Annotated in this window: 53 protein-coding genes, 1 pseudogene and 1 riboswitch (2 of these 55 running past the window's edge); of the genes and pseudogenes, 7 read left to right on the forward strand and 47 right to left on the reverse strand. The window is 67.3% G+C overall.

What is annotated here, in order from left to right:
• The 25 genes and pseudogenes from U5809_RS21435 to U5809_RS21555 all read right to left on the reverse strand — a co-directional run.
• Nucleotides 1-330: pseudogene (locus tag U5809_RS21435) on the reverse strand (DUF4870 family protein); it reaches 64 nt to the left of the window's first position.
• A 71-nt stretch (nt 331-401) separates the two neighbouring features.
• Nucleotides 402-767, reverse strand: a complete 366-nt coding sequence (locus U5809_RS21440) for a phosphoribosyl-ATP diphosphatase (protein ID WP_034189812.1) — start codon at nt 765-767, stop codon at nt 402-404.
• The gene (hisI, locus tag U5809_RS21445) at nt 764-1,180 is read right to left on the reverse strand and encodes a phosphoribosyl-AMP cyclohydrolase (RefSeq protein WP_011350733.1); all 417 of its coding nucleotides are present in this window, start codon (nt 1,178-1,180) and stop codon (nt 764-766) included. Before hisI ends, U5809_RS21440 begins: the two co-directional genes overlap by 4 nt.
• Nucleotides 1,180-1,953 (reverse strand): imidazole glycerol phosphate synthase subunit HisF, encoded by a 774-nt coding sequence (gene hisF / locus U5809_RS21450; RefSeq protein ID WP_011350732.1) that lies wholly within the window; start codon nt 1,951-1,953, stop codon nt 1,180-1,182. The genes hisI and hisF overlap by 1 nt, the downstream gene beginning before the upstream one ends.
• Before the next feature lie 105 nt (nt 1,954-2,058).
• Nucleotides 2,059-2,814 (reverse strand): 1-(5-phosphoribosyl)-5-[(5-phosphoribosylamino)methylideneamino]imidazole-4-carboxamide isomerase, encoded by a 756-nt coding sequence (hisA, locus tag U5809_RS21455; protein WP_322088048.1) that lies wholly within the window; start codon nt 2,812-2,814, stop codon nt 2,059-2,061.
• 163 nt (nt 2,815-2,977) lie between these two features.
• Nucleotides 2,978-3,619: an imidazole glycerol phosphate synthase subunit HisH gene (gene hisH, locus U5809_RS21460; RefSeq protein ID WP_124453409.1), complete on the reverse strand. Its 642-nt coding sequence runs from the start codon at nt 3,617-3,619 to the stop codon at nt 2,978-2,980.
• The gene (locus U5809_RS21465; protein ID WP_322088049.1) at nt 3,616-4,236 is read right to left on the reverse strand and encodes a YchE family NAAT transporter; all 621 of its coding nucleotides are present in this window, start codon (nt 4,234-4,236) and stop codon (nt 3,616-3,618) included. The genes hisH and U5809_RS21465 overlap by 4 nt, the downstream gene beginning before the upstream one ends.
• A gap of 62 nt (nt 4,237-4,298) precedes the next feature.
• Nucleotides 4,299-4,886 (reverse strand): imidazoleglycerol-phosphate dehydratase HisB, encoded by a 588-nt coding sequence (gene hisB / locus U5809_RS21470; RefSeq protein ID WP_059232569.1) that lies wholly within the window; start codon nt 4,884-4,886, stop codon nt 4,299-4,301.
• 65 nt (nt 4,887-4,951) lie between these two features.
• Nucleotides 4,952-6,025 carry a histidinol-phosphate transaminase gene (gene hisC / locus U5809_RS21475; RefSeq protein ID WP_322088050.1) on the reverse strand — a complete coding sequence of 358 codons (1,074 nt, stop codon included), beginning with the start codon at nt 6,023-6,025 and terminating at the stop codon, nt 4,952-4,954.
• A 135-nt stretch (nt 6,026-6,160) separates the two neighbouring features.
• Nucleotides 6,161-7,477, reverse strand: a complete 1,317-nt coding sequence (gene hisD, locus U5809_RS21480) for a histidinol dehydrogenase (protein WP_282506481.1) — start codon at nt 7,475-7,477, stop codon at nt 6,161-6,163.
• A gap of 24 nt (nt 7,478-7,501) precedes the next feature.
• Nucleotides 7,502-8,155 carry an ATP phosphoribosyltransferase gene (gene hisG, locus U5809_RS21485; RefSeq protein ID WP_012327780.1) on the reverse strand — a complete coding sequence of 218 codons (654 nt, stop codon included), beginning with the start codon at nt 8,153-8,155 and terminating at the stop codon, nt 7,502-7,504.
• Nucleotides 8,152-9,501 (reverse strand): UDP-N-acetylglucosamine 1-carboxyvinyltransferase, encoded by a 1,350-nt coding sequence (murA, locus tag U5809_RS21490; protein WP_176051086.1) that lies wholly within the window; start codon nt 9,499-9,501, stop codon nt 8,152-8,154. The genes hisG and murA overlap by 4 nt, the downstream gene beginning before the upstream one ends.
• Before the next feature lie 14 nt (nt 9,502-9,515).
• Nucleotides 9,516-9,755 (reverse strand): BolA family protein, encoded by a 240-nt coding sequence (locus U5809_RS21495; protein WP_006477131.1) that lies wholly within the window; start codon nt 9,753-9,755, stop codon nt 9,516-9,518.
• 57 nt (nt 9,756-9,812) lie between these two features.
• Complete coding sequence (locus tag U5809_RS21500; protein WP_011350723.1) at nt 9,813-10,568, reverse strand: ABC transporter permease; 756 nt, start codon at nt 10,566-10,568, stop codon at nt 9,813-9,815.
• Nucleotides 10,565-11,491: an ABC transporter ATP-binding protein gene (locus tag U5809_RS21505; RefSeq protein ID WP_282506479.1), complete on the reverse strand. Its 927-nt coding sequence runs from the start codon at nt 11,489-11,491 to the stop codon at nt 10,565-10,567. The genes U5809_RS21500 and U5809_RS21505 overlap by 4 nt, the downstream gene beginning before the upstream one ends.
• A 192-nt stretch (nt 11,492-11,683) precedes the next feature.
• Nucleotides 11,684-11,959: a lipid asymmetry maintenance protein MlaB gene (locus U5809_RS21510; protein ID WP_322088051.1), complete on the reverse strand. Its 276-nt coding sequence runs from the start codon at nt 11,957-11,959 to the stop codon at nt 11,684-11,686.
• On the reverse strand, nt 11,956-12,585 hold the full coding sequence (locus tag U5809_RS21515) for an ABC transporter substrate-binding protein (protein WP_322088089.1): 630 nt from the start codon (nt 12,583-12,585) through the stop codon (nt 11,956-11,958). Before U5809_RS21515 ends, U5809_RS21510 begins: the two co-directional genes overlap by 4 nt.
• Before the next feature lie 111 nt (nt 12,586-12,696).
• Nucleotides 12,697-13,656: a VacJ family lipoprotein gene (locus U5809_RS21520; RefSeq protein WP_282507470.1), complete on the reverse strand. Its 960-nt coding sequence runs from the start codon at nt 13,654-13,656 to the stop codon at nt 12,697-12,699.
• A 31-nt stretch (nt 13,657-13,687) separates the two neighbouring features.
• Entirely contained in the window at nt 13,688-14,239 is a 552-nt protein-coding gene (gene mlaD / locus U5809_RS21525; protein WP_176051089.1) for an outer membrane lipid asymmetry maintenance protein MlaD, read from the reverse strand.
• Between the two features lie 24 nt (nt 14,240-14,263).
• A complete protein-coding gene (gene mlaE / locus U5809_RS21530; protein ID WP_176051090.1) occupies nt 14,264-15,031 on the reverse strand; it encodes a lipid asymmetry maintenance ABC transporter permease subunit MlaE in 768 nt (255 codons plus the stop codon).
• Nucleotides 15,028-15,849: an ABC transporter ATP-binding protein gene (locus U5809_RS21535; protein ID WP_124453428.1), complete on the reverse strand. Its 822-nt coding sequence runs from the start codon at nt 15,847-15,849 to the stop codon at nt 15,028-15,030. Before U5809_RS21535 ends, mlaE begins: the two co-directional genes overlap by 4 nt.
• 84 nt (nt 15,850-15,933) lie before the next feature.
• Nucleotides 15,934-17,058 carry a thiamine phosphate synthase gene (gene thiE, locus U5809_RS21540; RefSeq protein WP_322088052.1) on the reverse strand — a complete coding sequence of 375 codons (1,125 nt, stop codon included), beginning with the start codon at nt 17,056-17,058 and terminating at the stop codon, nt 15,934-15,936.
• Complete coding sequence (locus U5809_RS21545) at nt 17,055-17,870, reverse strand: thiazole synthase (protein WP_034183640.1); 816 nt, start codon at nt 17,868-17,870, stop codon at nt 17,055-17,057. The genes thiE and U5809_RS21545 overlap by 4 nt, the downstream gene beginning before the upstream one ends.
• A gap of 37 nt (nt 17,871-17,907) precedes the next feature.
• Nucleotides 17,908-18,105 carry a sulfur carrier protein ThiS gene (gene thiS, locus U5809_RS21550; protein WP_014898319.1) on the reverse strand — a complete coding sequence of 66 codons (198 nt, stop codon included), beginning with the start codon at nt 18,103-18,105 and terminating at the stop codon, nt 17,908-17,910.
• A 32-nt stretch (nt 18,106-18,137) separates the two neighbouring features.
• The gene (locus U5809_RS21555; RefSeq protein ID WP_322088054.1) at nt 18,138-19,274 is read right to left on the reverse strand and encodes an FAD-dependent oxidoreductase; all 1,137 of its coding nucleotides are present in this window, start codon (nt 19,272-19,274) and stop codon (nt 18,138-18,140) included.
• Between the two features lie 225 nt (nt 19,275-19,499).
• Nucleotides 19,500-19,623, reverse strand: a riboswitch (TPP riboswitch).
• Between the two features lie 271 nt (nt 19,624-19,894).
• Between U5809_RS21555 and U5809_RS21560 the strand changes: the two genes are divergently transcribed.
• From U5809_RS21560 to U5809_RS21575, 4 genes are all read left to right on the forward strand, one after another.
• Nucleotides 19,895-21,664, forward strand: a complete 1,770-nt coding sequence (locus tag U5809_RS21560; protein WP_322088055.1) for an ABC transporter ATP-binding protein/permease — start codon at nt 19,895-19,897, stop codon at nt 21,662-21,664.
• Entirely contained in the window at nt 21,661-22,437 is a 777-nt protein-coding gene (locus U5809_RS21565; protein ID WP_322088056.1) for an SDR family NAD(P)-dependent oxidoreductase, read from the forward strand. The genes U5809_RS21560 and U5809_RS21565 overlap by 4 nt, the downstream gene beginning before the upstream one ends.
• Nucleotides 22,438-22,567: 130 nt before the next feature.
• On the forward strand, nt 22,568-23,830 hold the full coding sequence (locus tag U5809_RS21570; protein ID WP_322088057.1) for an MFS transporter: 1,263 nt from the start codon (nt 22,568-22,570) through the stop codon (nt 23,828-23,830).
• Between the two features lie 25 nt (nt 23,831-23,855).
• On the forward strand, nt 23,856-25,220 hold the full coding sequence (locus U5809_RS21575) for a D-amino acid dehydrogenase (RefSeq protein ID WP_322088058.1): 1,365 nt from the start codon (nt 23,856-23,858) through the stop codon (nt 25,218-25,220).
• A gap of 114 nt (nt 25,221-25,334) precedes the next feature.
• Here the strand turns inward: U5809_RS21575 and thpR are convergent, their stop codons facing one another.
• From thpR to U5809_RS21600, 5 genes are all read right to left on the reverse strand, one after another.
• Entirely contained in the window at nt 25,335-25,901 is a 567-nt protein-coding gene (gene thpR, locus U5809_RS21580; RefSeq protein WP_322088059.1) for an RNA 2',3'-cyclic phosphodiesterase, read from the reverse strand.
• Nucleotides 25,898-27,391 carry an alanine/glycine:cation symporter family protein gene (locus tag U5809_RS21585; RefSeq protein WP_322088060.1) on the reverse strand — a complete coding sequence of 498 codons (1,494 nt, stop codon included), beginning with the start codon at nt 27,389-27,391 and terminating at the stop codon, nt 25,898-25,900. Before U5809_RS21585 ends, thpR begins: the two co-directional genes overlap by 4 nt.
• Nucleotides 27,392-27,715: 324 nt before the next feature.
• Nucleotides 27,716-29,182, reverse strand: coding sequence for a glutamate synthase subunit beta (locus U5809_RS21590; protein ID WP_322088061.1), 1,467 nt, complete (start codon nt 29,180-29,182; stop codon nt 27,716-27,718).
• Between the two features lie 85 nt (nt 29,183-29,267).
• Nucleotides 29,268-33,971 (reverse strand): glutamate synthase-related protein, encoded by a 4,704-nt coding sequence (locus U5809_RS21595; RefSeq protein WP_322088062.1) that lies wholly within the window; start codon nt 33,969-33,971, stop codon nt 29,268-29,270.
• Nucleotides 33,972-34,259: 288 nt separating this feature from the next.
• Nucleotides 34,260-34,973 (reverse strand): transposase, encoded by a 714-nt coding sequence (locus U5809_RS21600; RefSeq protein ID WP_282506459.1) that lies wholly within the window; start codon nt 34,971-34,973, stop codon nt 34,260-34,262.
• A gap of 193 nt (nt 34,974-35,166) precedes the next feature.
• Here U5809_RS21600 and U5809_RS21605 point away from each other — a divergent pair, with 193 nt between their 5' ends.
• Complete coding sequence (locus U5809_RS21605) at nt 35,167-35,898, forward strand: OmpW/AlkL family protein (RefSeq protein ID WP_282506457.1); 732 nt, start codon at nt 35,167-35,169, stop codon at nt 35,896-35,898.
• Nucleotides 35,899-36,067: 169 nt separating this feature from the next.
• Here U5809_RS21605 and ugpQ read toward each other — a convergent pair whose 3' ends face one another.
• The 12 genes from ugpQ to U5809_RS21665 form a co-directional block, all read right to left on the reverse strand.
• Nucleotides 36,068-36,838 carry a glycerophosphodiester phosphodiesterase gene (ugpQ, locus tag U5809_RS21610; protein WP_176051102.1) on the reverse strand — a complete coding sequence of 257 codons (771 nt, stop codon included), beginning with the start codon at nt 36,836-36,838 and terminating at the stop codon, nt 36,068-36,070.
• 28 nt (nt 36,839-36,866) lie between these two features.
• Nucleotides 36,867-37,952: a sn-glycerol-3-phosphate import ATP-binding protein UgpC gene (locus U5809_RS21615; RefSeq protein ID WP_176051103.1), complete on the reverse strand. Its 1,086-nt coding sequence runs from the start codon at nt 37,950-37,952 to the stop codon at nt 36,867-36,869.
• A gap of 32 nt (nt 37,953-37,984) precedes the next feature.
• Nucleotides 37,985-38,830 (reverse strand): sn-glycerol-3-phosphate ABC transporter permease UgpE, encoded by an 846-nt coding sequence (gene ugpE, locus U5809_RS21620; protein WP_176051104.1) that lies wholly within the window; start codon nt 38,828-38,830, stop codon nt 37,985-37,987.
• A complete protein-coding gene (ugpA, locus tag U5809_RS21625) occupies nt 38,827-39,711 on the reverse strand; it encodes a sn-glycerol-3-phosphate ABC transporter permease UgpA (protein WP_282506453.1) in 885 nt (294 codons plus the stop codon). Before ugpA ends, ugpE begins: the two co-directional genes overlap by 4 nt.
• A gap of 96 nt (nt 39,712-39,807) precedes the next feature.
• Nucleotides 39,808-41,142, reverse strand: coding sequence for a sn-glycerol-3-phosphate ABC transporter substrate-binding protein UgpB (gene ugpB / locus U5809_RS21630; RefSeq protein WP_282506451.1), 1,335 nt, complete (start codon nt 41,140-41,142; stop codon nt 39,808-39,810).
• A gap of 90 nt (nt 41,143-41,232) precedes the next feature.
• Nucleotides 41,233-42,441, reverse strand: coding sequence for a deoxyguanosinetriphosphate triphosphohydrolase (locus U5809_RS21635; protein ID WP_415877956.1), 1,209 nt, complete (start codon nt 42,439-42,441; stop codon nt 41,233-41,235).
• A 41-nt stretch (nt 42,442-42,482) separates the two neighbouring features.
• Nucleotides 42,483-43,562 carry a 3-dehydroquinate synthase gene (gene aroB, locus U5809_RS21640; protein ID WP_322088063.1) on the reverse strand — a complete coding sequence of 360 codons (1,080 nt, stop codon included), beginning with the start codon at nt 43,560-43,562 and terminating at the stop codon, nt 42,483-42,485.
• Complete coding sequence (locus U5809_RS21645; protein WP_175847214.1) at nt 43,559-44,113, reverse strand: shikimate kinase; 555 nt, start codon at nt 44,111-44,113, stop codon at nt 43,559-43,561. The genes aroB and U5809_RS21645 overlap by 4 nt, the downstream gene beginning before the upstream one ends.
• Before the next feature lie 40 nt (nt 44,114-44,153).
• Nucleotides 44,154-45,785 carry a type IV pilus secretin PilQ gene (pilQ, locus tag U5809_RS21650; protein ID WP_322088064.1) on the reverse strand — a complete coding sequence of 544 codons (1,632 nt, stop codon included), beginning with the start codon at nt 45,783-45,785 and terminating at the stop codon, nt 44,154-44,156.
• Entirely contained in the window at nt 45,782-46,636 is an 855-nt protein-coding gene (locus U5809_RS21655) for a pilus assembly protein (protein ID WP_322088065.1), read from the reverse strand. Before U5809_RS21655 ends, pilQ begins: the two co-directional genes overlap by 4 nt.
• On the reverse strand, nt 46,633-47,241 hold the full coding sequence (locus tag U5809_RS21660; RefSeq protein ID WP_322088066.1) for a fimbrial protein: 609 nt from the start codon (nt 47,239-47,241) through the stop codon (nt 46,633-46,635). Before U5809_RS21660 ends, U5809_RS21655 begins: the two co-directional genes overlap by 4 nt.
• Entirely contained in the window at nt 47,238-48,161 is a 924-nt protein-coding gene (locus U5809_RS21665) for a competence protein ComA (protein WP_322088067.1), read from the reverse strand. The genes U5809_RS21660 and U5809_RS21665 overlap by 4 nt, the downstream gene beginning before the upstream one ends.
• Before the next feature lie 220 nt (nt 48,162-48,381).
• On the opposite strand from U5809_RS21665, the gene U5809_RS21670 reads away from it, so the two are divergent.
• On the forward strand, nt 48,382-50,775 hold the full coding sequence (locus tag U5809_RS21670; RefSeq protein WP_322088068.1) for a penicillin-binding protein 1A: 2,394 nt from the start codon (nt 48,382-48,384) through the stop codon (nt 50,773-50,775).
• 81 nt (nt 50,776-50,856) lie between these two features.
• Here the strand turns inward: U5809_RS21670 and cyaY are convergent, their stop codons facing one another.
• Nucleotides 50,857-51,183 (reverse strand): iron donor protein CyaY, encoded by a 327-nt coding sequence (gene cyaY, locus U5809_RS21675; protein ID WP_176051114.1) that lies wholly within the window; start codon nt 51,181-51,183, stop codon nt 50,857-50,859.
• Nucleotides 51,184-51,219: 36 nt separating this feature from the next.
• Between cyaY and lptM the strand changes: the two genes are divergently transcribed.
• Nucleotides 51,220-51,495: an LPS translocon maturation chaperone LptM gene (gene lptM, locus U5809_RS21680; protein ID WP_176051115.1), complete on the forward strand. Its 276-nt coding sequence runs from the start codon at nt 51,220-51,222 to the stop codon at nt 51,493-51,495.
• Nucleotides 51,496-51,576: 81 nt separating this feature from the next.
• Here the strand turns inward: lptM and msrQ are convergent, their stop codons facing one another.
• The 4 genes from msrQ to U5809_RS21700 all read right to left on the reverse strand — a co-directional run.
• Nucleotides 51,577-52,263: a protein-methionine-sulfoxide reductase heme-binding subunit MsrQ gene (gene msrQ, locus U5809_RS21685; protein WP_322088069.1), complete on the reverse strand. Its 687-nt coding sequence runs from the start codon at nt 52,261-52,263 to the stop codon at nt 51,577-51,579.
• A 20-nt stretch (nt 52,264-52,283) separates the two neighbouring features.
• Nucleotides 52,284-53,279, reverse strand: coding sequence for a protein-methionine-sulfoxide reductase catalytic subunit MsrP (msrP, locus tag U5809_RS21690; RefSeq protein ID WP_322088070.1), 996 nt, complete (start codon nt 53,277-53,279; stop codon nt 52,284-52,286).
• A 159-nt stretch (nt 53,280-53,438) separates the two neighbouring features.
• Nucleotides 53,439-54,629, reverse strand: a complete 1,191-nt coding sequence (ccsB, locus tag U5809_RS21695) for a c-type cytochrome biogenesis protein CcsB (protein ID WP_176051118.1) — start codon at nt 54,627-54,629, stop codon at nt 53,439-53,441.
• 4 nt (nt 54,630-54,633) lie between these two features.
• A protein-coding gene (locus U5809_RS21700) for a cytochrome c biogenesis protein ResB (RefSeq protein ID WP_282506438.1) crosses the window boundary here: on the reverse strand, nt 54,634-56,709 show its 3' portion. It continues 141 nt past the right edge of the window; only the last 2,076 of its 2,217 coding nucleotides appear in the window; its start codon lies beyond the right edge, outside the window; its stop codon occupies nt 54,634-54,636.

Genomic DNA, 56,709 nt, shown 5'->3' on the forward strand with positions numbered 1-56,709 from the left:
CGGTACAGCGTCCAGATCCATGTGACAAACATCACTGCAAATCCGATCACGACGAATGCCAGCGCGAACCCGATGACGTACGCGATCAGCGCGCGCCAGAACGTGCGGATCTGCCACTCGAAATGATCGGCATACGGCGTGCCGGCCACATCGCCGCGCTTCACGTAGTTGATGATGATCGCGATGATGCCCGTGACGCCACCCGTCAGCCAGTGAAACGCATACAGGCCGTACAGCACGTGAGTGAGCGTGCGCAACCCGTTCAGGCGTTCGGCATCCGCCGCCCCCCGGCACCGCAGGCGTCGGAAACTGGTTCGACGTATCGTTCATGATGCTACCCCCGTTAGATGACAATTCTTACAGCTTACCGTACTGTTGCCACCGCGGCGGGACGATGCCTGTCAGCCGCCGTTTTCCTCGCGCTCGCGGCGCTTGCGCAGCGCCTTTTCCTCGATGCCCGACAGTCCTTCGCGGCGCTCGAGTTCGGCGATCACGTCGGCCGGGCTCAGCTCGAAGTGCGACAGCATCACGAGGCAGTGGAACCACAGGTCGGCCACCTCGCCGACGAGCGCGCTCGGCGCGCCGCCCTGGCGCACGTCCTTCGCGGCCAGCACGACTTCCGTCGCCTCTTCGCCGATCTTCTTCAGCACCGCGTCGTCGCCCTTGTGGAACAGGCGCGATACGTACGATTGATCGGGGTCGCCGCCCTTGCGGCTATCGATCACGGCCGCGAGGCGCAGCAGCGTGTCTTCGGTCGATTGCGTCATTTGTAGATGTGTTCGGGATCTTTCAGCACCGGTTCGACCGCGACCCAGTCGCCGTTGTCGACGGTGCCTTCGAATTTCTGGAAGAAGCACGAATGCCGGCCGGTGTGGCACGCGATGCCCGACACCTGCTCGACCTTCAGCAGTACGACGTCCTCGTCGCAGTCGAGCCGCACCTCGTGCACGTGCTGCACGTGGCCCGACTCCTCGCCCTTGAACCACAGGCGCTTGCGCGAGCGCGAATAATAGACCGCGCGCTGGGTCTCGATCGTCTTCGCCAGCGCCTCGCGGTTCATCCACGCAAACATCAGCACGTCGTTCGTCGACGCTTCCTGCGCGATCACCGGCACGAGGCCGTTGTCGTCCCAGCGGACCTTGTCGAGCCACGCGGGCAATGCATTCGTTTCGGTATTCATCACAGCCTCACCGGGATGCCCTGGTCGGCCATGAAGCGTTTCGCCTCGCCGACCGTGTGCTCGCCGTAGTGGAAAATGCTCGCGGCCAGCACCGCGTCGGCGCGGCCGTCCTTGATGCCGTCGGCCAGATGCTGCAGCGAACCGACGCCGCCCGATGCAATCACCGGCACCGGCACCGCGTCCGACACGCCGCGCGTGAGCGCGAGGTCGAAGCCCGACTTCGTGCCGTCGCGGTCCATGCTCGTGAGCAGGATCTCGCCCGCGCCGAGCTCGGCCATCTTGCGTGCCCATTCGATCGCATCGAGGCCCGTGTTCTTGCGGCCGCCGTGCGTGAAGACTTCCCAGCGCGGCGTCTCGCCGTCGGCCGACACGCGCTTCGCGTCGATCGCGACGACGATGCACTGCGAGCCGTACTTGTCGGCCGCGTCGCGCACGAGCTGCGGGTTCGCGACCGCCGACGAATTCATGCTGACCTTGTCCGCGCCCGCGTTCAGCAGGCGCCGCACGTCCTCGACGGCACGCACGCCGCCGCCGACGGTCAGCGGAATGAAGACCTGCGACGCAACGGCTTCGATGATCGGCAGGATCAGGTCGCGCTGGTCGGACGTCGCGGTGATGTCGAGGAAGGTCAGTTCGTCGGCGCCCTGGTCGTCGTAGCGGCGGGCGATTTCGACGGGGTCGCCGGCGTCGCGCAGCTCGACGAAGTTGACGCCCTTGACGACACGCCCGGCAGTCACGTCCAGGCAGGGGATGATGCGTTTAGCTAGAGCCATGATGGTGCGCCAGAGGCCGCGATGGGACGGCCGGTTGCGGAAGCCTCGCGCGAGGCCTCCGGTCGGGGCCGCCCGCAGGCAGCCCCGGCGAACGGGACAACCGCGTTACGCGTTGTCGAGTTCGCCGTTCAGTTCGTCCGCGCGCTTTTGCGCGGCCGCGAAATCGAGATCGCCGGAGTAGATCGCACGGCCGCAGATCACGCCTTCGACGCCGTGCTCTTCCACTTCGCACAGGCTCTCGATGTCCATGAGGTTCGACAGGCCGCCGCTGGCGATCACCGGAATGCCGACTGCCTGCGCGAGCTTCACGGTCGCCTCGATGTTGATGCCTTGCAGCATCCCGTCGCGGCCGATGTCCGTGTAGACGATCGATTCGACGCCGTAGTCCTCGAACTTCTTCGCGAGATCGATCACTTCGTGGCCGGTCAGCTTGCTCCAGCCGTCGGTCGCGACCTTGCCGTCCTTCGCGTCCAGCCCGACGATGATGCTGCCGGCGAACGCGGTGCACGCGTCCTGCAGGAAGCCCGGATCCTTCACGGCCGCCGTGCCGATGATCACATAGGACAGGCCCGCATCGAGATACTTCTCGATCGTATCGAGGCTGCGGATGCCGCCGCCGAGCTGTACGGGGATTTCATCGCCGACTTCGTCGAGGATCGCTTCGATCGCCTCGAGATTCTTCGGCTTGCCGGCGAATGCGCCGTTCAGGTCGACCAGATGGAGCCGCCGGGCGCCGAGATCGACCCACTTGCGGGCCATCGCCGCCGGGTCCTCGGAAAAAATCGTGGCCTGGTCCATGTCGCCCTGTTTGAGGCGCACACACTGACCGTCTTTGAGATCGATGGCCGGAATCAGCAACATAGCAATCGGGTATCGTCGTGGAAAATGAAAAGAATCCGGCGCGTACCGGCCAATCCGGTACCGCGCCGTCTCGCTAGTTTAGTACAACTCTTTCGGCGCTTTCGCGTGTGAGCCCCGTGCGACAGGCCTTTCCGGCCCGCAGACTGTGGCACGCACGCGACGTTCACGGTTTCCAGTGTACGAAGTTGCGATACAGACGCAACCCGACCTCCGCGCTTTTCTCGGGGTGGAATTGGGTCGCGAAGAGGTTATCGCGCGCGACCGCGGACGTAAACGGCGCGCCGTATGCCGTTTCGCCGACCGTATGCGCCGGGTTGTCCGGCGTCACGTAATAGCTGTGTACGAAGTAGAAATACGCGTCGTCGGGCACGCCGTCCCACAGCGGGTGCGGCTGCGACTGGCGCACGCGGTTCCAGCCCATCTGCGGCACCTTGAAACGCGAGCCGTCGTCCTGCACGCGACCGCCGAGCTCGAAACGCACGACCTTGCCGGGCAACAGGCCGAGGCCCTTCGTGTCGCCTTCCGCGCTCCAGTCGAACAGCATCTGCTCGCCGACGCACACGCCGAGCAGCGGCTTCGTGCGCGACGCCTCGATCACGGCCTCCTGCAGGCCCGATTCGCCTAGGCAGCGCATGCAGTCGGGCATCGCGCCCTGGCCGGGCAGCACGACGCGGTCGGCCGCGCGAATCGCGGCCGGCGTGTCGACGATCGCCACGTCGGCGGCCGGTTCGGCCTTCTTGAGCGCCTGCGCGACCGAGCGCAGGTTGCCCATCCCATAATCCACAATCGCAATCGAAGTTTTCATCTCAGTGCAGGCAGTAGCGCCCTCAGTCCATTGACGATGAATTCCACCGCCAGCGCCGACAGCATCAGACCCATCAGCCGCGTGGCGATGTTGATGCCCGTGCGGCCGATCCAGTTCGCGATCGGCTCGGCGAGCCGCATCGCGACGAAACACAGAAAAGCCAGGACCGCGCCGATCGCAACCAGCCCGACCCGGTCATACCAGTGATGCGCGTTCGCCGCATAGATGATCACCGTGCTGATCGAGCCGGGGCCCGTGAGCAGCGGAATCGCCAGCGGCACGACCGCGATGTTGTTCTTCAGCTCGGCCTCGTCGCGCTCCTCCGGCGTCGATCGCGTGTTGCCGATCTGCGCGTTCAGCATGTTGATCGCCATCAGCAGCATGATGATCCCGCCGCCCACTTCGAGCGACCCGACCGAAATGCCGAAGAAGTTGATGATCTGCTGCCCGAGCAGCGCGGTCACCGTCATCACGCAGAACACCGACACCGAGGCGATCCGGATCGTGCGGCGCCGCTCGTCGTCCGTCTGCTGCGCCGTCAGGCTCAGGAAGAACGGCACCGCGCCGACCGGATTGATCAGCGCCAGCAACGAAATGAACGATTTGAGCAGATCCATCGCAAGCCGGCGCCGCGCGCCGAAGCCGTGAGGTTGTCCTTAGCGTCCGTCCATCCGGACGATCAGAGGCTGCCTTTCGTCGACGGAATCTGCCCCGCCGCACGCTCGTCGAGCTCCACCGCCGCGCGCAGCGCACGGCCGAAGGCCTTGAACACCGTCTCGAGCTGATGGTGCGCGTTGATCCCGCGCAGGTTGTCGATGTGCAGCGTGACGCCCGCGTGGTTCACGAAACCGCGGAAGAACTCGATCGACAGGTCGACGTCGAACGTGCCGATCCGCGCACGCGTGAACGGCACGTGGAATTCGAGGCCCGGACGGCCCGAGAAGTCGATCACGACGCGCGACAGCGCCTCGTCGAGCGGCACGTACGAATGGCCGTAGCGGCGGATGCCCTTGCGGTCGCCGATCGCCTTCGCGACCGCCTGACCGAGCGTGATACCGACATCCTCGACCGTGTGGTGGTCGTCGATATGCGTGTCGCCATGCGCTTCGACCTCGAGATCGAACAGACCGTGTCGCGCGATCTGGTCGAGCATATGGTCGAGAAACGGCACGCCGGTGGCCAGCTTCTGCTGGCCGGTGCCGTCGAGATCGAGCTTCACACGGATCTGCGTTTCGCTGGTATTGCGAACGACTTCCGCCACACGCATGGCAATTCCTTGATTGAGTCTGAAGTAAATGGGGATTGATCGTCGCGCGCCGCCGCGCCCTGGGCTCAACCGGGCAGCGCGAGTTTCAAGGCGGCCAGCAGGCGGGCGTTTTCGTCGGGAGAACCGACGGTCAGCCGCACGCATTCGGCCAGCAATGGATGCATTTTACTCACGTTTTTGACCAGCACCCGCTCGGTGAGCAGCGCATCGAACACGGCAGCCGCATCCGGCACGCGCACCAGCAGAAAATTGCCGGCGCTCGGGAACACCGTCGCGCCCGGCAGCGCGGCCACGGCCTGCGCGAGACGCGTGCGTTCCGCCCGCAGCTCGGCCGCCTGCGCATCGAGCACGTCGAGGTGGTCGAGCAGGAAATCGGCGGTCGCCTGGGTCAGCACGTTGATGTTGTACGGCGGGCGCACCTTGTCGAATTCGGTCAGCCACGCGTGCCGCCCGACGAGATAGCCGAGGCGGATGCCCGCGAGGCCGAGCTTCGACACCGTGCGCATCACCACGATGTTGTCGAACTCGGTGGCGCGCGGCAGCCACGAACGCTCGGCGAACGGCTGGTACGCCTCGTCGATCACGATCAGGCTGTGCCGCGCGGTGGCGATGATCCGCTCGACGTCGGCATCGTCGTACAGCGTGCCGGTCGGGTTGTTCGGGTACGCGAGATAGACGATCGCGGGCCGGTGCTCGGCGATCGCCGCGAGCATCGCGTCGACGTCGAGCGTCAGGTCGGCCTTCAGCGGCACGCCGACGAATTCGAGCTGCGCCAGCTTCGCCGACAGCTCGTACATCACGAAGCCCGGTACCGGCGCGAGCACCTTCGCGCCCGGCTGCGCGCACGCGACCGAGATCATGCTGATGATTTCGTCGGAACCATTGCCGAGCAGCACTTCGCAACCGGCCGGCACGCCCATCGCGTCGCGCAGCTTGTCGAGCAGCGCGGCCGGGCGCGGCGCCGGATAGCGGTTCAGCGCGACCTGCGCGAGACGCTCGCCGAGCGCCGCGGCGAGCGGTTCGGGCAGCGGATACGGGTTCTCCATCGCGTCGAGCTTCACGAACCCGCTCGCGTCGGGCACCGGGTAGCTCGTCATCGCGAGCACGTCGCGGCGGATGATGTCTTGTGGCGTCGTCATGGTCCCAAGCCGGCGTGCGTCGCGCCGGCGTCAAATGGTCGGCAAGGCGGCGGCTGCCGCCCTGCACTCGTCTCCAGCCCCGTTCGCGAGTGCGGCCGGCGCGCAGCGCCCGCCCCGGCCCCGCGCAGCGCGTGGTCAGCCCTTCATCCGGAACTCGGCGCTCTTCGCATGCGCCTGCAGCCCTTCGCCGTACGCGAGCTCGGAGGCGATCTCGCCGAGCGTCTGCGCGCCTTCCGCGCTGACTTCGATCAGGCTCGAACGCTTGATGAAGTCGTACACGCCGAGCGGCGACGAGAAGCGCGCGGTGCGCGACGTCGGCAGCACGTGGTTCGGGCCCGCACAGTAGTCGCCGAGGCTTTCGCTCGTGTAGCGGCCGAGGAAGATCGCACCCGCGTGGCGGATCTGCTGGCCCCATTGCTGCGGTTCCAGCGCCGAGATTTCCAGGTGCTCCGGCGCGATGTCGTTCGCGATCCGGCACGCTTCGGCCATGTCGCGCACCTTGATCAGCGCGCCGCGCCCTTCGAGCGATGCGCGGATCACGTCCCGGCGCGGCATCGACGGCAGCAGCTCGGCGATCGCCTTCTCGACGCGGTCGAGGAACGCGCCGTCCGGGCACAGCAGGATCGACTGCGCGAGCTCGTCGTGCTCGGCCTGCGAGAACAGGTCCATCGCGACCCAGTTCGGATCGGTCGTGCCGTCGCACAGCACGAGGATTTCCGACGGCCCCGCGATCATGTCGATGCCGACCGTGCCGAACACGCGGCGCTTCGCCGACGCGACGTATGCATTGCCCGGGCCGCAGATCTTGTCGACGGCCGGCACCGTCGCCGTGCCGTATGCGAGCGCGCCCACCGCCTGCGCGCCGCCGATCGTGAACACGCGATCGACGCCGCCGAGCAGCGCCGCGGCCAGCACGAGGTCGTTCTTCACCCCGTCCGGCGTCGGCACGACCATCACGATCTCGCCAACCCCCGCGACGCGCGCGGGAATCGCGTTCATCAGCACCGACGACGGATACGCGGCCTTGCCGCCCGGCACGTACAGGCCGACGCGGTCGAGCGGCGTGACCTTCTGGCCGAGCACCGTGCCGTCCGCTTCCGTGTACTGCCAGCTATGCGTGCCGCACTCGATCTTCTGCTTCTCGTGGTATGCGCGCACACGCGCCGCGGCCGCTTCCAGCGCCGCGCGCGCCTTCGGTGCGAGACCGTCGAGCGCCGTCTGCAGCGCGTCCTGCGGCAGTTCGAGCGCGGCGACGCTGTTCGCGCTCAGCCGGTCGAAGCGGTTCGTGTACTCGAGCACCGCGGCGTCGCCGCGCGACTTCACGTCGGCGAGGATCTGCGCGACCGATTGCTCGATCGCCTCGTCTTCGCTCGCCTCGAACGCGAGCAACGCGCGCAGTGCGGCGCCGAAGCCTTCGCTTGTCGAATCGAGCTTGCGGATGGTGATGGACATGGGAGTTCCGTTACGGTGATGCGCTCAACCGCCATTCTGCGACGCGCGTTCGAACGCGTCGAGGATCGGCTTGAGCGCCGCGCGCTTCAACTTCAGCGCAGCCTGGTTCACGACGAGGCGCGACGAGATCGCCATGATCTCCTCGACCTCGACCAGATTGTTCGCCTTCAGCGTGCCGCCCGAGCTGACGAGGTCGACGATCGCATCGGCCAGCCCGACCAGCGGCGCCAGCTCCATCGAGCCGTACAGCTTGATCAGGTCGACGTGCACGCCCTTCGCGGCAAAGTGTTCGCGCGCCGTTTCGACGTACTTCGTCGCGACGCGCAGCCGCGCGCCCTGGCGCACGGCGCTCGCGTAGTCGAAGCCGGCCGACACGGCCACCGACATCCGGCAGCGCGCAATGTTCAGATCGATCGGCTGGTACAGGCCGGAGCCGCCGTGCTCGACCAGCACGTCCTTGCCGGCCACGCCGAAATCGGCCGCGCCGTATTCGACATAGGTCGGTACGTCGCTCGCGCGCACGATGATCACGCGCAGGTCCGGGTTCGTCGTCGGCAGGATCAGCTTGCGCGACGTTTCCGGATCCTCGGTCACCTGCACGCCGGCGGCGGCCAGCAGCGGCAGGGTTTCCTCGAAAATCCGGCCCTTCGACAGGGCGAGGGTCAGCGGCGCGGTCATGCTTGGCTCCCGGAAAGGCGGCGCACGTTCGCGCCGACGGCGGTCAGTTTGGCTTCCATGCGGTCGTAGCCGCGGTCCAGGTGATAGATGCGGTCGACGAGCGTTTCGCCTTCGGCGCGCAGCCCGGCGATCACGAGGCTCGCCGATGCACGCAGGTCGGTCGCCATCACGTTCGCGCCCGACAGCTTCTCGACACCCGTCACGAGCGCGGTATTGCCGTCGATCGTGATGTGCGCGCCGAGCCGGTTCAGCTCCTGCACGTGCATGAAGCGGTTCTCGAAAATGGTTTCGACGACTTGCGCGGTGCCCGTCGCGACCGTATTGAGGGCCATGAACTGCGCCTGCATGTCGGTCGGGAACGCCGGGTATTCCGACGTGCGGATCGTGACCGCGGACGGCCGGCGGTCCATCTTCACGCGCAGCCAGCTGTCGCCTTCCTCGATCGACACGCCGGCTTCGCGCAGTTTGTCGATCACCGCGTCGAGGATGTGCGGGCGCACGCCCGTCAGCATCACGTCGCCGCCGGCCGCCGCGACCGCGCACAGGAACGTGCCGGCCTCGATGCGGTCGGGGATCACCGAATGGCGTGCGCCGTGCAGCCGCTCGACGCCCTGGATCACGAGGCGATCGGTGCCGATGCCGTCGATTTTCGCGCCCATCGCGACCAGCAAGTGTGCGAGATCGCTCACTTCCGGTTCACGTGCCGCGTTTTCGATCACCGTCTCGCCGTCCGCGAGCGTCGCGGCCATCAGCAGGTTTTCCGTGCCCGTCACCGTGATCATGTCGGTCACGATGCGCGCGCCCTTCAGGCGCTTCGCGCGTGCTTCGATGAAGCCGTGCTCGATGCTGATCTCGGCGCCCATCGCCTGCAGGCCCTTGATGTGCTGGTCGACCGGACGCGCGCCGATCGCGCAGCCGCCCGGCAGCGACACCTTCGCCTCGCCGAAGCGCGCGAGCAGCGGCCCGAGCACGAGGATCGACGCACGCATCGTCTTCACGAGCTCGTACGGCGCGACGAGGTTGTCGACGCGCGACGCGTCGAGCTGCACGCGGCAGCCGTCGGTCTCGCTCTTCACGCCCATCTGGTTCAGCACCTTCAGCGTGGTGCGCACGTCCTTCAGGTTCGGCACGTTGTCGAGGTCGACCGGGTCGGCGGTGAGCAGCCCCGCGCACAGGATCGGCAGCGCGGCGTTCTTCGCACCCGACACGACGATCTCGCCGGACAGGCGCTTGCCGCCTTCGATCACGAGCTTGTCCATCCCCTGTCCCTGCGATTCCCCGTTGGCGGCCGGGTGTGCCGTGGCGACGCTCTGGACGGCGTCGCGCTCGTTGACGGTGACTTGCACTCAGTGATTTCCGGTTATGCGTTCTGCCATTCGGCGGGGGTCAGCGTCTTCATGCTGAGTGCGTGAATTTCCTGCTTCATGCGATCGCCGAGCGCCGCATAGACGAGCTGGTGCCGCTGGATCGGACGCTTGCCTTCGAAGGCCGCCGACACGATCGTCGCGAAGAAATGCTGGCCGTCGCCTTCGACTTCCAGATGCGTGCAGGCGAGACCGCCGGCGATGTATTGCTTGACCTGTTCGGGAGTCGGCAACATGGTGTAAGGCTCCTGTCGGCGCGCGCCGCCCCGGAGGGCGGCCGCAGCCTGTCGATATCAATGACGCAGTTTGTAGCCGGTCGCGAGCAGCCGCATCGCGATCAGCGCGAGCAGCACGAAGAAACCGGTGACGATCGCGAGGCTCGCGAACGGGTTGATGTCGGACGCGCCGAAGAACCCGAAACGGAAGCCGTCGATCATGTAGAAAAACGGATTGAGACGCGAGATCTCGCGCCACACGGGCGGCAGCGAGTGCGTCGAATAGAACACGCCGGACAGGAACGTCAGCGGCATGATCAGGAAGTTCTGGAACGCGGCGAGCTGGTCGAACTTCTCGGCCCAGATCCCGGCGATCAGGCCGAGCGTGCCGAGGATCGCCGAACCGAGTAGCGCGAACGCAATGATGAACAGCGGCGCCGCGAAGTGCATCGGGATAAACCAGATCGTCACGACGAACACGCCCGTGCCGACCGCAAGCCCGCGCACGACCGACGCGAGCACGTACGCGCCGAAGATGTCGCGGTACGACAGCGGCGGCAGCAGCATGAACACGAGGTTACCGGTGATCTTCGACTGGATCAGCGACGACGAGCTGTTCGCGAACGCGTTCTGCAACACGCTCATCATCACGAGGCCCGGCACGAGAAAGCTCACGTACTCGACGCCCGGATACACCTCGACGCGGCCCGACAGTGCGTGGCCGAAGATCGTCAGGTACAGCAGCGCCGTGACGATCGGTGCGCACACCGTCTGGAACGACACCTTCCAGAAGCGCAGCAGTTCCTTGTAGAACAGCGTTTGAAACCCGCTCATGCCAATCCCTCGATGACGTCTGCCCCGTTCATCACCTGGACGAACACATCTTCGAGGTCGGCCTTGCGGACCTCGATCTCGTCGAACGTGCAGCCCGCCGCGCGGCATTGCGCGAGGATCCGTTCGACATCGTCGTAGCTCGCGAGGCGCAGCAGGTGCTCGCCCGGTGCACGCGCGGCCGGATCGGACTCCAGCCCGCGCAGCTCGGACGGCAGCGCGCCGGTCGCAAGCCGCAGGTACAGCTGCAGCCCCGCGAAGCGGCGCAGCAGCGCGTCGGTGCGGTCGAGCGCGACCACTTCGCCACGGCGCAGCATCGCGATGCGGTCGCACAGCGACTCGGCTTCCTCGAGGTAGTGGGTGGTCAGCACGATCGTGTGACCCTCGCGGTTCAGGCGCGAGATGAATTTCCACAGCGTCTGGCGCAGCTCCACGTCGACGCCGGCGGTCGGCTCGTCGAGCACGATCACGGGCGGCCGGTGCACGAGCGCCTGCGCGACGAGCACGCGGCGCTTCATCCCGCCCGACAGCGCGCGCATGTTCGCGTCGGCCTTCTCGGTGAGGTCGAGATTGGCCATCACTTCATCGATCCAGTCGTCGTTGCGGCGCAGCCCGAAATAGCCGGACTGGATCCGCAGCGTCTCGCGAACGGTGAAGAACGGGTCGAAGACGAGTTCCTGCGGCACGACGCCGAGCGCGCGGCGCGCACCACGGAAGTCCTTGACGACATCGTGGCCGCGCACCGAGATACTGCCTTCGTCGGCCCGGGCGAGCCCGGCGAGGATACTGATGAGCGTGGTCTTGCCTGCGCCGTTGGGGCCGAGCAGACCGAAAAACTCGCCTTCCTCGACCGACAGGCTGACGCCCTTGAGCGCCTGAAGCGACTTGTAGCGCTTCTTGACGTGACGGATTTCTATGGCTGACATGACTGTGCGCGACGCAAGGGCCGCGACGCCTATTCTGTGCTTGCTGCGAATGAAAATGGGGGCCGGACGCCGATTGGCTGCCCCGCAAAACGCTTGATTATAGGGCAAACCGGCTGGTGGAGCCGGTGCCGGAGGCACGCGGCCTGAAGCGTGCGCGCGCCGGCTGGCGCGGCAGGCTCCGGTCGGACAGGGTCAATGTCGCCCGGTGCCTTCGATGAGCGCGTCGACGCCGTAGGCGCGCGCGAGGCTGGCGAGCTTCGGAGGGAGATTGAGGATGTCGAGGGTCGCGCCGCGCGACTTGGCGGCACGTTGCCATGCGAGCAGCACGGCGAGCGCGGACGAGTCGAACTGCGTCAGCGCCGCGCAATCGACGGCGGTGGCGCCCGCGCCGATGCGCGCAAGACCGTCCGCGAGCGCGGACTTCGCGCTCGCGACGGTCAGCGAGGAGCCGGCTTCGAAACCGCTCACGACGCTTGCTTGCCGGAGGCAAGTTGCTGGTTGCGCTGCGTGAGGAACTGGATCAGGCCGTCCACGCCGCTTTGCTGGATCTTCTCGTTGAACTGCTGCTGGTACGTCTGGATCAGCCACGCGCCGAGCACGTTCAGGTCATACACCTTCCAGCCGCTTGCCGACTTGTACAGGCGGTAATCGATCTGGACCGGCTGGCCGTTGTTCATCGCGACCGTCTTGACCACGACATCGGTATCGGCCGGATCGGCACGGAACGGCGGGTACTGGATCTGCTGGTCCGGCTTCAGCTGCGCCAGCGCGCCCGAGTACGTGCGGATCAGCAGCAGCTTGAACTGCTCCTGAACCTGCTGCTGCTGCTCGGCCGTCGCCGTGCGCCAGTTGCGGCCCATCGCGAGCTGCGTCGTGCGGCGGAAATCGGTGTACGGCAGGATGTCCTTGTTGACGATCGTGATGATGCGATTGGTATCGCCTTGCTTGATCGTCTGCTGCTTGACTTCGTCGAGCACCTGCTGCGTCGCCGTCTTGATCAGCGCCTGCGGGTTCGACTGGTCGACTTGCGCGTGGGCTGCGCTGCCGAACGAGAACAGCGCCGCGAAAACGGGGATCAGGAACAGTTTTTTCATCATAGTGACCTGCATGAATGAGTCGATGCGAAGGTTGGAGCAGGTAGCTTACGCGCAAGTTCGCGCACGCTACCGACTGAATCGTTTCCGGCTGTAACGAATGTAAATCCGTCAGTGCAGCCGGATGCTCGGGAAGCGGAACCCGCCCGGCGACGGCGGCGCCACCTGCATCGCCGGCACGTTCGTTTCGCTGGCCGGATTCGGCGATTCGGCCGTGCCCGAGGCCGGCGCGGCAACCGCCGCGCCCGATGCACCCGCCGGCGCCCCGCCCACCGCTGCTGCGCCCGCCGTACCGGCCGCGCCGGCTGCCGCCGGTGCCGCGCCGTCTTCCGGCAGGTCGTACTTCGGCAGCGCGTCGTTGCTCGACGTCGCGGCTGCCTCACCGCGCGCGTTGCTGATCAGCATCTGGCGGCGCTGCAGGTACGCGTTGCGCACGAACGAATACTTGTCGAGCGCCGCGGCATCCAGCACGTCGCCGGCGCCGAGCAGGTTCGAACGCGTGTTGACGAGGTTGACGCCGAACAGGCCCCAGCTCAGGCCGTCCGGCTTCACGTAGGTGAGCGGGTTGCCGACGTAGTCGACGCCGAGGCCGGCCGTGTCGCGCAGCGTGCTCGGGCCGAGCAGCGGCAGCACGAGGTACGGGCCCGACGGCATGCCGTAGCGGCCCATCGTGATCCCGAAGTCGGCCGTGTGCTTCGGCAGCTTCGCGATCGTCGCGACGTCGAACAGGCCGCCGACGCCGAACACCGTGTTGATCACCACGCGCATGATGTCGCCGACGCCGTCCGCGATCCGCAGCTGCACGATGTTGTTCGCCGCGATGTAGACATCGCCGATGTTCGAGAAGAAGTTCGTCACGCTGTCGCGCACCGGCTGCGGCACCACGTACTGGTAGCCCTTCGCGACCGGCTTCAGCGCGTACGTGTCGACCGTGTCGTTGAACGTGTACATCGTCCGGTTGAAGCCTTCGAGCGGATCGCCCTTGGTCGGCGTCTGCACGGTCGCGCAGCCGCTCAACGCGGCGACTGCCGCTACCGCCAGCGCGGCGTGCCTGATGCGGATCGTCTGCATGGTCATTACCCTCTTCTTTTCTCTCGTGTGGTTATTGGGCCGCCGCGCCGGACACTGCCGACGCCGGAACCGCCACCGGTGCCGGCGCAGCCGGTGCACCGGCTGCCGGCTTCGCACCGCCCGCATCGGCGGCCTTGCTGTACAGGAACTGGCCGATCAGGTTCTCGAGCACGATCGCCGACTGCGTCATCGTGATCGTATCGCCCGTCTTCAGCATTTCGGTGTCACCGCCCGGGTCGAGGCCAATATATTGCTCGCCGAGCAGGCCCGACGTCAGGATCTTCGCCGACGAATCCTTCGGGAATTGATACTGGCCGTCGACATCGATCGTCACGAGCGCCTGGTAGGTGTTCGTGTCGAAGCCGATCGACTTCACGCGGCCGACCACGACGCCGGCACTCTTCACGGCCGCGCGCGGCTTCAACCCGCCGATATTGTCGAATTTCATCTTCACTGCATAGGTCGGCTGAAACGACAGCGAGCTCATGTTGCCGACCTTCAGCGCCAGGAACAGCACCGCAAGGAAGCCCACCACCACGAACAGGCCGACCCAGAAGTCGAGAGCAGTCTTTTTCATCGTCATCCCAAAATTTGGCTTGGCTGAGGCCTAGCTGAACATCAGCGCGGTCAGCAGGAAATCGAGGCCGAGTACGGCGAGCGACGCGAACACGACCGTCTTGGTGGTCGCGCGCGACACGCCTTCGGGCGTGGGCTTCGCTTCATACCCCTGATACAGCGCAATGAAGGTCACCGCGAACCCGAACACGATGCTCTTGATCACACCGTTGCCGACGTCGGCCCAGACCTGGACCCCGCCCTGCATCTGCGACCAGAACGCGCCCGGATCGACGCCGATCAGCACGACGCCGACGAAGTACCCGCCAAGCACGCCGACCGCGTTGAAGATCGCGGCAAGCAGCGGCATCGCGATGATGCCGGCCCACAGGCGCGGCGCGATCACCGTCTTGATCGGGTCGACCGCCATCATCTCGAGCGCGGTGAGCTGTTCGCCGGCTTTCATCAGACCGATCTCGGCCGTGAGCGACGTGCCCGCGCGGCCCGCGAACAGCAGCGCGGTAACGACCGGCCCGAGCTCGCGCACGAGCGACAGCGCGACCAGCAGGCCGAGCGCCTGCTCGGAACCGTAGCGGTTCAGCGTGTAATACCCCTGCAGGCCGAGCACGAAGCCGACGAACAGCCCCGACACGGCAATGATCACGAACGAATAGTTGCCGAGGAAGTGGATCTGCTTCGTGACCAGCCGCGGCCGGCGCAGCAGCGGGAAGAATTCCAGCACGAGGCGCACGAACAGCCGCGTGCCGTAGCCCGCGCGCTCGAGGCCGCCGATGACGTAACGTCCGATCGCGCTGATCATGCGCGCCCTCCGCCGAGCCCGAAATCCGCTGCGAGCGGCGGGCTCGTGTAATGAAATTTGAACGGGCCGTCCGGTGCGCCGTCGATGAACTGCCGCACGCTCGGATCGGTCGACGCGCGCAGCTCGTCGGGCGTACCCTGCGCGAGCACGCCGCCGTTGGCCAGAAAGTACACGTAGTCGGCGATCGCGAACGATTCCGGCACGTCGTGCGTGACGAGGATCGACGTCGCGCCGAGTGCCTGGTTCAGCGTGCGGATCAGGTTCGCGGTGATGCCGAGCGAGATCGGGTCGAGGCCCGCGAACGGCTCGTCGTACATGATGAGCTGCGGATCGAGCGCGATCGCGCGGGCGAGCGCGATCCGGCGCGCCATCCCGCCCGATACCTCGGACGGCATCAGGTCGCGCGCGCCGCGCAGGCCGACCGCGTTGAGCTTCATCAGCACGAGATCGCGGATCAGGTCTTCGGGCAGGTCGGTATGTTCGCGCAGCGCGAACGCGACGTTCTCGAATACCGACATGTCGGTGAACAACGCGCCGAACTGGAACAGCATGCCCATCTTGCGGCGCAGCGCATACAGGCCGTCACGCGTTTGCGCGCCGACATCGGCGCCGTCGAACAGCACCTGGCCGCGACGCGCGCGCACGAGGCCGCCGACCAGGCGCAGCACGGTGGTCTTGCCGCAACCCGAGCCGCCCATGACCGCGACGACCTGCCCACGCCCGAAGCGCAGGTTCAGGTTGGACAGGACGAGGCGGTCGCCGTAGCCAAAGTCGACGTCGCGAAGTTCCAGCAGGGTCTCGGTAGGAGTGGGGCTCACGGAGCTGACAGTCCTTATACGCAGAACGCCGAATTATAGGGCCTGCATTGGAATGATGTCGTGACGCCGTTCCGGGCCCTGCGGTCAATGATTGTCAAATTGTCCGGGAAAGCACTGCTGCAGTGCAATAAGCGCCGTCCGATAGTCGGCTGCGCCCGTGACCGCACTGACCACCGCCACACTGCCGACGCCCGTCGCCAGCACGGCCGGCAGCGCGTCGAGCCCCACCCCGCCGATCGCGACGAGCGGCGCCCGCGCGCCCGCGAAGCGCGCATAGCGGGCAATTCGCGCGAGGCCCTGCGGCGGCGCGGCAACGGCCTTCGTGGCGGTCGCGTAGACGGGGCCGAGCGCGAGGTAGCTCGGGCGCTCGTGCAACGCCCGCAACATCTCGTAATAACCATGGCTCGAAAGTCCGAGCCGCAGGCCCGCGCGAGCAATTGCGGCCAGATCGGCCGTCTCGAGGTCTTCCTGACCCAGATGAACGCCGTACGCGCCCTCATCTGCTGCGATCTGCCAGTGATCGTTGATGAACACGCGCGCATCGGGATAGCGGCGCCCCGCCGCGACCGCACGCGCGATTTCCCTGCGCAGCGCATCCGGCGTCGCGCCTTTCACGCGCAGTTGCACGGTCCGCGCGCCGCCATCGAGCACGCGTTCGACCCAGTCCGCATCGGGGACGACCGGATAGAGGCCGAGTTGCGCGGGGCACGGCGCGAACGCCGGCTCCGGCGCGGGCGGCAGCCCGGCGACCCTGGGGAACCGCGCGGCGTCGACCGGCCACGCATCGTCCGCGCGCGTCTCGTCGCCGTCGCGCCAGGCCAGCGCGAGCACCAGTGCATCAACCGGCGCGAAGCCGCAATCGAGGAATGCCGCGAGGGCCGCGATCCAGTCGTCCGCCAGCGGATGCGCGGCTTCGAGCGCGTAGCGCGCGCCCGCCGCATGCAGCACCGCGCCCTGCTCGTCGAATTCGATCGCGACCGCGTCCGGCGAGGCCGGCCGCGATGCGGCGGACGCGCGCGCCTGCGCGGTGCGGTCGCCGGCCGACACGATCAGCACGTCGCCGTCGGCCGGCGCGTCGGGCGCTGCCACGCAGAGCCGCCACGGCGCCGCGCCGTACGGCCAGTCGCCGAGGCGGGCGCGAATCCGTTCGGCCGCTTCGGCCAGCTCGTCGGCCGGCGGCCAGAATGCATCGGCGAAGCGCGCGCTCATGCGCCGCCCCCGTCCTGGTGCCAGAACGGCATGCCGACGACCGGCGTGCTGGCGTGCGCGGTTTCGCGCGCGTCCATCGGCCCCGCCAGATACGCGGCACGCCCCGCTTCGACGCCCTGCGCAAAGGCGCGCGCCATGATCTCCGGGTGCGTGGCCTGCGACACGGCCGTGTTCAGCAGCACGCCGTCGAAACCCCACTCCATCACCTGGCAAGCATGCGACGGCACGCCGAGCCCCGCGTCGACGATCAGCGGCACGTCGGGCAGCCGCTCGCGCAGCACGCGCAGGCCGTACGGGTTCACGACGCCCTTGCCCGTGCCGATCGGCGCCCCCCATGGCATCAGCGCCTCGCAGCCGACATCGAGCAGGCGCCGGCCGATCACGAGATCCTCGGTGCAGTACGGCAGCACCTTGAAACCGTCCTTGACCAGTTGCGCGGCGGCCTCGATCAGCCCGACCGGATCGGGCTGCAGCGTGTAGTCGTCGCCGATCAGCTCGAGCTTGATCCAGTCGGTGCCGAATACCTCGCGCGCCATGTGCGCGGTCGTCACGGCCTCGGCGACGGTCTGGCAGCCGGCCGTGTTCGGCAGCAGCGGCACCGCGTGGCGCTTGAGCAGGTCGAAGAAGCCGGCTTCGGCCGTGCCGCCCGTCATCTGGCGGCGCAGCGCGACCGTCACCATACCGGGACGCGACGCGGCGATCGAATCGGACAGCGACTGCAGCGACGGATAGCGCGACGTGCCGAGCAGCACGCGGCTTGCGAAGGTTTCGCCGTACAGCGTCAGCGCGTCGGCGGATGTGAGGGACGTCATGTCGTTTTCCTGGAAGAGCGGGGGCGAACCGGCGGCGTCAGCCGCCCGCGACGGGGTGCACGACGTCGAGCTTGTCGCCCGTCGCGAGCGCGCGCGCCGCATGCTGCGTGCGCGCGACGAAATTGCCGTTCAGCGCAACCGCGTACGGCGGACGCGCGCCGTACGCGGCGAGCGCGTCGGCCACCGTCGCACCGTCGGGCAGCGTCAGGGTCTGTTGGTTGATCTGGATATCCATGAGGCTCGGTCGGATTCGGTCGGCGGCGCGCGTCAGGCCGGCTGGCGCGCGTCGCTGCGGTGATGAAGGAGCGTCGGCCAGCGCGCGGCGTCGCGCCACGCGGCGAACGCGTCGGCGTCGCCGAACGCGCCGCCGAGCGCGGCTTGCGCGAACGCGACGGCCGCCTGCGCGACTTCCGGCGCGATCATGAAGCCGTGCCGGTACAGGCCGTTGACGGCGAGCGTCGACGCGCCGTCCCAGATCACCGCCGGGCGGTGATCTGGCAGCGTCGGCCGGCACTGCGCATTGAGTTCGAGGATGCGCGCCTCGCCGAACGCCGGGTGCACGGAGAACGCCGCGCTCAGCAGTTCGAGCGCGGAGCGCACGCTGACGGGCGACATGTCCTCGCCCTCCACCTCGGTCGCGCCGATCACATAGAGATCGTCCTGCTTCGGCGCGATGTACAGCGGGTACCGCGGATGCAGCAGCCGCACGGGCCGGGTGAGCCCGATGCCCGGCGCATGCACGCGCGCGACTTCACCGCGGATGCCGCGCAGCGCGGGCAGCGCGGATTTCGCGCCGAGCCCGCGGCAATCGATCGTGAAATGCGCGGCGGGCAGGTTCGCATCGTCGATCGTGACGTGCCAGTGCAGGTCGACGCCGCGTTCGGCGAGGCCCGCAGCCAGCGCGCGCAGCGCCTGGCGATTGTCGAGCTGGCCTTCGTTCGGCAGCAGCAGGCCGCGCGCGAAGCGGCCCGCGAGCACCGGCTCGGCCGCATCGACCTGCGCGCCGGCGAGCGTCACGAAGCCGCCGCCGAACAGGTCGGCCGGCGCGTTCGCGCGCACGCGCCGCTCGAACAGCGGCGCCTCCGCGCGGTCCGCGTGGTGCCAGACGACGAGTGTGCCGTGATGCTGGAAGAAGACGGGTTCGGGCAATTCCGCGAGCCACTGCGGCCAGCGTTCGAGCGACGCGGCGCCGAGCTCGGTGATCAGCAGCTCCGCGCTCGCCGCTTCCGCGAGCGGCGCGAGCATCGCGGCGGCGATCCACGCAGCCGACTGCTCGCCGTCCGGGCCGCCGCGCTCGTAGAGCGCGACGCGGTGCCCGTCGCCCGCGAGCCGCCATGCGATCAGGCGGCCGACGAGGCCGCCGCCGAGCACCGCGAAATCGGGCCGTGCATCCTGGACGTTCATCGCGCGCCCTCCACGCAAGCGTGCACGACGAACGTCGACGCGCGCGCGCCGCCCCGTGCGAACGCACGCGGCATCGGGCCGGGAATCAAGCAAAAGACTGAAGATTGTGCGGTCATCATTCCTTCCGTAACGCGCAATGCGCGTACCCAAAAGGACGAAACCGGCAGCAAAGGCCGGCCGGGCGGGACTCGGGCGCTGACCATGTGGGATGGCGGCCAGCGCGGCCCGGCGGGATCAGAAACTTCCCTCGCCGGTATTACCCGGATCGGGTGCAAAGGGTTTTTCTCAGCCTCGCCGCGCCGCCTGGAACATCCGCCGGCCGCGCCACGAAGCACCCCTGTTTCGTCGTCGGCCATTAGACCATAAAAGCGGAAAGCGCCGCAAACTGTCCCCCATGGTGCAAATTCGCCGTCGGCCCGCGCCGCTCTGGCACAATGCCCGCAGGCCGGCCGCGGCAAGCGGCCGGTTGCCGCGTCACCGCCGGCCCTTAAGTGCCGTTTAAGACGCGCGGGCGACCATCCGTGCGCCCGCCGTCAGTCGGCGCCGCGCCCCGGCATGCCGTATCGCGGCGCGCGCCCGGCTTCGCCCGGCCCGCGCGCCGGCTACTCATCAGGAAGCACATGACCCAATCGATCGATCCCGTCCGCTCCGCCTCCGACGCGCCGCAGGACGAGCGCCCGGTATCCGCATGGAGCCTCATCAAGCCCTACTGGGTATCGTCCGAATGGAAATTCGCGTGGGGCCTGCTGGTCACGATCATCGCGATCAACCTCTGCGTGGTCTGGATCAACGTCCGGCTGAACAAGTGGAACGCCGAGTTCTACAACGCGCTGCAGTCGAAGGACGTCCACGACTTCCCGAACCTGCTGATGCAGTTCTCCGCGCTCGCGTTCGCCTTCATCATCCTCGCCGTGTACGGCCGCTACCTGCGGCAGATGCTCGGCTTCCGCTGGCGCCAGTGGCTCACCGACCGCTTCCTCGGCCAGTGGCTCGGCGATCGCGCGTTCTACCGGATCGAACGTGATCGTCTCGCCGACAACCCCGACCAGCGGATCACCGACGACCTCCAGTCGTTCGCGACCACGACGCTCGCACTGTCGCTCGACCTGCTGTCGACGGTCGTCACGCTCGTGTCGTTCATCACGATCCTGTGGTCGCTCGCCGGCGCGCTGACGTTCACGCTCGGCGCGACGCCGATCTCGATTCCCGGCTACATGGTGTGGGCGGCCGCGCTGTACGCGGTGATCGGCTCGCTGATCATCCAGAAGGTCGGCCATCCGCTCGTGTCGATCAACTACCAGCAGCAGCGCGTCGAGGCCGATTTCCGCTTCGGGCTGATCCGCGTGCGCGAGAACGCCGAGCAGATCGCGTTCTACGACGGCGAGAAGACCGAGGCAGGCAACGCGCAGACCCTCTTCATGCGCATCCGCGACAACTGGTGGCGCGTGATGAAGTACACGAAGCGGCTCACGTTCGTGCTGAGCTTCTACGGGCAGATCGCGATCATCTTTCCGCTCGTCGTCGCCGCGCCGCGCTATTTCGCGGGTGCGTTCTCGTTCGGCGTGCTGATGCAGATCTCGTCCGCGTTCGGCACCGTCAGCGATTCGTTCTCGTGGTTCATCAACAGCTACTCGACCCTCGTCGAATGGCGCGCCACCGTCAACCGTCTGCGCGAATTCAAGCGCGTGATGGGCACGTCGCACCTGAAGGAAAGCCTGTCGCCCGCGACCGAGCACGGCGGCATCAACCTGCACTACATCGACGATGCGAAGCTGTCGACGTCGTCGCTGAAGCTCGCGCTGCCGAACGGCAACGCGCTCGCGAACATCGGCAACGTCACGATCGAGCCGGGCTCGCGCTGGCTCGTGATCGGCAAGTCGGGTTCCGGCAAGAGCACGTTCATGCGTGCGCTCGCGGGCCTGTGGCCGTTCGGGGACGGCGCGATCGACGCGCCCGTCGGCGCGCGGATGATGTTCGTGCCGCAGACGAGCTATCTGCCGATCGGCACGCTGAAGGCCGCGCTCACCTATCCGGCGACACCCGACGCGTTCAGCGACGAAGCGTGCCGCGACGCGCTGCGCGCGTGCCGCCTCGAGGATTACGTCGACCGCCTCGACGAGACCGCGCACTGGACGCGCGTGCTGTCGCCGGGCGAGCAGCAGCGTCTTGCCGGCGCACGCGTGCTGCTGCACAAGCCCGACTTCCTGTTCCTCGACGAAGCCACCAGCGCGCTCGACGCCGACAACGAGGCACGCCTCTATCACCTGTTCGCCGAACGGCTGCCGAAGGCCGCGATCGTCAGCATCGCGCACCGCGAGTCGCTGGCCGCGTTCCACGTAGGCACGATCAACGTCGAACGCGTGAACGCCGGCGACAAGGTCGCCGCGTGAGTGCACGCGCCGCGCCCCTCGAACGCATCGCGCTGATCACCGGCGCTGGCTCGGGGATCGGCGCGGCGCTCGCACGGCGGCTCGCGGCGCCCGGCATCGCGCTGGCGCTGCATGCGCGCGGCGCGGACGATTCAGCGCGGGCACGCCTTGCCGAAGTCGCCCACGCATGCACGACGGCCGGCGCCGAGTGCATCACGCTGACCGGCGATCTTGGCGAACCGGGTGTCGCCGCCGCGCTGGTCGAGAGCACCGCTACACATTTCGGCGGGCTCGATCAGCTCGTCGCGAATGCCGGCTTCGCCGCGCGGCAATCCTTTTCCGATCTTTCCACGGACGCGCTCGCCGCCGCCTTCGCGGCGATGCCCGGCGCGTTCTCCGCGCTCGCAGGCCGCGCGCGGCCGCTGCTCGAAGCGTCGGCCACGCCGCGAATCGTCGCGGTCAGTTCGTTCGTCGCACACCGCTACCGCGCCGATGCGCCGTTCGCGGCGACCGCCGCCGCGAAGGCCGCGCTCGAATCGCTCGTGCGCACCGCCGCCGCCGAATTCGCCGCGCACGGCATCACCGTGAACGCGGTCGCGCCGGGCTTCACGCGCAAGGACCACGGCCCGAGCGCCGGCAACGCCGCCGCGTGGGCGCAGGCCGAACAGGCGACGCCGCTCGGCCGGATCGCCGAACCCGACGACGTCGCCGCGCTGATCGCATTCCTGCTGTCCGATGCGGCGCGGCAGATCACCGGCCAGGTCATTCACGTCGACGGCGGCCTGACGCTCTGAAGCGTCCTACCCTCCCACTGCCTGCCCGAACGAACCTGCGGTCGCCTTTTTTGGCGCGCGGGATCGCGACCGTAAAATAATCGCCACGCGGCAGCGCGAGAACGAGACAAGACGAGAGGGGGCGGCAAGCATGCAGGCATTCCAGTGGTTCAACGAACTGTCGACGCGCGAGCGCCGGACGCTGTACGCCGGCTTCGGCGGCTACGCGGTCGATGCGTTCGACTTCATGATCTATTCGTTCCTGATTCCGACGCTGATCGCCACGTGGGGCATGTCGAAGAGCGAGGCCGGGATGATCGCGACGAGCTCGCTGATCTCGTCGGCGATCGGCGGCTGGGTCGCCGGCATCCTCGCCGACCGCTACGGCCGCGTGCGCGTGCTGCAGTGGACGATCGCGACGTTCGCGTTGTTCACGTGCCTGTCCGGTTTCACGCATTCGTTCTGGCAGTTGCTCGCCACGCGCACGCTGCAGGGCTTCGGTTTCGGCGGCGAATGGTCGGTCGTGACGATCATGATGGCCGAGACGATCCGCTCGCCCGAGCATCGCGCGAAGGCCGTCGGCACCGTGCAGAGCAGCTGGTCGTTCGGCTGGGGCGCGGCCGCGATCCTCTACTGGGCGTTCTTCGCGCTGCTGCCCGAGCAGATCGCGTGGCGCGCGTGCTTCTGGATCGGCATCGCACCCGCGCTGTGGATCCTGTACATCCGCCGCAACGTCAGCGATCCCGACATCTACACGGCCACGCGCCGCGCACGCGACGAAGGCCGCGTGTCGGGCCACTTCCTCGAGATCTTCTCGCCGCCGCACCTGCGCGCGACGCTGTTCGGCAGCGCGCTGTGCACCGGCATGCTCGGCGGCTACTACGCGATCACGACGTGGCTGCCCACCTACCTGAAAACCGTCCGCCACCTGTCGGTGTTCAACACGAGCGGCTATCTCGTCGTGCTGATCGTCGGCTCGTTCGTCGGCTACGTGGTCGGCGCGATCCTGTCCGACCGGCTCGGCCGCCGCGCGTCGTTCATCCTGTTCGCGATCGGCTCGTTCTCGCTCGGCATGGCGTACACGATGCTGCCGATCACCGATACCGCGATGCTGCTGCTCGGCTTCCCGCTCGGCATCGTCGTGCAGGGGATCTTCGCGGGCGTCGGCGCGTATCTGTCGGAACTGTATCCGGGCGCGATCCGCGGCTCGGGCCAGGGCTTCTGCTACAACCTCGGCCGCGGGCTCGGCTCGTTCTTCCCGATCCTCGTCGGCTCGCTGTCGCAGTCGATGTCGCTCGTGAAGGCGATCGGCCTCGTCGCGGGGGGCGGCTACCTGCTCGTGATCGTCGCCGCGCTCGTGCTGCCCGAAACGCGCGGCAAGTCGCTCGTCGACGATCCGGCCGTCGCGTCGTGAGCCACCGCTTCGTTCCGGAAACCGCATGCACGTGATCGTCCTCGGCGCCGGCGTGATCGGCATCACCACCGCCTGGCACCTGCGCGAAGCAGGCTGCGAGGTCACGGTGATCGAACGCGAGGCCGACGTCGCGCAGGCGACGAGCCTCGGCAACGCGGGCGTGATCGCGCCCGGCTACGTGACACCGTGGGCCGCGCCCGGGATGCCCGGCAAGATCCTCAAGTACCTGTTCAAGCCCGCGTCGCCGCTGATCTTCCGGCCGACGCTCGATGCCGCACAGTGGCGCTGGATCGCGCGCTGGCTCCGCGAATGCGAGTTCGAGCGGTTCCGCGTGAACAAGCAGCGGATGCAGCGCATCGCGTATTACAGCCGCGCATGCCTGCATGCGTTTCGCGAGCGCCATCCGTTCGACTACGGCGCGAGCCGCGGCTACCTGCAACTGTTGCGCGGCGCGTTCGACGTCGAGATGGTCCAGCCCGCGCTGAAGGTGCTGCGCGATGCCGGCATCGCGTTTCGCGAACTCGACGCGGCGGGCTGCGCGGCGATCGAGCCAGGCCTGCGCTGGGCGCGGCAGGCACCCGTCGGCGGCATCTACCTGCCCGACGACGAAGCGGGCGACTGCGCACGCTTTACGCGTGAACTGCGGACGCTGTGCGAAGCGAACGGCGTGACGTTCCGCTTTCGCACGCAAGTGCAGGCGCTCGACGTTGCGGCGGGCCAGGTGCGCGGCGTGCGGATCGCCGGCAATGGCGATGGCGATGGCGATGGCGATGGCGATGGCGATGGCGATGGCGATACGCATGATCGGGCACGACCGAATCCGCACGCATCGAACGCCGGCGGCACGCACCGCGACACGCGGCTCGCCGCCGACGCGATCGTCGTCGCGCTCGGCGTCGACAGCGCCGACCTGCTACGGCCGCACGGCATCGACGTGCCGTTGTATCCGGTGAAGGGCTACTCGGCGACCCTCGCCGTCGTCGACGACGAAAAAGCACCGCACGCCGCGCTGATGGACGAATCCCTGAAGACGGCGATCACGCGATTCGGCCCGACGTTGCGCGTCGCGGGTACCGCGGAACTCGGTAACCAGCACGCAGCGCTGCGCCAACAGGCGCTCGATACGCTGATGAAAGTGCTCGACGACTGGTTCCCGCACGCGGCCGATCGTGCATCGGCGCGCTTCTGGGTCGGCCGCCGGCCGATGACGCCTGACGGTCCGCCGCTGCTCGGCGCGAGCGGGATCGACGGGCTCTGGCTCAACGTCGGCCACGGCTCGACGGGCTGGGCGATGTCGATGGGGTCGGGGAAGGTGGTGGCGGATCTCGTCACGGGGCGAGAACCGGAGATCGACCTGTCGGGCCTGACGCTGGCGCGCTACGGCCGGTAGGCCCGGTAGGCCCGGTAGGCCCGGTAGGCCCGGTAGGCGGGACGATATCGTCGACCCGATACGCTGACGCGATCTGCATGGCGCCAGGCAATCACAACGCGGCGCGCACGCCGCTCACTGCGCCGCCTGACCGTCCGCCCATGCGATCGGCGCGGAAACGATCGGCCGATGCGACACGCCTTCGTGCGACAGCCGGCTTTCGAACAGCGTCAGCGCTTCGACGCGCAGCACGACCGGCCGCCCCGGCGCGCCGCCGTGCGCGGGCTGGCCGACCGCGTCGTGCGGCAGTCGCGCGAGCGTCACGTGCGGCCGGAACGGCCGACGGTCGGCCGGCACGCCCAGATCGCGCAGCAGTAACGACAACCCCGCATTCAGCGCGACGCAGGCGGGATCGGCCGCCAGCTCCGCGACGATCAGCCTCGCACGCGGCAGGCTCGGCCACCACGCGATCCGCTCGACCGGCAGCAACGGCAGCGCATGCGCTGCCGCGAGCGCGGGCAGGTGCGCAGCCAGCGCGTCGCACCGCTCGCGTTCGATAGCGCCGATGAACGCGAGCGTCATGTGCAGCTGCGCGGGCAGCGTGCGCCGCGCGCCACGGGTGACCGGCAACGCGTGCAGCGCGTCGCGCGACGCCGCATCGGGCATCAGCGCGACGAACGCACGGAGCCGGTCGCCGTTCATGACTCGCGCACCGCGCCGCGCGGCGCGCTGGCAGAGTCGGCCGAGGCTGCCGGACGCTGCGGCAGCGGCCCGTGTTCGCCCCACACGTCGGCCGGCAGCACGCGCGCGAGCTCGGGGATCGTGTTGCGCGTGAACACCGGATCGGCGACACCGGCCGCGCGCTGGCGGCGATAGTCGGCCCACGCGGCGTGCGCATACTTGCCGAGCGCGAGGATCGCGATCAGGTTGATGATCGCCATCAGCCCCATGCTCGTATCGGCCATCGCCCACACGAGCGGCAGTTGCCCGACGCTGCCGAACATCACCATCGCGAGCACCGCGACGCGGAACAGCGGCAGCACGCCGCGCCGCTTCGTGATGAATTCGACGTTGCCTTCCGCATACGCGTAGTTGCCGATCACCGACGAGAACGCGAGGAAGAAGATCGCGACGGCCATGTAAATGCCGCCCCAGTCGCCAACATGGCTCGAGATCGCGCGCTGCGTGAGCGCCGCGCCTTCCATCCCGGTGCCGACCTCGTACTGGCCCGACAGCAGGATCACGAACGCGGTCGCGCTGCAGATCACGATCGTGTCGACGAACACGCCGAGCATCTGGATCAGCCCCTGCGTGACGGGGTGCCGCGTGCTCGCGGTCGCGGCCGCATTCGGCGCGCTGCCCATCCCGGCTTCGTTCGAGAACAGCCCGCGCTTCACGCCGATCGCGATCGCCTGGCTAACGGCATAGCCGGTCAGGCCGCCTGCCGCCTGCTCGAGACCGAACGCGCTCTTCACGATCAGGACGATCACGTCCGGCACCAGCGCGATGTGCGTCGCGACCGCGTAGACCGCGAGCGCGAGGTAGCCGATCGCCATCAGCGGCACGATCACCTGTGCGACCGTCGCGATGCGGCGGATCCCGCCGAAGATGATCGGGGCGGAAAGCAGCACGAGGCCGAGGCCGACCGTTTCGCGGCTCAAGCCGAACGACGTATGGAACGCGTCGGCGATCGCGTTGGCCTGCACCGCGTTGAACACGAAGCCGAACGCCAGGATCAGCGACAGCGAGAACAGCACGCCGAAGCCGCGCGAGCGCAGGCCCGTCTGGATGTAGTACGCGGGGCCGCCGCGGAAGCTGCCGTCCGGGTGCGACACCTTGAAGATCTGCGCGAGCGTCGCCTCGACGAACGCGGACGACATCCCGACCAGCGCCGTCATCCACATCCAGAAGATCGCGCCCGGCCCGCCGACCGTCAGCGCGACCGCGACGCCGGCGATGTTGCCGGTGCCGACCCGGCTCGCGAGCCCGGTCGCGAACGCCTGAAACGACGAGATGCTGCCCGGCTCGCCCTTGCTGCCGACCAGTTTCATGCTGAGGAACAGCGCCTTCAGCTGGATCATCCGGAACCGCAACGTGAACCATGCGCCGGCGCCGAGCAGCAGCGCAATCAGCACGTAGTTCCACAGCACGCCATTGACGGCTTCGATCAGCCCTTGCACGAATGCTTCCATCCAGAGTCCTTGTAAATAGGGTCAGTCACATGCAGCCACCGCAAATGCGGCCCGAGGGGCGACATGATATGACAGTTTTCAAGGATTATTACAAAACGAAAGAAATTGAGATAACGAGAAATCGCAGCTGGATGTCATCAGATTAGGCGACGCTTCACGAAAATGGCGGACGTCCGCGCGGTGACGACTGGCCTGACGTGCCGTGCCGGACACATGCGGCCGGGCACTCGAAGTGCCATCGGCGCACCGGTGCGCCGCCCATAAAAAAACCGGGCGCCCTGTCGGACGCCCGGTTTTCGTCGAAACCCGCTTGCGCGCTTCAGCTCAGCGCGGCAGTTCCGTATGCCCCATCAGGTACGCATCGACCGAGCGCGCGCACTGGCGGCCTTCGCGGATCGCCCACACCACGAGCGACTGGCCGCGACGCATGTCGCCTGCCGCGAACACCTTGTCGACCGACGTGTAGTACGAGCGATCGCCTTCGGTCGCCGCACGCGCGTTGCCGCGCGCATCCTTCGCGACGCCGAACGCTTCGAGCACCGGCGCGGCCGGCTGCGTGAAGCCCATCGCGAGCAGGACGAGATCGGCCTTCAGTTCGAACTCGGAGCCCGGCACTTCCTGCATCTTGCCGTCCTTCCACTCGACGCGCGCAGCGATCAGCTTCTCGACCTTGCCGTTCTTGCCTTCGAGACGCTTCGTCGCGACCGCCCAGTCGCGCTCGCAACCTTCCTCGTGCGACGACGACGTGCGCAGCTTGATCGGCCAGTACGGCCACACGAGCGCCTTGTTTTCCTCTTCCGGCGGCTGCGGCAGCAACTCGAACTGCGTGACCTGCTTCGCGCCGTGGCGGTTCGACGTGCCGACGCAGTCCGAACCCGTGTCGCCGCCGCCGATCACGATCACGTGCTTGCCCTTCGCGAGCAGCTGGTCGACGAGCTTGTCGCCCGCGTTCACGCGGTTCTGTTGCGGCAGGAAGTCCATCGCGTAATGCACGCCCGCGAGTTCGCGGCCCGGCACCGGCAGGTCGCGCGGCGTTTCCGAACCGCCGGCGATCACGACCGCGTCGAACTCTTCCTTCAGCGTGTCCGGCGAGATGGTTTCCTTCGCGAGGCTGCCGATCGACTCGGGCAGCGGATCCTTGCCGATGAACACGCTGGTGCGGAACGTCACGCCTTCCGCTTCCATCTGGCGCATGCGGCGGTCGATCAGCCACTTCTCCAGCTTGAAGTCGGGAATCCCGTAACGCAGCAGGCCGCCGACACGGTCGTTCTTCTCGAACACCGTCACGTCGTGGCCCGCGCGCGCGAGCTGCTGCGCAGCGGCGAGGCCCGCGGGGCCCGAGCCGACGACGGCGACCTTCTTGCCCGTCTTGTGCTCGGCCGGCAGCGGCTTCACCCAGCCTTCCGCCCAGGCCTTGTCGATGATCGCGTGCTCGATCGACTTGATGCCGACCGGGTCTTCGTTGATCCCGAGCGTGCACGCCGCTTCACACGGCGCCGGGCAGATGCGGCCCGTGAATTCCGGGAAGTTGTTGGTCGAGTGCAGGACTTCGATCGCCTGCTGCCAGTCCTGGCGGTAAACGAGATCGTTGAAGTCCGGAATGATGTTGTTGACCGGGCAGCCGTTGTTGCAGAACGGGATGCCGCAATCCATGCAGCGTGCGCCCTGGACCTTCGCGTCCGCGTCGGTCAGTGCCGCGACGAATTCCTTGTAGTGCTTCACGCGCGTGAGCGGTGCTTCGTACGCCTCGTGGCGGCGTTCGAACTCCAGAAAACCGGTTGCCTTGCCCATAAGGTGCTCTTCTGTTCGGTGTATCGGGTGGGGGAGCCGCGCGCGGCAGTCATGCGCGCGCGGCATTCGCTATGTCGTTCGTCGCTCAGGCGGCCAGTTCTTCCTTCGCCGCCTTCTTCGCACCGATCTCGCCGAGCGCGCGCTTGTATTCGTGCGGGAACACCTTCACGAACTGGCGGCGCGCCGCGTCCCAGTTTTCCAGCAGCGACTTCGCGCGCGGCGAACCCGTGAACTGGAAATGACGCTCGACGAGCCCCTTGAGCAGCGCTTCGTCCGTCGTGCCTGCGTGCCAGAGTGCGCGGTCGACCGTGCGCTCCTGCTCGGCCTGCTGCAGCACCGGCTCGAGCGCGACCATCGACTTGTTGCACTTCGCCGCGAACGTGCCTTCCGGATCGTAGATGTACGCGAGGCCGCCCGACATGCCGGCCGCGAAGTTGCGCCCCGTCTCGCCGAGCACGACGACCGTGCCGCCCGTCATGTATTCGCAGCCGTGGTCGCCCGTGCCCTCGACGACCGCCGTCGCGCCCGAGTTGCGCACGCAGAAGCGCTCGCCCGCGACGCCGCGGAAGAACGATTCGCCTTCGATCGCGCCGTACATCACCGTGTTGCCGCAGATGATGTTTTCCTCGGACTTGCCGCGGAAGTCGTTGGTCGGACGGATGATGATCCGGCCGCCCGACAGGCCCTTGCCGACGTAGTCGTTGCCGTCGCCGACGAGGTCGAGCGTCACGCCCTTCGCGAGGAACGCGCCGAAGCTCTGGCCGGCCGTGCCCTTCAGCTGGATGTGCACCGCGTCGTCGGCCAGGCCGTCGTGGCCGTGCTTCTTCGCGATCACGCCCGACAGCATCGCGCCGACCGTACGGTTCACGTTGCGCACCGGCTGGATGAACGACACATGCTCGCCGTTCTCGATCGCGGCCTTCGCCTTCTCGATCAGCACATGGTCGAGCGCGCGCTCGAGGCCGTGATCCTGCACGTCGACGTGACGCGGCGCGACGTCCTCGCACTCTTCCGGCTGGTAGAACACGCGCGAGAAGTCGAGGCCCTTCGCCTTCCAGTGCTCGACGCCCTTGCGCGTATCGAGCAGGTCGGCGCGGCCGATCAGGTCATCGAACTTCGCGATGCCGAGCTGCGCCATGATCTCGCGCACTTCCTCGGCGACGAAGAAGAAGTAGTTCACGACGTGCTCGGGCTGGCCCTTGAACTTCGCACGCAGCACCGGATCCTGCGTCGCGACACCGACCGGGCACGTGTTCAGGTGGCACTTGCGCATCATGATGCAGCCTTCGACGACGAGCGGTGCCGTCGCGAAGCCGAATTCGTCCGCGCCGAGCAGCGCGCCGATCACGACGTCGCGGCCCGTCTTCATCTGGCCGTCGGCCTGCACGCGGATCCGGCCGCGCAGGCGGTTCAGCACCAGCGTCTGCTGCGTTTCGGCGAGGCCGAGTTCCCACGGCGTGCCGGCGTGCTTGACCGACGACAGCGGCGATGCGCCCGTGCCGCCGTCATGGCCGGCGATCACGACGTGATCGGCCTTCGCCTTCGCGACACCGGCCGCAACCGTGCCGACGCCCACTTCCGACACCAGCTTCACGGAGATGCTCGAGCTCGGGTTCACGTTCTTCAGGTCGTGGATCAGCTGCGCCAGATCCTCGATCGAGTAGATGTCGTGGTGCGGCGGCGGCGAGATCAGGCCGACGCCCGGCACCGAGTAACGCAGCTTGCCGATGTATTCGGACACCTTGTGGCCCGGCAGCTGGCCGCCTTCGCCCGGCTTCGCGCCTTGCGCCATCTTGATCTGGATCTGGTCGGCCGATGCGAGGTACTCGGCGGTGACGCCGAAGCGGCCCGATGCGACCTGCTTGATCTTCGAGCGCAGCGAATCGCCGTCCTTCAGCGCGATGTCGCTGACGATTTCGTCGCCGATCACCGACTTCAGCGTCTCGCCGGCCTTGATCGGAATGCCGCGCAGTTCGTTGCGGTAGCGCTTCTGGTCCTCGCCGCCTTCGCCGGTGTTCGACTTGCCGCCGATGCGGTTCATCGCGATCGCGAGCGTCGCGTGCGCTTCGGTGCTGATCGAACCGAGCGACATCGCGCCCGTCGCGAAGCGCTTGACGATGTCCTTCGCCGATTCGACGTCGTCGATCGGGATCGCCTTGGTCGGCTCGACCTTGAACTCGAACAGGCCGCGGAACGTCATGTGACGCTTGGTCTGGTCGTTAATCAGGTGCGCGTATTCCTTGTACGTCTGGTACGAGTTGCTGCGCGTCGCGTGCTGCAGCTTCGCGATCGAATCCGGCGTCCACATGTGGTCTTCGCCGCGCACGCGGTAAGCGTACTCGCCGCCCGCGTCGAGCATGTCGCGCAGCACCGGGTTGTCGCCGAACGCGTCGCGGTGCAGGCGGATCGCCTCTTCCGCGACTTCGAACAGGCCGATGCCGCCGACCTTCGATGCCGTGCCCTTGAAGTACTTCTCGACGAGGTCGCTCGACAGGCCGAGCGCTTCGAAGATCTGCGCGCCCGTGTACGACATGTACGTCGAGATGCCCATCTTCGACATCACCTTCTGCAGGCCCTTGCCGACCGCCTTCGTGAAGTTGTAGACGGCCTTCTCCGGCGACAGGTCGCCCGACAGGCCTTCGGCCATCTTCGCGAGCGTTTCCATCGCGAGGTACGGGTGCACGGCTTCCGCGCCGTAGCCCGCGAGCAGCGCGAAGTGGTGCGTCTCACGCGCGGAGCCCGTCTCGACGACGAGGCCCGTGCTCGTGCGCAGTCCTTGCTGGACGAGGTGCGTGTGGATCGCCGACGTGGCGAGCAGCGCGGGAATCGCGACGTGCTCGGCGTCCGTCTTGCGGTCCGACACGATCAGCATGTTGTAGCCCGACTTCACCGCGTCGACGGCTTCCGCGCACAGCGACGCGAGGCGCGCCTCGATGCCTTCCTTGCCCCAGGCGACCGGGTAGCAGATGTTCAGTTCGTATGCGCTGAACTTGCCGCCGGTGTACTGGTCGATCGCGCGGATCTTCGCGATGTCCTTGAAGTCGAGCACCGGCTGCGACACTTCGAGACGCATCGGCGGGTTGATGTTGTTCGTATCGAGCAGGTTCGGCTTCGGGCCGATGAACGACACGAGCGACATGACCATGTTTTCACGGATCGGGTCGATCGGCGGGTTCGTGACCTGCGCGAACAGCTGCTTGAAGTAGTGATAGAGCGTCTTGTTCTTGTTCGACATCACCGCGAGCGGCGAGTCGTTGCCCATCGAACCGACGGCTTCCTCACCCTGCTGCGCCATCGGCGCCATCAGGAACTTCAGGTCTTCCTGCGTATAGCCGAACGCCTGCTGGCGGTCGAGCAGCGCGGCGCCCTGCGTGCGGCCTGCCGCGACTTCCTCGGCCTTCGGCTCGATCTCGTCGAGCTTGATGCGCACGGCATCGATCCAGCTCTTGTACGGCTTCGCGTTCGCGAGGTTGTCCTTCAGTTCCTTGTCGTCGATGATGCGGCCGTGTTCCATGTCGATCAGGAACATCTTTCCCGGCTGCAGGCGCCACTTCTTGACGATCTTCGATTCGGGGATCGGCAGCGTGCCGGCTTCCGACGCCATGATGACGAGGTCGTCGTCGGTGACGATGTAGCGCGCCGGGCGCAGGCCGTTACGGTCGAGCGTCGCGCCGATCTGGCGACCGTCGGTGAACGCGATCGCGGCCGGGCCGTCCCACGGCTCCATCATCGCGGCGTGGTATTCGTAGAACGCGCGGCGGTTCTCGTCCATCAGCGTGTGCTGTTCCCACGCTTCCGGGATCATCATCATCACCGCGTGCACAAGCGGGTAGCCGGCCATCACCAACAGCTCGAGACAGTTGTCGAACGAGGCGGTATCGGACTGGCCCGGGTAGATCAGCGGCCACAGCTTCGGCAGATCGTCGGCGAGCACGTGCGACGCGATCGCGCCGGTACGCGCGTTCAGCCAGTTCACGTTGCCCTTCACGGTGTTGATCTCGCCGTTGTGCGCGATCATCCGGTACGGGTGGGCGAGTTCCCACGCCGGGAACGTGTTGGTCGAGAAGCGCTGGTGCACGAGTGCGAGCGCCGACACGACGCGCGGGTCCTGCAGGTCGCGGTAGTACACGCCGACCTGGCCGGCCAGCAGCAGCCCCTTGTAGACGATCGTGCGCGCCGACATCGACGGCACGAAGTATTCCTTGCCGTGCTTGAGCTTCAGCGCCTGGATGCGGTGGCTCGCCGTCTTGCGGATCACGTACAGCTTCCGCTCGAGCGCGTCCGTCACCATGATGTCCTTGCCGCGGCCGATGAAGATCTGGCGGATCAGCGGTTCGCTCGCCTTCACGGTCGGCGAAATCGGCATCGCATGATCGACCGGCACGTCGCGCCAGCCGAGCACGACCTGCCCCTCGGCCTTCACCGTACGCTCGAGCTCCTGCTCGCACGCGAGTCGCGATGCGTTCTCCTTCGGCAGGAAGATCATGCCGACCCCATATTCGCCGGCCGGCGGCAGGTTCACGCCCTGCTTCGCCATTTCCTCGCGATAGAACGCGTCCGGAATCTGGATCAGGATGCCCGCGCCGTCGCCCATCAGCGGATCGGCGCCGACCGCGCCGCGGTGATCGAGGTTCTCGAGAATCTTCAGACCCTGCTGAATGATCTCGTGGCTCTTCTTGCCCTTGATGTGAGCGACGAAGCCGACGCCACAGGCGTCGTGTTCGTTTTGCGGGTCGTACAGACCTTGTGCGGCGGGCACCGCGGCGAGCGGCTGCTGGTGGTCGTTCATGGGGACACCGTCGTAAAGGGGGCCTGGAGGCCGTTGAACCGTTTTCTTGTTGCCGTCGATCCCGCTCCCGACGGGAGACGGCGCGGCCGACAGTGGCCGGGCATGCTTCGCCCGGGCCACCGGAATTCGGAATATACGCGACGAATCAAGGGAATAGCAACAAAAACCATGTGATCGAACCCCAATTAAACAGATGCATCGATCTGGTGCCATTTTATTGGGGCCGTATCATTTTGGTGCAAAAAGAAGCGGCGCCCGCAGCGCCGCTCCCGACCCGCCTTTCCGGCATTACTGCTGGATCGGCGGTGTGCTCTCACGCACCTTTCTGGGGCGTCCACGCGGCAGCGGCGACACGCGTCGGTTCGCGGTACGCGCCGCCCACTCGCGGTAATGTTCGCCGCCGAGCACCCAGCCCTTCAGCGTCGCCTGCTGCAACTGGTCGGCCTGCCGCTCGTCGAGCGGCTGCTCGCACAGCTCCTTGTACGCGCGCTGGCGGTCGAACGGCGTATTGCCGAGCGCCCAGTAGAGCGGATGGTCGGTGATCAGGCTGTCGACGGTGAGCCCGACGTGATGCCGGTAGCTCGACCAGCGATAGGCCTCGGGCGTCGCGACGAGCTGCGAACGCACGGGGCTCATCTCGACCACGCGGCTCGCGAGCAGGAAATAGCGCTCGCCTTCGATCACGGTCGCGCGGTAGCGGCCTTCCCACAGGGTGCCGCGCCGCGAGTAGCGCCGGTTGAAATGCGCGACGTAGCGGCGGCCGACAGCCTGCATCGCTTTCGGCAGGCTCGCTTCGTCGCTCGGCGTCACGAGCAGTTGCACCTGGCGCGGCAGCAGCACATAGGCATGCACCGACAGGTGATGATCGCGGGCGGCGGCCTTCAGGCAATCGATGAAGAGTTCGTAGTCCTGGTCGTCGACGAACGCGGGTTGCTGATCCAGGCCGCGCAGTATCACGTGCTGCGGCTGGTCGGGAACGTAGAGTCGTGCTAACCGTGCCATGCTGAATGTCCGTTTGAACGCGTTAGGAAATACCCGGAGGTCCGAAAATGCGCACCTGCGTAGAATGCCTGTCCTCGCGGGGCGCGTAAGCGTACGGTCGTGCGAATCCTAGGGAGAAAACTCTAACTTACGAGCTTGTTTGGTTTTAAACGCAGTCGTCATAATGAGCACGCCTTTGATCGGAGGAGACACAATGAAACGAAAACTGGCCATTACGGGGGCCGCAGCGCTCGCATTCACGTTTGCGGGCGGTACGGCACATGCACAATCCGCAGGTGATTTCTACGTCAGCACCGGCTGGCTGCACCTTGCGCCGCAGGACAGCAGCGACCCGCTGTTCGTCTACGGCGTAGGCGGCACGCCCATCAACCAGTCGGTTCCCAACACCGGTGCCGGCATCAGCGACGCCGACACGCTCGCGCTGGCGACCGGTTACTTCGTGACCGACCACATCGCCACCGAGTTCATCGCCGGCATCCCGCCGAAGTTCGACATCACCGGCAAGGGCCAGTTCTCGAATTTCGGTACGCTCGGCCGCGCGTACCAGTGGAGCCCCGCGCTCCTCCTCAAGTACTACTTCAACGACGCCAACGCGAAGTTCCGTCCGTATGTCGGCGTCGGCGCAACGTATATCTGGTTTACCGGCGCGAAGATCACGAACAGCGCGTTCGAGAACGGCGTGCTCGGCGGCCCGACCAGTGCGCAGACCAGCAACCAGTGGGCACCCGTGTTCAACGCCGGCTTCACGTACAACTTCACGAAGCACTGGTTCGCCGGCTTCTCGATGTCGTACATCCCGGTCAGCGTGACCGCGACCTTCACCACGGCCCGCCGGACGCCGGTCGGGACGCTGACGGAAACGTCGAAGGCCCATATCTCGCTGAACCCGATCGTGACGTACCTCAACGTCGGCTACCGCTTCTAAGCGTAGTCGAATATTTGGGGAATGGTTAATCCTGCTGCAATTTGTAGCGGATTTTTCCTGACGTAACGTCTCCACGATGCAAAACGCCCCGGCGGAAATCCCGCCGGGGCGTTGTTTTTTCGCATCAGGGACATTCCCGAAGAAGCCCCTCCGGGCATTGCCGTGACCGCTAGACGACGGCGATGTCGTCGAGCGCATCGGGGGCGATCAGGTCGATGCGATCCGTGCAGACCGCATCGACGCCCCAGCGTGCGAGTTCGCGCGCACGTTCGAGATCGTTCACCGTGTAAACCAGGATGCGCAACCCTGCCGCCTTGATCGCGCGCACGAGCGGTTCGTCGAGCCGTTTGTGGTCAGCATGCAACGATACGCAGCCGAGCGCGCCGACGACCTGCGCATGCCAGTCGTCCGGCACGGCTTCGTAGAGCATCCCGCGCGGCAGCGCCGGCACGGTCGCGCGCGCCTGCTGCAGCGCATCGAACGAGAACGACGACAGTAGCGGCGGCACCGCGGCATCGCGCCAGTACGCGGCCGCGTCGGCCGCCACGCGCTGCCCGGTCTCGCGCTCGCGCCCCGGGCACGGCTTGATCTCGACATTCGCGGCCAGCCCGTGCGCGATGCAGCGCGCCGCCGCCGCCTCGAGCGTCGGCATCCGCTCGCCCGCGAACCGCGCATCGAGCCACGCGCCCGCGTCGAGCGCGGCCAGCGCCGCATAACGCATGCCGGCCGCCGCCCCCTGCCCGTTCGACGTCCGGTCGACGGTGTCGTCGTGCAGCAGGAACGTCACGTCGTCGGCCGACAGCTTCGCGTCGAACTCGACCATCCGGTGCCCGCGGCGCGCGCCCTCGTCCAGCGCGGCGAGCGTGTTCTCCGGCGCGAGCGTGCCGCCGCCGCGATGGGCGACGACGCGCGGATAGGGCCAGTCGGTGCGAAGGGTCATCGTCGGTCTCTCGGCAAGTGCAGCAGGTTCAACCGGCACGCTTGCCGGTCTCGGGATCGAAGAAATGCAGCCGGTGCGCGGGCAGCGCAGCCGCGAGCGCCGTGCCGCGCGCGGGACGGTCCGCATGCGGCAGACGCACCGCGACGTCGTGATTGCCCCAGCGGCCGTGCGCGAGATTGTCCGCGCCGAGCAGCTCGCACGAGTCGACCGGCAGCGTGGCCTGCGCGACGCCCGGCTGCGGCGTCATGTGTTCGGGACGCACGCCGAGCACCCAGTCGCGCCCCGTGGCGATCTCCGCGCCGATGCCCGGTGCGCCGGCAACCGGCAGCGCGGGGCCGCCGCCCGCGACCGTGAAGGTCGCGCCGTCTTCCGACAGCCGGCCGTGCATCAGGTTCATCGCCGGCGAGCCGATGAAGCCCGCGACGAACACCGTCGCCGGCTTCTCGTACACGTCGACCGGCGCGCCGATCTGCTCCGCGTAGCCGCGGTTCATCACGATCACGCGTTGCGCGAGCGTCATCGCCTCGATCTGGTCGTGCGTCACGTAGACGCTCGTCGTCGCCAGCCGCGCATGCAGCCGCTGGATCTCGAGCCGCATCTGCACGCGCAGCTTCGCGTCGAGGTTCGACAACGGCTCGTCGAACAGGAACACCGACGGCTCGCGCACGATCGCGCGCCCCATCGCGACGCGCTGCCGCTGGCCGCCCGACAGCTCGCGCGGCCGCCGCGCAAGCAGCGGCTCCAGCTCGAGGATCTTCGCGGCCGCGGCCACTCGCGAATCGATCGTCGCACGCTCGATCCCGCGGATCTTCAGCCCGTAGCCCATGTTCTGCGCGACCGTCATGTGCGGATACAGCGCATAGTTCTGGAACACCATCGCGATGTCGCGATCCTTCGGCTCCAGCGTGTTGACGACACGCTCGCCGATCGCGATCTCGCCGTCCGACACGGACTCCAGCCCCGCGATCATCCGCAGCAACGTCGACTTGCCGCAGCCCGACGGGCCGACCAGCACGATGAATTCGCCGTCCGCGATCTCCACGTCGATGCCATGCAGCACGTGCTGCTTGCCGTCGTAGGATTTCCTGACGCCCTTCAAGCTCAGCGCAGCCATACCTGGTCCTTCTCCCGGTTACCGTCCATTGTTCACTTCTCGGAATCGACGAGGCCGCGCACGAACCAGCGCTGCATCGCCAGCACGACGACGAGCGGCGGGATCATCGCCAGCAGCGTCGCCGCCATCACGTATTGCCATTCGGTCGCGGCGTCGCCGCTCGCGATCATCGTCTTGATGCCCACCACCGCCGTCGACAGCGACGCTTCCGTCGTGATCAGGATCGGCCACAGATACTGGTTCCAGCCGTAGATGAACGTGATCACGAACAGCGCCGCGATACTCGTCTTCGACAGCGGCAGCACGACGTCCCAGAAGAAGCGCAGCGCGCCGGCGCCGTCGATGCGCGCGGCATCCATCAGCTCGTCGGGCAGCGTCATGAAGAACTGACGGAACAGGAACGTCGCGGTCGCCGACGCGATCAGCGGCATCGTGAGCCCGGCGTACGTGTTCGTCAGGTGCAGTGTCGACACGACCTGCACGGTCGGAAAGATCCGCACTTCCACCGGCAGCATCAGCGTGATGAAGATCAGCCAGAACGCCGTGTTGCGGAACGGAAAGCGGAAGTAGACGATCGCGTACGCGGACAGGATCGACACCGCGATCTTGCCGACCGCGATGCCGAGCGCCATCGCGAAGCTGTTCACGAGCAGTCGGCCGAACGGCGCCGTCGTGCCGCCGCTGCCGTGCCCCCAGATGTACGCGATGTTCTCGAACAGGTGCGTGCTCGGCACGAGCGACAGCGGCACCGTGAACACCTCCTGCGCGTTCATCGTCGCCGCGCAGAACGCGACGTAGACGGGGAACACGATCAGCACCACGCCCGCGATCAGCACCGCGTGGCAGAACAGGTCGAAGCCCTTGCGATTTTCGATCATGCGTATTGCACCCTGCGTTCGACGAAGCGGAACTGGATCACCGTGAGCCCGACGACGATGATCATCAGCACGACCGACTGCGCGCCCGAGCTGCCGATGTCGAGCCCCTGGAAGCCTTCCGCGAAGATCTTGTAGATCAGCGTCTTCGTGCTTTGCGCCGGGCCGCCGCCGGTGGCCGCGTCGATCACCGGGAACGTGTCGAAGAACGCGTAGACGAGATTCACGACCAGCAGGAAGAAACTCGTCGGCGACAGCAGCGGCAGCACGATGTTGAAGAAGCGCCGCACCGGCCCGGCGCCGTCGATCGCCGCCGCCTCGATCAACGAGCGCGGGATCGCCTGCAGGCCCGCGTAGAAGAACAGGAAGTTGTAGCTCACCTGCTTCCACACCGATGCCAGCACGACGAGGAACATCGCCTGCCCGCCGTTCAGCGCGTGGTTCCACACGATGCCGCCCTTCGCCAGCGCATAGGTGATCAGGCCGATGCTCGGGTTGAACAGGAACGCCCACAGCACGGCCGCGATCGTCGGAGCGACCGCGTACGGCCAGATCAGCAGCGTGCGGTACGCGCGCGCGCCGCGGGTCACGCGATCGGCGCACGCGGCCAGCAGCAGCGACACGACGAGGCCACTCACCGTGACGAGCCCGCTGAACACGAGCGTCGTGCGAAACGAATCGAGATACAGCGGATCGGCGAACAGGTGCGTGAAGTTCGCGAAGCCGACGAATTCGCTCGATGTGCCGAACGCGTCCTGCATCTGCGTCGACTGCCACAGCGCGACGCCGGCCGGCCACAGAAAGAACACGGCGGTGATCGCGAGCTGCGGCGCGATCAGCAGGTACGGCACCAGGCTCGTACCGAAACGGGAACGGGATTGCATCGCGGATATCCGGTCAGGCGAAACGGAAAGGAAACCGCGCCGCCGGCCGGCACGCGCTCACGCGCGATACCGCCGGCGGCACGAAGCGATGCGTGCTCAGCCGCCCGACTTCTCGAAGCGGCGCAGCAGTTCGTCGCCACGCGACGCGGCCGAATCGAGCGCGTCCTTCGGCGACTTCTTCTGCGCCCAGACCTGTTCGAACTCCTCGTCGACGACCGTGCGGATCTGCGGCATGTTGCCCAGGCGCAGCCCCTTCGTGTACGGCAGCGGCGGCTTGTTCAGCATCTGCTTGATCGCGGTTTCGGCGCTCGGGTTCTTCGCGTAGAAGCCCTGTTCGCGCGTCAGGTCGTATGCCGCCTTGGTGACCGGCAGGTAGCCCGTGTCCTGGTGCCACTTCGCGGCGACGGCCGGCGAAGCAAGGTACGCGAGGAATTTCGCGACGCCCTTGTAGGTCGCCGGATCCTTGCCGGCCAGCACCCACAGGCTCGCGCCGCCGATGATCGCGTTCTGCGGTGCGCCCTTCACGTTCGCGTCGTACGGCATCATGCCGGTGCCATAGCTGAACTTCGCGAACTTCTGCACGTTCGCGAGCGCACCCGACGATGTCGTCATGATCCCGCAGTCGCCGCTGTAGAACTTCGCCGACGCTTCATCCTTGCGCCCCGCGTACGTGAACGTGCCGTCCTTCGCCATCTGCTGCAGGAACGAGACGTGCGCGATCTGCTGCGGCTTGTTGAATTCGAGGACGGCGTCGGTGCCGTCGAAACCGTTGTTGCGGCTCGCGAACGGCAGCCCGTGCCACGCGCTGTAGTTCTCGAGCTGGATCCAGCCCTGCCAGCCGGTCGTGAAGCCGCACGCCATCCCCGACTTGCGCAGTTTCTCGGCATCGGCCTTCACGTCGGCCCACGTCTTCGGCGGCTGGTTCGGGTCGAGCCCGGCCTTCTTGAACGCGTCCTTGTTGTAGTACAGCACCGGCGTCGAGCTGTTGAACGGCATCGACACGAGATGGCCCGTCTTCGCATCGCTGTAGTAGCTCGCGATGGTCGGCACGAACCCCTTTTCGTCGAGCGGCACGCCGGCCTGCTTGAACACGTCGGAGACCGGCACGACAGCCTTCTTCGCCTGCATCATCGTGGCCGTGCCGACTTCGTAGACCTGGAGGATCGCCGGCGCGTTGCCGCTGCGATACGCGGCGATGCCGGCCGCGAGCGCCTGGTCGTAAGTGCCCTTGAACACCGGCACGATCTTGTAGTCGCTTTGCGACGCGTTGAACTGGTCGGCGATCGCATTCACCCGCTCGCCGAGCGCGGCCTCCATCGCATGCCAGAACTGAATTTCCGTCGCGGCGAGCGCCACGTGCTGCACCCCGAACATCAGCGCGCCGCCGAGCGCGATCGAACGAACCAGTGTCCCCGCAGGCTTCTTCTTCATCGACCTCTCTCCTATGAAAACGTTACCAACAGCGTGTGCAACATTCCCGTCGCCATTGAACCGGCGAAGTCTAGTGATCGTTTGTGACAGTCAGTTGTCGCTGATGACGAACAGGCGCTGATATTCCTTCAGCGCGAAGCGGTCGGTCATGCCGGCGATGTAGTGCGCGACGAGGCGCGGCTGATGTGCCGCGTCGTCGGACTGGTACGGCGGCGGCAGCAGGCGCGGATCGTCGATGAATGCGTCGAACAGCCCCGTGACGACGCGCTGCGCCTTGCTCGCCATGCGCATCACCTTGTAGTGGCGATACAGGTTCTTGAAGAGGAAGCGCTTGAGCGCGGCCGCCTGCGCGGCGACCGTCACGCTGTGCGACACGAGCGGCGGCGCGGCGCGCACGTCGTCGAGCGACGCAGGCGCGACGCGCACGAGGTTGCGCGTCGTCTCGTCGATCAGGTCGACGATCAGCGTGTTGATGATGCGGCGCACCGTCTCGTGCACGAGCCGACGGCCCTCGAGGTGCGGGAATTCGGCGAGCGCCGCTTCATAGTGGCGCTGCCACAGCTCGACCTCGGCAAGCTGCTCGATCGTGATCAGGCCGGAACGCAGGCCGTCGTCGACGTCGTGGTTGTTGTACGCGATTTCGTCCGCGATGTTGGCGAGCTGCGCTTCGAGCGACGGCTGCCGGCCGTGCAGGAAACGCTCGCCGAGCGCGCCGAGCTTGCGCGCATTGTCGCGCGAGCAATGTTTCAGGATGCCTTCGCGCGTCTCGAAGCACAGGTTCAGCCCGTTGAACGCGCCATAGTGCTCCTCGAGCTCGTCGACGACCGCCAGGCTCTGCAGGTTGTGCTCGAAGCCGCCGTGGTCACGCATGCACGCATTCAGCGCGTCCTGTCCGGCATGGCCAAACGGCGTGTGGCCGAGATCGTGCGCGAGCGAGATCGCTTCGACGAGATCCTCGTTCAGGCGCAGGTTGCGCGCGACCGAGCGGGCGATCTGCGCGACTTCGAGGCTGTGCGTGAGGCGCGTACGGAACAGGTCGCCTTCGTGATTGACGAAGACCTGCGTCTTGTATTCGAGCCGGCGGAACGCGGTCGAATGGACGATGCGGTCGCGGTCGCGCTGGAATTCGGTGCGCGCCGCCGGCGGGGTTTCCGGATGGCGGCGGCCGCGCGACTGCGACGCGTGTGCGGCATACGGAGCGAGATGGGCTTCCAGCGCCGCCAGCGTCGGCGGCTCGGCCACCGGCGCGGCGGATGCGCGGCCGGCTTCGGGCAGTGTGCTGCTGGATGTCTCGCTCACGTCTCCTCCATGTCAGGGGCGCCGGGGCATCCGGGCCGCCGTTAGCGCGTCGTCTGCGCCAGTGTAGCGAACACGGCTTCGTCTGGCGCCTCCGTGATCAGCGTATCGCCGAATCGCTTCAGCAGGATGAACTTGATCGCGCCGGCCTCGGCCTTCTTGTCGACGCGCATCAGGTCCATGTAGCGCGCGTCGCCGAGCGCAGGCCCGCGGATCGGCAGGCGCGCGGCCGCGATCACCGCGTCGAGGCGCTGCCGCGACGCTTCGTCGAGCAGGCCGAGCCGCGCCGACAAATCGCCCGCCATCACCATCCCGCAGCCGACCGCCTCGCCGTGCAGCCACTCGCCGTAGCCGAGCCCGGCCTCGATCGCGTGGCCGAACGTGTGGCCGAAATTCAGGATCGCGCGCAGGCCGCCTTCACGCTCGTCGGCCGCGACGACGCTTGCCTTGATCTCGCACGAACGCTTCACCGCGTGCGCGAGCGCAGCCGGGTCGCGGCGGTTCAGCGCGTCGACGTTCGCCTCGATCCAGTCGAAGAATGCCGCATCGGCAATCGCGCCGGTCTTGATGACTTCGGCGACGCCGGCCGCCAGTTCGCGATCGGGCAGCGTCGTCAACGCGCCGATGTCCGCGATCACGGCCTGCGGCTGGTAGAACGCGCCGATCATGTTCTTGCCGAGCGGGTGGTTGATGCCGGTCTTGCCGCCGACCGACGAATCGACCTGCGACAGCAGCGTCGTCGGCACCTGGATGAACGGCACCCCGCGCATGTAGCACGCGGCGGCAAAGCCCGTCATGTCGCCGATCACGCCGCCGCCGAGCGCGACGAGCGTCGTCTTGCGATCCGCGCGTTCGCTCAGCAGGCCGTCGAAGATCAGGTTCAGTGTTTCCCAGTTCTTGTATGCCTCGCCGTCCGGCAGCACGACCGTCGAGACGCGCTTGCCGAGCGGCGCGAGCGCCGCGCGCAGCGCGTCGCCGTAGAGCGGATCGACCGTCGTGTTCGTGACGATCGTGACGGACGAGCCCTTGATGTGAGGCGCGAACAGCTCGGTGCGGCCGATCAGGCCGGCACCAATGTGAATCGGATAGGCGCGGTCGCCCAGATCGACGTTGACAGTAATCATGCTTGTAGCGGCTTGGCGATGACGCCCGCCAGTTCGAGTTGCATCAACACCATGTTGACGAGACCGTTGACCGACGGACGGCCGGTCTCGATGACGAAATCCGCGCATTCGCGGTACAGCGGGTCGCGCACTTCGTACAGCGCTTCGAGACGCCCCTTCGGGTCTTCGGTCTGCAGCAGCGGGCGGTTCTTGTCCTTGCGCGTGCGCAGCCACAGATCGTGCGGATTGGCGCGCAGGTAGATGACGATGCCGTTGCTTTTCAGGCAGTCGCGATTTTCCGGGCGCAGCACTGCGCCGCCGCCCGTCGCGAGCACGATGTTCTCGCGCTGCGTGAGATCGGTGATCACCTGCGTTTCGCGATCGCGAAACCCGGCCTCGCCTTCCATCTCGAAGATCACCGGAATGCGCGCGCCCGTGCGGGCCTCGATTTCGTGGTCGGAGTCGAAGAACGTCCTGTCGAGACGACGCGCGACCGCACGGCCCACGGTGGTCTTACCCGCTCCCATAAGGCCGACGAAAAATACGTTTGCATGTGGGTCCCGCGCTTGCAACGGCTTCCTCTGCTTCAATCTTGCTGGTGTGTGGCGCAGCTTACTGGCAAAGCGGCTGCCTTGTCGAGCCTGCGTCGGCGGCTTCCGGCCCCGTTTTATCGGCATCCGCGTCGCCCGCGCCGAGCGCATCGCAGCGCGCATCGACGACAGTCGGCGTGATGAACACGACCAGTTCGTTGCGCTGGTCGCGCTGCGCGCGGTGCCGGAAAAGCGCGCCCAGAAACGGTATTTTGCCCAAGAGCGGCACGCGCGTCACATCGTTCCGGTTCAGTTGCTCATAGATACCACCGATCGCAACCGTCCCGCCATTCTCGACCTCGACACGCGTCTGTACATGCTTCGTATGGATGGCGGGGCCGGCCGCCGTCGGCTCGCCGACGCTGTCCTTCGTCACGTCCAGGTCGAGCACCACGCGCCCGTCGGGCGTGATCCGCGGCTCGACCTCGAGCTTGAGCGTCGCGCGGCGGAACTGCACGCCGCTCATGCCGTTGCCCACCTTCGCCTGGTACGGCAGCTCGGAACCCTGCTCGACGATCGCCTTGACGCGGTCGGCCGTCACCACGCGCGGCCGCGAAACGATCTGACCCCGCCCTTGCGCTTCGAGCGCACTCAGTTCGACGTCGAGTACGCGGCTGAGCGGCGCGGCGAACAGCGTAAAACCGGCAGTCGCCGCGTCGAAGCCGCCGAGCGGCCGCGCGGCCAGGTCGAGCGCGTTGCGCGCGTCGGCCGCGAACGTGGCGCCCTCGCCCGCCGACGGCCGCCCCTGCGCCCGCAGCGCGACACGTGCGCCGAGGTTGCGCGAGAAGCCCTGCTCACCCTCGACGATGCGGGCCTCGATCCGGACCTGCCGTGACGGCCGGTCGATCGCGTCGATCAGACCCGCGATCTGCGCAATGCGCGGCGCGAGATCGGTGACGAACAGCAGGTTCGTGCGCGGATCGGCCGCCGCAGCGCCGCGTTTCGACAGCAGGCGCTGGCCGGTCGCGCCGGCCAGCAGCCGTTGCACGTCCTGCGCGCGTGGGTAGCGCAGCGCGAACGTGCGGCTCGCCAGCGGCTCCAGATCGGCGGCCCGCGCATGCATTTCGAAGCGCTCGCGCTCACGGGCGGCCAGCTCGGCCGCCGGCGTGACCCAGATCACGTTGCCGCGCCGGGACATCGCGAGCCCGTGCGTGTCGAGCAGCGTGTCGAAGGCCTCGCGCCAGCGGACATTGTTCAGACGTAACGTGACCGTGCCGCGCACCTGCTCGCCGACGACGATATTGAGCCCCGTGAACCGCGCGAATGCGTCGAACGCGGCCGCGAGCCCGGCGCCCTGCAGATTCAGCGAGATCCGCCGCGCGTCGTCCGCATCGCCGGGTTGCCGGGCAGTGACGTCGCTCATCCGGGCCGGCGGCGCCAACGGGATCGGCGGCCCCTCCAGCTGCGGTGCCGATACCGCGGGTTCCGCCTGAAGTGCCGCGCGAGCGGCCTGGTCGAGCGGCGGCGGGCCGGCTTCCTCCGATACCGCGATGTCAACACCGTCCACCCTGCCGTGCGGCAGCGGCAGACTCGGCACCGGCGCCTCCATCGACGCGGCAGGCCAGACTGCCGGCAGCGGCGGCAACGACGCGCCTGCACTGGCCGCCGTCAATCCGGCCCAGACGGCGAGCACCCAACGGCCGTACTTCGTCATGGCCACACTCCGTCGTTCATGACGACCCGGTGCGCCCCGTCCGCCATCGCGAGCATCACCGCCGCGGGCTCGACGCGCACCACGCGGGCCGGCCCGAGCGCTTCGCCGGGCGCCACGGCCGTGAATGCGCCATCGCCGCCATCGAACAACGCGAGACCGGCACGCGCGTCGCGAATCGTGCCGGCGAGGCGGGCCGCGATTCCATCGGCCCCACCGCCGAACGGATCGGCGTCGAGCGCAGCAGCCTGAACCGGCACCGTACCGCCTGCGGGCGATGCCGCCGGCAGCGCCGGAAACACGTCGACAGACATGTCCATCCGCGTCGCCTGCATGCCTCGCTCGACACGCAGCGCCGACGGCACTGCCAGCACCGGAAAGCGCGCCAGCCCGCCGACCGTCGTCGACAATGCGCGAAAGCCGCCGTCCGCGACGATGCGCACGGTGCGCCGGCCCTCCGGTGCCGCGCCATCGATACGCTGCGGCTCGATCGATACTCCGTGCAGCCCGCTCGACGCGGCGAGATCGGCCAGTCCCAGCATCAGCGCGGCCCATTCCGGCGTACGCGACGCGTGGTTATCCTGCCCCGGCGCAGGATGTGCACTGCGCCGTCGTTCCGCAGACTCAAGGACGCGCTGCGCGTCGGCCGCACGCCCCTGCGCTGCAGCCAGCAACGCGCGACTATGCGCGAGCCCGCTCCAGTCAGCCGCATTTGCCAAATGAATGCCGCCTGCCAGCACGGCCACGAACGCCAGCACGCAGCCGGCGGCATGCATTCCCCCCGGCGGGACGCGCGGCATGCCGCCCAGCCGCCCATCGCCACGCGGCGCAAGCCAATGCGTGATCGCCGTCATGCGCCACCTCCCGACGCCGTCCGCGACGGCATCGCATCGTGCCAGCGCAACTGAACCGAGAACCGGAACGGCATCCCGGCCAGCGGGGTCCGCGCACTCGACACAGGCGCCAACGCATCCACGTCGATCCGCCAGTCACGTTGCTCGCGCGCCATCCCGGCGAGCCAACGCGCGGCCGCCCGGTAGCTCGTGGCCCGCACATCGAGCACGGCGCCGGCCGGTGTCGTGCGCAGCGCGTCGAGCCGGACGCCGTCGTCGCGCACCTGCGCCAGTGTCGCCAGCAGCCCTGTGACGCGCCCGTGCGGTGCGGCAAGCGCCGCTGCCTGCGCGTCACGCCGCGCGATGACAGCCGCCGCATCGGCAGCGCGCATCACGGCATTCACCTGCGGCTGCAACTGCCGCAGCCGCGTCTCCACGCTTGCGCGCGCGGCATCCGTGCGCCACCGCATCCAGGTGGCCGCGCCCGTCCACAGCACGGCGCCGAGCACGCCGAGCAGGATCGCCGCCCCGCACTGCGCAGCCCGGCGACGCCGCAGCGCATGCGCCAGTCGCTCGCGGTGCGGCAGCAGGTTGAAGCCGCCCAGTGCCGCCTGATCGGCCGTCATTCCCACACCCCGCGCAACGCCAGCCCGAACGCAACGGCGAATGCCGGGCCGCCCGGCATGCCGGCGGGCGGACACGGCTGCCCGTCCCAGCCCGTGCAGTCGAACGGCACCGCCGCCGAGCCGAGCAGGTCGCCGATCTCGGCGACGGACGTATCGAAGCGCGCGATGTTCCGTTCGTCCCCGGCAACGAACACACACCGCACGGCCCCGAGCACGCGCCGACGCAGTGCATCGGGGAGCGCCTCCGGCAACGTGCCGGACAGCGTGAACACCGGAACCGCCAACGGCCCGTCGATTCGCCAGCCGCGAACACCCGAGTCGCAGAACCAGAGCGCGGCGTAGGCGCCTTGCGCGTCGAGTTCGAACTGCGCGGCATAGCGCAACGCGCGCAGCATGGCGGCCGACTCGCCGTCGACCGCCGTCAGGTCGATACCGGCCTGCGCCGCCACGTCGATCCGCCGCTCCAGCAGCGCCAGCGGGGCCACGGTCAACGCGATCTCGCCGGAACGCGCGCCGCCGTGCTGCCGCCAGTCGAACGCGAAACTGCCCGGCGCCAGCCCCGAGATACGCTCGGCCGCCTGCCGCGCGGCGTCCGGGATGTCATGACGCCCGGCGAGGTCGAGCGTCGCCGTACGAATCTCGTCATCGTGCAGCGCCATCACGCCACGCGCGTCGCACCGCACGTCGGCCGCCGACAGCCGCGCGACGGCTGCCGCCAGCGCACGCGCGACCGCGGCCCAGCGCGCGTCTTCCGGCCCGCCCGCCAACCCGACCGGCTCCCGCTCCAGCCCCTCGACCCGCACATCCGCGACCCGGCCGCGCCGGCTCAGCACGGCCACCCTCACCTCGTCCGCGCCGACGTCGATTCCCGTCGACCTGTGCCTGCCCTGCGCAAACTGCGCTACCCACCGTCCCGCCATCCCAGCCTCCCGAAATCGTCGCGGCCCATGCCGCGTTTCCGAGACCTGATTCTGCAAAGCGGCGCGCATGGCCGACAGTCGGCCAAACGGCCAGCAACGGCTGGCGGCGACCGTGCGCAGGCCATACTGGCGGTACGCCGACCCGCCGCTTTCCTGCGGGCGGCCCCCGCGTCAGGACCGGTCTTACCGGGCAGCTATAATCGCGGGACTGTTTTCCGGTATGCCTATGCAATCCACGACTCCTACGTCCCCGCCTCCTGCCCCGGCGCCGAAGAAGCGGCCCTGGTGGCAAAAAGTCCTGCTCGGCTTCGCCGCGATGTGCGTGGCCCTCGTCGTGGCCGGCGGCCTCGTGCTCGGCTACGCGCTCGTCGTCGCCTGGCCGAACATGCCGTCGCTCGACGCGCTGACCGACTATCGCCCGAAGGTGCCGCTGCGCATCTATACGTCCGATCACGTGCTGATCGGCGAATTCGGCGAGGAGCGCCGCGACGTCGTCCATTTCAAGGACGTGCCCGACTCGCTGAAGAAGGCGATCCTCGCGATCGAGGACGCGCGCTTCTACGATCACGGCGGCGTCGACCTCACCGGCATCGTCCGCGCCGGCATCGTTGCGCTGACGAACGGCCACGCGTCGCAGGGCGCGAGCACGATCACGATGCAGGTCGCCCGTAACTTCTTCCTGTCGAGCGAGAAGACCTACACGCGCAAGATCTACGAGATGCTGCTCGCGTACCGGATCGAGCGCGCGCTGACGAAGGATCAGATTCTCGAGGTCTACATGAATCAGATCTATCTCGGCCAGCGCGCGTACGGCTTCGCGAGCGCCGCGCGGGTCTATTTCGGCAAGGATCTGAAGGACATCACGCTCGCGGAAGCCGCGATGCTCGCGGGGCTGCCGAAGGCGCCGTCCGCGTACAACCCGGTCGTCAATCCCAAGCGCGCGAAGGTGCGCCAGGAATACATCCTGCAGCGGATGCTCGAACTGAACTTCATCACGCGCGAGCAGTACGACGAAGCCGTCGCGCAACCGCTCGTCGTCAAGGGCCCGGGACGCGATTTCAGCGTGCACGCCGAGTACGTCGCGGAAATGGTCAGACAGATGATGTACGCGCAGTACCGCGAGGAAACCTACACGCGCGGCTTCAACGTCGTCACGACGATCGATTCCGCGGACCAGCAGGTCGCGTACACCGCGTTGCGCAAGGGCATCATGGATTACGAGCGCCGCCACGGCTATCGCGGGCCGGAAGGCTTCATCGAGCTGCCCGCCGGTGCCGACGACCGCGAACAGGCGATCGACGACGCGCTGCTCGAACACCCCGACAACGGCGAGCTGATTGCTGCGGTCGTCACGGCCGCGAGCCCGCGCCAGATCACGGTGGCATTCATCGACGGCAGCACGGCGACGGTCGAGGGCGACAACCTGCGCTTCGCGTCGGGCGCACTGTCGGCCAACGCGCAGCCGAACCGCCGCATCCGCCCCGGTGCGATCGTCCGCGTCGTGAAGAACGACACCGGCAAATGGTCGATCACGCAGTTGCCGCAGGTCGAAGGCGCATTCCTGTCGATCGTCCCGCAGGACGGCGCGATCCGCTCGCTCGTCGGCGGCTTCGACTACAACAAGAACAAGTTCAACCACGTCACGCAGGCGTGGCGGCAGCCGGGTTCGTCGTTCAAGCCGTTCATCTACTCGGCGTCGCTCGACAAGGGCCTCGGGCCCGCGACCGTGATCAACGACGGCCCGCTGTACTTCAGCGCCGCCGAAACGGGCGGCCAGCCGTGGGAGCCGAAGAACTACGGCGGCGGCTTCGAAGGCCCGATGTCGATGCGCACCGCGCTGCAGCGCTCGCGCAACCTCGTGTCGATCCGGATCCTGAACCACATCGGCACGAAGTACGCGCAGCAATACATCACGCGCTTCGGCTTCGACGCCGAGCGCCATCCGGCCTACCTGCCGATGGCGCTCGGCGCGGGCCAGGTCACGCCGCTGCAGATGGCCGGCGCGTACTCGGTGTTCGCGAACGGCGGCTACCGCGTCAATCCGTACCTGATCGCAGAAGTCACCGATCCGAACGGCGCGATCGTCGCGCGCGCGCAGCCGCTCGTCGCCGAGCAGAACGCGCCGCGCGCGATCGACGCGCGCAACGCGTACGTGATGAACAGCCTGCTGCAGAGCGTCGCGCAACGCGGCACGGGCGCGCGGACCAACATCCTGAAGCGCACCGACCTCGCCGGCAAGACCGGCACGACGAACGACTCGCACGACGCGTGGTTCGCCGGCTACCAGCACACGCTCGCCGCGATCGCGTGGATCGGCTACGACAATCCGCGCAGCCTCGGCGATCGCGAAACGGGTGGCGGCCTGTCGCTGCCGGTCTGGATCGAGTACATGGGCGCGGCGCTGAAGGGCGTGCCCGAGTACAAACCGACGGTACCCGAAGGTGTCGAGTCGCTCGGCAGCGAGCTGTACTTCACCGATTTCACGCCGGGCCACGGCTTCGTGTCGACGGTCGGCGTACCGCAGGCGCCGGCCGCGCAGAACACCGACGAAGCCGTGCCGCACGTCGACGAGCAGGAGAAGCAGGACATCATGAACCTGTTCCGCGGCCACTGACACCCGGCCCGGACATGAAAAAAGCGCCCGAGGGGCGCTTTTTCTTTGGCTGCAACGTTCGGGGTCCGGCGCCCCGGCGCGTCACATGCTGAACGTGATCGGCAGGCCGGCCTGCTGGGTCGCGTATTCGGTGAGCGCCGAGAAGAACTCGGTGCCCGTGCGCGTGTCGCGCCATTCTCCGTCGATGAAACGGTAGTGGAATCCGCCCGCCTTCGCGGCGATCCACACTTCCTTCATCGGCGGTTGCAGGTTGACGATGATCTTCGAGCCGTTCTCGAACGTCAGCGTCAGGACGCTGCCGTTACGCTCCAGATCGATGTCGTGGTCGCCATCGTTCGCGGTGTCGACGGTACGCTCGACGGCCATCAGTACGGCCTCGGCACGGGTCAGGTATTCGGTATCGGACATGCTAAACTCTATCGGTTCAATTGTTCAGGGACGATCATGCGAGTCGTTTTCCGGATGAGCGCGATTGTAGCGGCTTTGGCGATTCTTGCCGGCTGCGGTCAAAGCGGCGCGCTCTATCTGCCCACCGTGCCTCCGATGCCCAAGCCACTCCAGCAGCAGAATACGCCGCCGTCGGACGTGAAACCGACCGATGAAAACGCATCGTCCGACGACACACCCGACACGTCGGGCTCACCGCTGATGCTGTCGCCCGAGCTGTCGAGCGGCGCATCGGCCGTGCCCGCACCGGCATCGAGCCCGGCCGCGAAGTAACGGAAGCAACGCCGCTCGCGCGGCAGGCGAAACAAGGCGATGGCTTCACGGTCATCGCCTTTTGTTTTTCGGGCTGCGCCGTCACGCGCGCACGCGCCGCCATCCCCACGCGATCAGCCGCCAACCGAGCAGCACGGCGACGACCGCCGCGTAAAGCTTCGGCTGCGCGAGATTGTGCTTGCCGGCCCGCATCCACCAGAAGTGCAGCACACCGAACAGTGCGACCGCGTAGATCGCGCGATGCAGCGTCGCCCAGTGGCGGCCGAGCCGGCGCACCATCGCGCGCGTCGACGTCGCGGCGAGCGGAATCAGCAGCACGAACGCGGCGAAGCCGACCGTGATGAACGGGCGCTTGCCGACGTCCTTCAGGATCGCGACGACGTCGAACCACTTGTCGAACCACAGGTAGGTCGTGAAGTGCAGCGTCGCGTAAAAGAACGCGAACAGCCCGATCATCCGGCGAAAACGCAACAGCGCGGCGAACCCCGTCATGCGCCGCAGCGGCGTGACGGCGAGCGTGATGCACAACAAGACGAGCGTCCAGAGGCCCGTCGAGCGCGTGATGAATTCGATCGGATTCGCGCCGAGCCGGTCAGTCAGCCCGAACAGCACGAGACGCGCGAGCGGATACAGACCGGCCGCGAACACCAGCACCTTGGCCGGCACGAGCCAGCGCGGCGCGGCGGGACGGACTGCACCGGCCCGCGTCGTGCGTGCGGCAGGCCCGGCGCCGGCTGGACGCGCGGGCGTGAGCGTCGAAGGAGGCATGTCGTTTTCCAATGTCGCGCTCAGAAGTTCTTCTTCAGGTCCATGCCCTGATACATCGACGCAACGAGATCGCCGTAGCCGTTGAACATCAGCGTCTTGCGCTTCGGCGTGAAGAAGCCGTCCTCGCCGATGCGCCGCTCGGTCGCCTGGCTCCAGCGTGGATGATCGACGTTCGGGTTCACGTTCGAATAGAAGCCGTACTCGCTGGATGCGTAGGTGTTCCAGCTCGTCTTCGGCTCTTTGTCGACGAAGCGGATCTTCACGAGCGACTTCGCGCTCTTGAAACCATACTTCCACGGCACGACGATCCGCACCGGCGCACCGTTCTGGTTCGGCAGCACCTGCCCGTAGACGCCCATCGTCAGCAACGTCAGCGGGTTCATCGCCTCGTCCATCCGCAGCCCTTCCGAATACGGCCAGTCGAGCACAGGTGTCGACAGGCCCGGCATCTGCGATGGGTCGGCAAGCGTGACGAACTGCACGTATTTCGCGTTGCCGGTCGGCTGTACGCGTTTGATCAACTCGGACAGCGGCACGCCGATCCACGGGATCACCATCGACCACCCTTCGACGCAGCGCAGCCGGTACACGCGCTCCTCGAGCGGCGCGAGCTTCAGCAGTTCGTCGAGATCGAACACCTTCGGGTGCAGCACCTCGCCCTCGACGCTCACGCGCCACGGGCGCGGCCGCAGCGTGCCGGCGTTCTGCGCCGGGTCACTCTTGTCGGTGCCGAATTCGTAGAAGTTGTTGTAGGAGGTGATGTCCTTGAACGGCGTCACCTTGTCGGCGGCGACGAATTTCGGGTTCGTCTTGGCCGCGAGCTTCGCCGCCCGCGCGTCCGGCGACGCATACGCGGCGAATGCCGCGTTGCTGGCGCCAAACAAGCCGCCTGCCGCCGCGAGGCCGGCCGCCTGCAACACGCGCCGCCGGTTCTCGAATACCGTGCGCGGCGTGATCTCGCCGGGCGAAATATCACCGCCGGTCAGTACGTTGCGCAAAGGGCGTTTGATCCACATCGTGCAGCTCCTCCTGCATGCGCGGTGCGCATGCTTCATGTGCGTTCGACCCGGCCCATCATGCGCCGTTCGACGCCCGGTTCGCCCGCCCGTTACAAAGCAAAACCGCCGGGCACGCAGTGCACCGGCGGTTCGATAGTCGGACGAGCGGCGGAAATCTTACAGCTTGCCGTAGCTGTGCAGCCCCGACAGGAACATGTTGACGCCGAGGAACGCGAACGTCGTGACCAGCAGGCCCGTGAGTGCCCACCAAGCGGCGACCGCGCCGCGCAAGCCCTTCATCAATCGCATGTGCAGCCACGCCGCGTAGTTCAGCCACACGATCAGCGCCCAGGTTTCCTTCGGATCCCAGCTCCAGTAGCCGCCCCACGCCTCGGCTGCCCACAATGCGCCGAGGATCGTCGCGATCGTGAAGAACGCGAAACCGACCGCGATCGACTTGTACATCACGTCGTCGAGCACTTCGAGCGTCGGCAGACGATCGGCAAGCACGCCGCGTTCCTTCATCAGGTAAGCGACCGACACCATCGCCGACAGCGCAAAGCTTCCGTAGCCGATGAAGTTCGCCGGCACGTGGATCTTCATCCACCAGCTTTGCAGCGCCGGCACGAGCGGCTGGATCTGCTGCGCATCGCGCGCGACCGAGTACCACATCAGGAAGCCGACTGCCGCGCTGATGACCAGCAGCACGAACGCGCCGAGCGAACGCGTGCCGTAGTGGCCTTCGTAATACAGATACAGCAGGGCGGTGATCAGGCTGAACAGGACGAACACTTCATAGAGGTTCGACACGGGGATGTGGCCGACGTCCGCACCGATCAGGTAGGACTCGTACCAGCGCACCATCAGCCCCGTGAAGCCCATCAGCACGGCGACCCACGTGAGCTTCTGGCCGATCGCCGCCCCCGTTTCCGAGCGCGCGAGCAGGCCGATCCAGTAGAAGATCGTCGCGAGCACGAACAGCGCGCTCATCCACAGGATCGCCGACTGGCTCGACAGGAAGTACTTGAGGAAGAACGCCGAATCGGCGCGCGCGAGATCGCCCTGGTAGATCTGGATCGACAGCAGCGACAGCACGGCGATCGACGCCATCATCAGCCGGGCGGGCTTCCAGCGCCAGCCGAGCGCGACGAGCGCCGGCACGGTGCCGATCATCACCGCCTTGTCGTAGTAATCCATGTGCGCGTTGTAGTGCACGAGCGCATAGCCCGCGCCCACCACGAGCGCCAGTGCGAACAGCCAGTCGAACAGCGACAGGCGCGCGAGGAAAGGACGGTCGTCGAACAACGGCGACGAAACCGGCGCCTGGGCCGACGCCGCACGGGAAGAGGAAACTTGCGTGAGATCCATGATGTTACCGGGTGGAATTCTCGGAATCGGAACCGCTGCCGGCAGGCGGGCGGGCCGTCGAAGCCGCACCGGTGGGCGCGGCGTCGCGAGGTGCGGCGCGCAAGGCGACGCCGGCCGCGTCGCGCGTCTGCACGAATTCTTTCTCGAAATCGAAGGTCTTGCGGGCCGTGGACATTGCCATCACCACATCGACGCCCGAACCGGCGTCCTTCAGCCAGAACCAGAGGCGCCGCTCGCGCACGTAGAACATCGAGAAGATGCCGGCGACCAGCAGCAGGCTGCCAAGATACACCAGATTCTTGCCGGGTGCGCGCGTCAGCTGAAATACCGAAGCTTGCACCTGCTTGAATGAGTCAAGCTGCAAATAGACCGGCGATCCATACAAAAAGCTGTCGGATAGCGCATTGATCGCGTTCTGCACGAAGCGAACCGTCTCGGCGCCGTTCTGGGCGGCCGGCTCGCCGGCGCGCTCGCGCGCGATCTGCCAGACCTCCCACATCGAGCCTTCGAGCATCCGCAGCAGCAGGCTCGCCGCCTTCTCCTGCTCAGCCTTCGGCACCGAACGGTCGATGAACGTCGCCACCGCCTGGAAGCCGCCGACCGGCTGGCCGTCGGCACCGCGGCCGACGCTGTCGTCGCTTGCAGCAAAAAGGGTCAGCACCTTCGACGCGCTGTCCTGCAGGCGGCCGCGCAGCGACGCGTCGGTGCCCGGCAACGAACGCTGCGCGAAGCGCGCGGCGGCCTCGGTGCGCACGGCCGGATCCTCCAGCGCGGCGCGCAGGCGCATCCATTCGCCGATCGAATCCTGGCTGTCGGCCGGGATCCGCATGTAGCGGAACGGATCGTTCGGGCTCGCGCGCACGCCGGCGAGGAACACACGCTCGCCGTTCATGTCGACGGGCAGCATGTAGTTGTTGAATTCGCGCGCCTGACCGTCCTTGCCGCGGATCTTGTACTGCACCGACGGCCCGATGTTGTGGAGCTGCGTCGGCTTCGACGACTTCGCGCCCGAGCCGAGCCGCTCGTCGAACACTTCCTTGAGCGAGCTCGTCGTCGCGACGCCGCGCACGTCCGGCTTGCCGTTCGCGTCGGCCATGTTCTCGACGTTGATCGCGCGGAAATCGGAGAACTCGATCGTGTCGCCATCGGCGCCCGGCACCTGCAGCGGCGCCGAACTGCCGATCGTGCCCTTCACGGGGACGGTCGTCGCGTTGCCGCCCGTCATCGGGTAGGCCGTCATCTGCATCTGCGAGCCGCCGTCCTGGAAGCTCGACTGGTAGATCGACACGCCCTTGTACGTGAACGGCTTGTTGACCTCGACGCGCGCCGGGATCTTCTGGCCGGTCTCGCGATCGATCACGACGATGTCGCTCGCGAACAGCTTCGGCATGCCCGTCGTGTAGTAGTCGACGATGAACTTGTTGAGCTGGATCGAGAACGGCAGGTCCTGGATCAGCGAGCCGCTCGGCTGGTTCAGGATCGCGGTCGACACGAACTGCCCCTCGGGCACCCACGCGTAGCCGCGGAACGTCGGGTTCGACGCGGACAGTCGATGGTCGGGCGAGATCTCGCTGATCGTCGCGCTCGTGTTGACCGGGCTCTTGCCGAACATCCACATCTGGAATTTGATCGGCAGGTTGCTGTCGAGCAGGCCGCCGATACAGATCACGACGATCGCGAGGTGGGCGGAAATGTAGCCCCACTTGGTCATCGCGCCGCGCTTCGCGGAGATCAGCGTCGCGCCGTCGCTTTCACGCACGACGTGCTTGTAGCCAGCCTTGGTGACGAACGTGGCAAGCGTCGCCGCGACGGTCGCACGCGTGCCGGAAGCCGAGTACTCCGCCTTGTGGTGGAACGCGCGCAAGCTGCCTTCGCGGACCTTGTCCTTCCAGCTCTTCGCATCGGCGAGCATCTTCGGCGCGTTGCGGATCACGCACAGCGAGATCGACGTGACGAGGAAGATCAGGATCAGCATGAACCACCACGCGCTGTACACGTTGTACAGGCCGAGCGAGCGGAAGATGTCCGCCCAGAACGGCCCGAACTGGTTCACGTAGTTCGGATACGGATCGTCCTGGGT

This window comes from Burkholderia sp. BCC1999 (assembly GCF_905339975.1).
GTDB lineage: Bacteria > Pseudomonadota > Gammaproteobacteria > Burkholderiales > Burkholderiaceae > Burkholderia.

What these genes read in the sequence shown, in the direction of transcription:
- U5809_RS21440 (WP_034189812.1), bottom strand. Translation starts at nt 767, where the DNA reads ATGACGCAATCGACCGAAGACACGCTGCTGCGCCTCGCGGCCGTGATC.
- hisI (WP_011350733.1), bottom strand. Translation starts at nt 1,180, where the DNA reads ATGAATACCGAAACGAATGCATTGCCCGCGTGGCTCGACAAGGTCCGC.
- hisF (WP_011350732.1), bottom strand. Translation starts at nt 1,953, where the DNA reads ATGGCTCTAGCTAAACGCATCATCCCCTGCCTGGACGTGACTGCCGGG.
- hisA (WP_322088048.1), bottom strand. Translation starts at nt 2,814, where the DNA reads ATGTTGCTGATTCCGGCCATCGATCTCAAAGACGGTCAGTGTGTGCGC.
- hisH (WP_124453409.1), bottom strand. Translation starts at nt 3,619, where the DNA reads ATGAAAACTTCGATTGCGATTGTGGATTATGGGATGGGCAACCTGCGC.
- U5809_RS21465 (WP_322088049.1), bottom strand. Translation starts at nt 4,236, where the DNA reads ATGGATCTGCTCAAATCGTTCATTTCGTTGCTGGCGCTGATCAATCCG.
- hisB (WP_059232569.1), bottom strand. Translation starts at nt 4,886, where the DNA reads ATGCGTGTGGCGGAAGTCGTTCGCAATACCAGCGAAACGCAGATCCGT.
- hisC (WP_322088050.1), bottom strand. Translation starts at nt 6,025, where the DNA reads ATGACGACGCCACAAGACATCATCCGCCGCGACGTGCTCGCGATGACG.
- hisD (WP_282506481.1), bottom strand. Translation starts at nt 7,477, where the DNA reads ATGTCCATCACCATCCGCAAGCTCGATTCGACAAGCGAAGGCTTCGGC.
- hisG (WP_012327780.1), bottom strand. Translation starts at nt 8,155, where the DNA reads ATGACCGCGCCGCTGACCCTCGCCCTGTCGAAGGGCCGGATTTTCGAG.
- U5809_RS21495 (WP_006477131.1), bottom strand. Translation starts at nt 9,755, where the DNA reads ATGTTGCCGACTCCCGAACAGGTCAAGCAATACATCGCCGGCGGTCTC.
- U5809_RS21500 (WP_011350723.1), bottom strand. Translation starts at nt 10,568, where the DNA reads ATGAGCGGGTTTCAAACGCTGTTCTACAAGGAACTGCTGCGCTTCTGG.
- U5809_RS21505 (WP_282506479.1), bottom strand. Translation starts at nt 11,491, where the DNA reads ATGTCAGCCATAGAAATCCGTCACGTCAAGAAGCGCTACAAGTCGCTT.
- U5809_RS21515 (WP_322088089.1), bottom strand. Translation starts at nt 12,585, where the DNA reads ATGAAAAAACTGTTCCTGATCCCCGTTTTCGCGGCGCTGTTCTCGTTC.
- U5809_RS21520 (WP_282507470.1), bottom strand. Translation starts at nt 13,656, where the DNA reads ATGCAGACGATCCGCATCAGGCACGCCGCGCTGGCGGTAGCGGCAGTC.
- mlaD (WP_176051089.1), bottom strand. Translation starts at nt 14,239, where the DNA reads ATGACGATGAAAAAGACTGCTCTCGACTTCTGGGTCGGCCTGTTCGTG.
- mlaE (WP_176051090.1), bottom strand. Translation starts at nt 15,031, where the DNA reads ATGATCAGCGCGATCGGACGTTACGTCATCGGCGGCCTCGAGCGCGCG.
- thiE (WP_322088052.1), bottom strand. Translation starts at nt 17,058, where the DNA reads ATGAGCGCGCGCTTCGCCGATGCATTCTGGCCGCCGGCCGACGAGCTG.
- U5809_RS21545 (WP_034183640.1), bottom strand. Translation starts at nt 17,870, where the DNA reads ATGACGTCCCTCACATCCGCCGACGCGCTGACGCTGTACGGCGAAACC.
- thiS (WP_014898319.1), bottom strand. Translation starts at nt 18,105, where the DNA reads ATGGATATCCAGATCAACCAACAGACCCTGACGCTGCCCGACGGTGCG.
- U5809_RS21555 (WP_322088054.1), bottom strand. Translation starts at nt 19,274, where the DNA reads ATGAACGTCCAGGATGCACGGCCCGATTTCGCGGTGCTCGGCGGCGGC.
- U5809_RS21560 (WP_322088055.1), top strand. Translation starts at nt 19,895, where the DNA reads ATGACCCAATCGATCGATCCCGTCCGCTCCGCCTCCGACGCGCCGCAG.
- U5809_RS21570 (WP_322088057.1), top strand. Translation starts at nt 22,568, where the DNA reads ATGCAGGCATTCCAGTGGTTCAACGAACTGTCGACGCGCGAGCGCCGG.
- U5809_RS21575 (WP_322088058.1), top strand. Translation starts at nt 23,856, where the DNA reads ATGCACGTGATCGTCCTCGGCGCCGGCGTGATCGGCATCACCACCGCC.
- thpR (WP_322088059.1), bottom strand. Translation starts at nt 25,901, where the DNA reads ATGAACGGCGACCGGCTCCGTGCGTTCGTCGCGCTGATGCCCGATGCG.
- U5809_RS21585 (WP_322088060.1), bottom strand. Translation starts at nt 27,391, where the DNA reads ATGGAAGCATTCGTGCAAGGGCTGATCGAAGCCGTCAATGGCGTGCTG.
- U5809_RS21590 (WP_322088061.1), bottom strand. Translation starts at nt 29,182, where the DNA reads ATGGGCAAGGCAACCGGTTTTCTGGAGTTCGAACGCCGCCACGAGGCG.
- U5809_RS21595 (WP_322088062.1), bottom strand. Translation starts at nt 33,971, where the DNA reads ATGAACGACCACCAGCAGCCGCTCGCCGCGGTGCCCGCCGCACAAGGT.
- U5809_RS21600 (WP_282506459.1), bottom strand. Translation starts at nt 34,973, where the DNA reads ATGGCACGGTTAGCACGACTCTACGTTCCCGACCAGCCGCAGCACGTG.
- U5809_RS21605 (WP_282506457.1), top strand. Translation starts at nt 35,167, where the DNA reads ATGAAACGAAAACTGGCCATTACGGGGGCCGCAGCGCTCGCATTCACG.
- ugpQ (WP_176051102.1), bottom strand. Translation starts at nt 36,838, where the DNA reads ATGACCCTTCGCACCGACTGGCCCTATCCGCGCGTCGTCGCCCATCGC.
- U5809_RS21615 (WP_176051103.1), bottom strand. Translation starts at nt 37,952, where the DNA reads ATGGCTGCGCTGAGCTTGAAGGGCGTCAGGAAATCCTACGACGGCAAG.
- ugpE (WP_176051104.1), bottom strand. Translation starts at nt 38,830, where the DNA reads ATGATCGAAAATCGCAAGGGCTTCGACCTGTTCTGCCACGCGGTGCTG.
- ugpA (WP_282506453.1), bottom strand. Translation starts at nt 39,711, where the DNA reads ATGCAATCCCGTTCCCGTTTCGGTACGAGCCTGGTGCCGTACCTGCTG.
- ugpB (WP_282506451.1), bottom strand. Translation starts at nt 41,142, where the DNA reads ATGAAGAAGAAGCCTGCGGGGACACTGGTTCGTTCGATCGCGCTCGGC.
- aroB (WP_322088063.1), bottom strand. Translation starts at nt 43,562, where the DNA reads ATGATTACTGTCAACGTCGATCTGGGCGACCGCGCCTATCCGATTCAC.
- pilQ (WP_322088064.1), bottom strand. Translation starts at nt 45,785, where the DNA reads ATGACGAAGTACGGCCGTTGGGTGCTCGCCGTCTGGGCCGGATTGACG.
- U5809_RS21655 (WP_322088065.1), bottom strand. Translation starts at nt 46,636, where the DNA reads ATGACGGCGATCACGCATTGGCTTGCGCCGCGTGGCGATGGGCGGCTG.
- U5809_RS21660 (WP_322088066.1), bottom strand. Translation starts at nt 47,241, where the DNA reads ATGACGGCCGATCAGGCGGCACTGGGCGGCTTCAACCTGCTGCCGCAC.
- U5809_RS21665 (WP_322088067.1), bottom strand. Translation starts at nt 48,161, where the DNA reads ATGGCGGGACGGTGGGTAGCGCAGTTTGCGCAGGGCAGGCACAGGTCG.
- U5809_RS21670 (WP_322088068.1), top strand. Translation starts at nt 48,382, where the DNA reads ATGCCTATGCAATCCACGACTCCTACGTCCCCGCCTCCTGCCCCGGCG.
- cyaY (WP_176051114.1), bottom strand. Translation starts at nt 51,183, where the DNA reads ATGTCCGATACCGAATACCTGACCCGTGCCGAGGCCGTACTGATGGCC.
- lptM (WP_176051115.1), top strand. Translation starts at nt 51,220, where the DNA reads ATGCGAGTCGTTTTCCGGATGAGCGCGATTGTAGCGGCTTTGGCGATT.
- msrQ (WP_322088069.1), bottom strand. Translation starts at nt 52,263, where the DNA reads ATGCCTCCTTCGACGCTCACGCCCGCGCGTCCAGCCGGCGCCGGGCCT.
- msrP (WP_322088070.1), bottom strand. Translation starts at nt 53,279, where the DNA reads ATGTGGATCAAACGCCCTTTGCGCAACGTACTGACCGGCGGTGATATT.
- ccsB (WP_176051118.1), bottom strand. Translation starts at nt 54,629, where the DNA reads ATGGATCTCACGCAAGTTTCCTCTTCCCGTGCGGCGTCGGCCCAGGCG.